Genomic DNA, 43,075 nt, shown 5'->3' with positions numbered 1-43,075 from the left:
CGTCATGACCGGGGTGGAGGTCATCACGCACCGAGACAGCCCCATCCCCCGGCCCACTCGGGTCGGCGACAGGAGCGTTTCGGTCACCCGCCGAGCCCGCGCCCGACGCGCGCGGAACCCCGGGCCGCACCACGCCGCTATCCCGCGACGAGGATGCCTGCGCCGGCGCGGAAAGCGTTGCGCCTTCAGCAGGCGGCAACGTACCCGAATAGTCCCCGTCACCAGGTTCAGGCTTCCGAGCCAGCAATCCCCACTCACGAGCCACCCGCCTCGCATTCGGTAGGTTACGGGCCTCATCCGACAGATTCAATTTGATGTATATCGACCTCACAAGCCCGTCGACTACCCATTTAGTGGCACCGAACTCCTCGGCTATATCAGAGCGATTACGTCCCCTGGCAGTAAATTTGTGCCGCGCCACCACAGAAAGTAAACCGACCTCATCGGCCGAGAACGACACCGGCCGGCCGGACTCCGGATCCCGCCCGAAATACACGAAATCCAGATCACCGGGCAACGGATCCGGCCGCAACCACCCATGCTCCCGGCCCAGCAGCACCGCAATCGACCAATCACGACGCTCACCCCCCGTCAGGTCCAACCTGTCGAGCACGTCCCTCCAGATTTCCTCGGTCCAGGAATGGGTGATGCCGAGGTCCTCAGCGATCTTTGGAAGGGTTTTGCCCTGCGCAACCCCATTGAGTACTTGCAACTGCCTCGGCGTCGGCGCCCCCCGCCGAGGAGGAGGCAAACGCCGTTGAACGGCCTCCACCTCCACCGCGCCCACATTCCGCAAACGCTCCATCAACCCCGCCACCGGCAACACCGTCGGCAACCTCGAATCACCCTCCGCAACATCCAACACACCACCCTCCCGCAACGTCACCGACACCTTCCTCTCCTCGCCACCCGGCACCACCTCACGCCACGACGCCTTCGTCCCCGCAACGAAAACATCATCAGCCAGCACGAACAAAAACCGGCCCGTCTCCCACACCCGGGCAACCCCGGCAGTCACCGCAGGCTGCACCACCCGCACCACACCACCACTCAACTGCCGCGAACCCGCCCGCAAACGCCTCCCGAACTCCGCCACCGGCCACACCCTGCCTTCATCAAACCGGACATACCGGCCACCCTCCGGCCCCTGCGGCTCCTCCACTCTCGCCACATACCTGGCTCCATCACGATCGGTGAACGTAAACCTCGTATCCACCGGGAAATCAACCCTCGTAAACTTGTCCCGGAACACCCCCCAGCCGAACTCGTCGAACCGATCCCCCTCCGACACCGCACCCAGGAGAAGCCTCCCCGGACCGTCGCCGGGCCGAACAAGACCACCCGCCCCGGACTCGCTGTGCTCGGGGCCGACACGTCGTTCGTCGTCGGTCCTCGGCCGCGTTTCGCGGGTGCCGGAAGGGCCAGGGGCCGGCAATCTGGGTGTCAGGCCCGTGAGGGCGGCGACGGTATCCATGTCGGCACGCGGCTCGCGGGGTTCGTCGAACAGGCCGCGCAGCAGGTCGTCTTCCAAACCGTCGAGCCGCGAGGGGGCCTGCTCGTCGAACAGGGTCCGCCAGGCATTGCTGTCGAGAGCGTTGAGCAACTGGTCTACTCGCTGGGGCCGGTCCAGACCGTATGCTCCGGGGCCGCTCAGTCCAATGCCGCTGAACAACGGCAGGTATTCGAGACCGACCGCCAGGATGCCGCCGCGGCGCGGTATCGTCGCGTCCGGCGGGTCGATGCGGCCGGGGTCGTCGGTCCAGTCGGCATCCCCTCGCCGCTTGAACCGCTTATCGCGGCCGTCCCCGCTCGTCCAGAACACCGTGCCGTCGAGCGTGCGCCGGAATCGGCTGCCGTCGGGGTAGGTGCGATGCTGTGTGCCGTCGGTGGTTCTGCAGAAGCGGGCATGGTCGCTGAGGAGACCGTAAACGGTGCCGTCGGGGTCGCGGCGAAATTTGCCGCTGGGCCGGGTGAAGTATTCGGTGCCGTCGGGGTCCTTGCGAATCCGGACCGAATCACCGGTGTGCTCGACAGGGCGGGGGTCGAGGCGGAGTTCGATACCGGCGGCCGGGACGGCATACCGGTGGTGATGGTCGTGCGGGTCCTCGAGCAGCAGGCGCACCGGTGCACCGCTCGCATCGTACTCGACCCCGAGGACCGTAAAGGCATGGTCCGGCAGCAGGCCCGGCCCCACCTGCAGATTCGAACCACCCCCCCCGAATCGGTCGGTCGCCAATGTCACTGTGGTGTCGCGCTGCAGTGCCCATCGGATCAGTTGCCCGATGGCCCGGGCCGCGACCACGGATCTGCCGGACAGTAGCCGGTCCTCCGGCTGCCCGTCGTATACCTCGTGGAGATATTGGGTCAGAGCGTCCTTTTCCAGTTCCCATTGCTGCGGGTGCAGCCGGTCGAGACGCTCGCGGAAACCGGTGGGGGACCTGAGATCCGCAGCGCTCCAATCCTCGAAGGTTTCGGCCAGCGCGTGCGAGAACTCGAAATCCGCCACGGGGAAATCGTCGGTCGAGATGTCCGAGCGCACCTGGCGTGAAATATAGGTGCTCACCAACTCGTGCAGCGTGTCGACGTCGAATCTGAGTGGATGCAGTATGTCGCGACGCCGCACCTGCTGGACCGGTTGCGGCAAAGCTCCGCCCTTGGCCAGGTGGAAGCCCTTGCCCAAGCGAGCTGCCGCCTGAACGAGCGGGTGGCCTTCGAGGGCCAGGTAGCCGTCGCCGTTGCCGAAACGGATCGCGTAGGCCTTCTCGATCATGGTGGCCCACAGTGGTTCTCCGGGCTCATGGCGGATGAAGTACCCGGTCTCGGTGCCGACTTCGACATAGTTCGATTTCTCGACCCGTACCCATTCCAGTCTGGTGTCGCCATGGTCGTCTTCGACGAGCAGGCGGACGGAGACGGTGCCGTCCTTGTTGTCGTGCAACATCCTGACGATCGAATCCGGATCGTGGTGGGCGAGCCACTTGAGATCGGCCAGCAGGGAGCAGTCGCCGGCCTTACCCTGCCGCACGTCGTGCGGCGTGGGCCTGGGCTTGCCCCGTTCGTCTCGCCCGAACAGCGGATCATTGTGCCGGGGAGCCAGACGCGGCAGTTCCGGAATGATGTCGTGTGGCGCGGCGGTACGGACCCACAGCGAGTCCTCGGCGAATTTCATCCACCGCCACGGCCCCAACCCGGGTTTCACCACGAGGCGGTCGTCGTAGGAGACTATCGTCGGCGTCGGCCGATCCTCGGCGTCGTACGCGAGGAATCGAGCCTCACCGCCCGGCACATCCCAGCTCAGCGTGCCACGGAGGTCACCGTTCGGCCCGTGTTCGAAAGTGAACCCCGCGGCCCGATACCCGGGAACATGGGCCAGATCCCGACGCACATACTGGATCGGCTCATTCGGCCACATGATCTGGTAATAGTCGGGTCCGTGGCCGTGCTGTTCGACCAATATGGCGGGCACTTTCACGCCCTTGGCCGGCAGTCGCTCCACCCGGCCGTGGTGATCGATGATGCTGAGGAGGCCCTCGCCATCGGTGGGGCGGCGCAGCCGCATCCCGACAGCGGGAGTCGGCAGCAACCTCTCTCGCTGCGCGGGTGTCAGATTCTTCCGCCGGTCGCCACGAGACAGTCGCGGCGGACGCAGACCGTCGTGGTTGAAGCGTTGCCGACGGACCTGAGTCGGACTATCGAGTTCGACCTCGTGCTGCTGCCGCAGGTCGGGTCCGAACTCGCCGTCGTCGGCCTCCCGCTCGGACGGCCGGCTCGCCCGCGGGTCGGCAACGGACGAATGGGCTGCCGCAACGGCCGCCGGTGGAGCCGACGGCCGCACCCCACCATCCCGAGACGACGACGCCCGCGCCGAATCGGAGCCGCGCACGTACGGCGGCTGCAGGACCGCGGACCCGTCCCCGCCGCCGCGCCGCATCCGCAACTCCGCGATCTGGTCTTCCCGCAAATAAGGATCGACCTTTACCAGAAGCTGAGCCACCTCGTCTGGAACCAGCCGCCGGCTATTGACTACAACATCAAAACGGCGGCCGATTCTGTGCAGATTTCCGAGCAAACGGTCCAGCTTAAACCCGAGTGCCGCCGCGACTTCTGCACCCGTGTACTCGGCAGCGAAGTACTCGAGGACGTTTCGCTCATGGGGCGTCAGTTTCGAAGGAGGTTCAATCTTGTCCAGCTTTTCGACGGTCAGTACCCCCTGCTCCACGGCACGTTCCCGCAGAGTCGAGGTGTAACCTTCCCAGTCATCGGCGCTGACCCGGACATCGAATACCCTGGCCAACTCCTTGATAGTATTCAAGGACGACTTGGTTAGCCTCAGAATCTCATCGATCTGACTGGACCGGTGGCCTTTGGCGACATACGGAAGAATATCCCGCTCTTGCGCTGTCAGATGGCCGGACGGATGCGGCACACCACGCACCATGTCGATAAAGCCCGGGTGGTGCTCTATCTTTTTTATTGCCTCCGCTTTGTTCTTCACTCCAAGTTTCAAGTGTGCCCAGTAGAAACGTTCCTGGATGGAAGCTCTGCCTTTATTCAGAGCTCGCATCATCCGCTGTTCGCTGTATCCCTTGCCAAGGTAGGCGAATGCCTCTCGCCCTTCAGGCGACAGATCACTGAACGAACCCGACCCCGGATCAGCAACGGTATCAACCGACCCCGAACCCGTGTCCACCGCGGGCGCGGCGGCGGAAACATCGACGACGGGACGCTCAACGAATACCGCCGTGATATCACGGCCGAGCTCGGCAATATAACCACGAACGAAATTCAGAGCACCACCCCTCGAGACAGGCTCCAGGCCAGCCGCAGTATCCGCATCATTGAAACGATACTCCGGATACACATCACCATTCTCACCAACAACCAGCCGCAACGTCCCCTCATCATCACCCAGATAAATATGCGCACCCGAATAATTCCAGAACTCACCACCCAGAGTCTCCGCCGTAGTCAACTCCGCCCCGAAATCAGCCAGAAACTGCGCAACATCATCGAAATACTGAATAGGACCATCCGCCGGCTCCCACTGAGACGGCAAATCAACCATCCAATCACCGCCACCCAACACCCCCTCAAACCCCCAATCCCCCACCGAACCAGACCCCGACACCGGCGGAGCCGACGGCCGCACCCCACCATCCCGAGACGACGACGCCCGCGCCGAATCGGAGCCGCGCACGTACGGCGGCTGCAGGACCGCGGACCCGTCCCCGCCGCCGCGCCGCATCAGCAACTCCGCGATCTGGTCTTTCCGCAAATAAGGATCGACCTTTACCAGAAGCTGAGCCACCTCATGTGGAATCACCCGCTGGCTACTGACTGCAACACTAAAACAGCGGCCGATTCTGTTCAGATAGGCGGGCACAGTATCCGGCTTCAACCCGAGTGCCGCCATGACTTCTGCACCCGAATATCCGGCAGCGAAGTGCTCGAGGAGATTTCGATCCTTGGGCATCAGCTCCGAAGGCGCTGCAGTCCTGTCCAACTCCTCGAGGGTCAGCGCCCCACAATCCAACGCTTTCTCCCGAAGCGCCGAAGTGAAAGCCACCCAATCATCGGTGCTTTCCCGAACCTCGAATACCTTGGCCAACTCATCGATACGCCGCGAGGACGTTCGCCGGGGTACTTTCAGGATGTCGTCGATCTGCCTGGACCGGTGGCCTTTGGCGACATATGAAAGAGTTGTCCGCTCCTCCGCTAATAGATGGTCGGACGGAGGCGGCAACTCGCTCTTCATTCTGTCAAAGTCAGGGTCATCCGCTACTTTCTCCATTGCCGCTTCATTGTTCTCCACTCCAAGTATCACGCGTGCCCTGTCGAAATATTCCGTGACGGAATTTTTGCTCTTGAGACGGAGAACGAGATTTATCCGCGGATCACTGTATCCCTTGCCACGGTAAGCGAATACCTGTTGCATTCCAGGCGTCAGAGCACTGAACGGACCCGACCCCGGGACAGCAGCGGTATCAGCAGACCGCGAACCCGCATCCACTGCGGGCTCGGCGGCGGAAACATCGACGACGGGACGCTCAACGAATACCGCCGTGATATCACGGCCGAGCTCGGCAATATAACCACGAATGAAATTCAGAGCACCACCCCTCGAGACAGGCTCCATGCCGGCCACAGTACCCGAATCACTGAAACGATACTCCGGATACACATCACCATTCTCACCAACAACCAGCCGCAACGTCCCCTCATCATCACCCAGATAAATATGCGCACCCGAATAATTCCAGAACTCACCACCCAGAGCCTCGGCCGTAGCCAACTCCGCCCCGAAATCAGCCAGAAACTGCGCAACATCATCGAAATACTGAATAGGACCATCCGCCACCACCCACTGAGACGGCAAATCAACCATCCAATCACCGCCACCCAACACCCCCTCAAACCCCGAACCCCCCACCGAACCAGACCCCGACACCGGCGGAGCCGACGGCCCCAACTCACCATCCCGAGACGACGACCCCCGCGCCGAATCGGAGCCGCGCACGTACGGCGGCTGCAGATCGCGGCCGATGTCATCGGGGTAGGTCTCACCGGCGTACGGGTCGGTCCGGTGATGATGTGCGGCCGAATGGGAGTCGGCGGCGAATATCTTATCCGGAACCGGGCCGAAGGAGGTCTCACCCGCCGGGGGCTCGAACACCGGGTCGGTGCGGCCGGGCGCACCGGATTGCTTGGGCGGCAACGTATTCGACGAACCGTCGAATACGGACGCGTTCGGACGTGAACCTTGGGCGGTGTCCGGAGAACTGCCATCGAGCCGGGCGCCGACCTTCTCCCCCTCCGGAGACGGCGCGGCGAGCCGCCGCGACGAGCCGGGTGCGGCATCCGTCTTGCTCGCGGATGAAGTAGCCGGAGGAGCATTGGCGCGATGCGCCCCGGGCCCGTCGGCAGGGAGCGGGTGCCGTTCTCCCGGAGCGGGTTTCGCGTCCTTGTGCACGCGGTGAGGCGCGAGCAGCTGTTCCTCGGCGCGACGCTGCAATCGCGGCATCGTCTCGTCCTGCAGCACCCGCTCGGTCTCGTCGACGCGCTCATCGGCCTTGCCGAGAGCCTTCTGTTTCTCCGCCGAAGGATCGGCCTCGTACCGGTCGGCGGCCTGGTCCCGCTCCTCCATCGCTTTGGCGTACTGGATGACCTCGCGAACGGCTTGCGCGTCTTCGATTTCGGTGACGAAATCGTCGATCGCGATATAAACCTTCGCCGACCCGGGCGTGCCGCCGTCCTCGCGGTCCTCGCCCGACCCGCCGCGGGCGGAACGCCAGATCGCCTGCAACAACACCCGTATCGAAAACCCCGGACCGCCACTGACTCTGGTGATGACGCCGCCGAGCAGCTTCGACTCCGCCGTCGGCTTCGGGTCAGTCCCGCGCGCACCCGACTTGTTGATGAACATGATGCTGCCCGGCTTCCCGAACTGCTTCACCAGCTCGGCCGCTTTGATCTCGGCGGCATCACCGCCGCCGTGCTGCTTGTGCCACTCGGCATCGATCGCGGTATAAGTGAGTTTCACCCCTTTCGCGATCGTCAGCCCGTGTTCCAGCGCATGCGTCATTACGCGTCGATCGACCATCGCGTCGACCCAATCGATGACCCCCCGCTCGGACAATTCCTTGTCCCTCCAGTGATTCAGCTCGATCCTGGTCTCCTCGACCATCCGGCCGCCGCCCGGCTTGTCGACCACCCGCTCCACCAGACGCTCAATGTCGCCACGGATCTCGCTGTTGTCGAGCGAGATGTTCCACTGCGGCCGGCCCTTCTGCTCGATCCCAACAATCACGCCGTCCTGCACGGTGAACGAGATCTTCGCGGCGTCGATGACGTCGGTCGCTATACCCGCCAGTTTCGCCATGCGACTGGTGAACTTGGACGTATCTTCCTCTTCCAATTTCGATCTGTAATACCGCTCGATCTCCGGCACCCCGAAATAGTCACCCCGCTCGTCGCGCGCCCCGCCCCAGCTGTCGTACATGACGTCTTCGACTTCTTTCGCCGTGCCCGACACACCCTTCGGATTCTTCAGGTACCGGCTGCCGATCCACTGATTCAGCGACATCGTCAGCGAATCCGCCGGGTGATCACCGCGCACCGTCACGCCCTCGACGACGTCGAGGTACTGCCCCAGCTCCTGCAACCGCGTCTCGCTGGCCTTCTCCCGATCCCACGACAACTTGTCGGTGGTCTTCGCATGGATCAGCATCACCATGTCGTGCTCGCGCGAGGTGATGAAATCGGCGCCGCGTTTGAGCCCCCACCTGGCCAGTGCGAAGTTCGTGTAGTGCTTCGCGGCTGCGAGCACCGCAGTCCGGTCCCCGCCGGTCGCCGCGGCCAGCTTGTCGACCGCGGTAGCACTCAACCGGGCGTGCCAGAGCCCCTTCGTGTTCTCCGGCCTGCCGAAATCCTTGGCGTTCAAGCGATCTTCCGGCTTCAAGCGATGATCCAGCATCGCAATGCGGAACTTCTCATACGCGTCTTTCAGCTCCGCCACCTGCTCCGGGTTCGCGTCCTCCCGGGCACCCGGCGACAGCACGCCCCGCACCTGCCCGTCGAAGGCGGTATCGACCTCGTCGAAATTCCCCACGCCCTCGGGCAGCGGCCGGAACCGCCGCGAAGACCCGTGCTCCCGCGCCACCGCGTCCAGATGATCGGCCAGCTCGTCCACATGCGGCTCCGTACGCAGCCAATCCCGCAGCCCCGCAACCACATCCGCCGGCGCGCCCGCCCGCTCGATCTCCTCCACCATCGCGTGCGCCTCGTGCAGGCCGGCGAAGGTCACCGCCTCTTTCGTCCCCACCACCAGCAGGCTCCGGCCGGAGTCCCGGGCGTCCCAGGCCCACTGCGGGAACGGCTCGCTCTCCTGCAAATGCACCAAATCCACACCCGCGTCCGGATGATGCGACCCCAGATACGTCCGGACCTCGTTCATCATGTCAACCACCAGCGGATCGCTGCTGGTCGGGCTGTTCACCACACCGTGGACGCGGGCATCGCGGTACCCGGCCATGATCATCAGCAGGGTCTTGCCCTCGCCGCCCTTCATATCCGCCGGCCCGAACTCGGTCAGCACATACGCCAGCATCTGCGTCTCACGCGGGGTGCGACTGTCCGGATCCCGGCGCGTCATCCACTCCGGCATCGCCGCCACCCGCTCCGCGCGAGAACCGTCGCGCACCAGGCGATCCACCTCGGCGTCGGTCGCTCGCCGCCCGGTCACCGGGTCCGTGTCGGTGGTCTTGCGCAACACCTCGTCCCGGAACACGAACGCGGCCTTCTGTACCGCGTCCGCGGCCGCGAGAGCCTTGCGTGACGCCGCCTGCATCGCCGCCCGCTTGTCCGCCAGGCCCGCCTCGTAGGCGTCGCGATCCGGCTTCTTCGCGTTCTCCACACTCGCGAGCCGGTCCTCGATCACTCCCAGCATCGTGGTCTTGAAGTTCTCGACCGCCTGCGGATATGCCGCTTCCTGCTCCTGCAGACCCTGGCGCAACTCCTCCACCCGCGCCTGCGCCGCGGGATCGGACTGCTGCCGGCTCAACGCATTCCGCCACACGGCGGCTCGCTGCTCGACCTTGGTACCGAACGCCTCCTGGATCCGCCAGGCCGGCGCCAGCTCACGACGCTCCCGCTGCACCGCCGCCCGCTCTTCCGGATTACTTCCGGTGGCGGTCAGCAGTGCCTCGTGCTCGATCAGTTCATCCCGCAGATTTCGCGTGCGCTGCTTGACCTCACGGCTCAGCTGCTTCAAGTATTCCGGCCGTGGCTCGTTACCGGTGCGGGCCTGCTCGTACTCGTTCCGGCTGTCGTGCAACGCATTCCGCGCCGTCTCGACCTTTTGCTGCGAAGTCTCGATATCCCGCATCCCGGTCCCGAGTTCCGCCTTCGCCGTCTCGTACTCGGCCCTGGCCTTCTTCAGGTGGCTCGTGGTCATATGCAAATGCTCACGGGCAGTGTGCATCTGCGCCTCGGTGGACTCGCGCATCCACAACGCGTCCTGTTCGGCGGCGGCGATCCTGGCTTCGGATTCGGCCCGCAGCTCCTCGTAACGCTCCTGCACCGCATGCTCTACCGCAGCTTCGTGCGCGGCATGCGCCTCCTGTAGCTGCGACTGCGCATCATCGTGCATCTCACGCAGGGCGGCCGCGGAGTTCGATCCCAGCTCCTGCGCGTAATCGCCTTCCACCATCCGACGGGTGTCCTCGACCTCCGTCCGCGCAGCGGTCAGCCGATCCCGGGCATCGATCACACGCGGGTGGTCGCGGACCTCGTCGTTGTCCCGCAAGCGATTTCGCAGCTGCTGCTCGCGCCGGCCCATCGGCTCGTCGGCCTTCGGTCCGCGCCGCGGGTCGGGATCGGTGTGGTCCTGGCTCGCGCGGTCCTGCGCACCGGGAGCGTGGACCTGTCCGGGAATCTCCGCAACCGGGGTCTCGTCGGTGCCAGTGGTCTCGCGCAGGGGCCCGATCTGATGATGATCACCGAGGGAGTCGGGGTGAGAAGTACCGTGCTGCTCGGAAACGGCTGGCCCACGGTCATTCTCGGACAGGCCCGAGTCGGAGCGCTGCTCGTCGAGGCCGGGCGTCCGAAGCTGCGGGCCGGCATCGCGCTGACCGACCGGGGAATCGGGTCCAGACTGCTTGTCGGCGCCGGGCGTCCGAAGCTGTGGATCGCCATCGTGCTGACCGACGGGTACATCGGGCCGAGACTCGGCAGGCTGCTCCGAAAGAACTGGGCCACCGTCATTCTCGGACAGGCCCGAGTCGGAGCGCTGCTCGTCGAGGCTGGGCGTCCTCCGCTGCGGGTCGACATCGCGCTGACCGACCGGGGAATCGGGTCCAGATTTGGGACCTTGCCCGGAAAGAGCTGGGCCACGGTCATTTTCGGGTCGGCTCGAGTCGGAATGCTGTTCGTCGGGACCGAGCGCCTCGCGCTGCGGGTCGGCATCGTGCTTACCGACGGGGATATCGGGACCAGGCTTGGTGTGCTGATCGGAAAGTGCTGGGCCACCGTCGTTTTCGGCCAGGTCCGACTCGGAGAGCTCGTCGTCGGTCCAGCTGTGACTCGACGCCGAATCGTCCGAGTGGTCGAACAGCGAGTCACCCGAATGCGAGGCGGTCGAATCGCTGTCGTACCCGTCGCTGTCATCCGGATGCGGTGTGGCGATCTGCTTTTCTGGGGATGGCGGGGCAGTCGGGCCCATCCCCGGTGGGGCGAGGTCGCCGCGGCCACCCATCGGAGGAGCATTGGCTCGATAGTTTCCGGCGCGGGCGGCTGCGGCGAGATGCTCGTCGACGACACGTTGCAGGGTCGGCCTTGTCTCGTCGTGCAGAACCTGTTCGGTGTGCCGCACGGCTTTGTCCGCGTCGGTGAGTGCGCTGAGGGTCTCGATGCTCGGGTTCTCGTTATGGTCGGCGACGGCCTCCCGGTGCGCCTTGGCGGCATTCTGGTATTCGATGACCTGTCGGATAACTCCGTCATGTGCCACCGGGCCCCGGTAGTCCTTGGGTGAATACCAGTGCTGGACGGTGCCGGGGGTCCCGCCGGTTTCCCGGTCGGATCCCTTGCCGCCGCGCCCCATTCGACCGTCACCCTGGTCCACCGCGGCCTCCCCGAATCTGGAGCCGCCGATGAACTTGCCCGAATTGCCGGTCCCCTCATCGATCAGGCGCTGAATCGTGTTGTAGTCGGTGCCCCGCATGCGGCCCTTGTTCACGAAAACCAGCACCGCGTCGTCACGCTTCTCGTTGCCGAATTCCTTGATGATCTTCTTGCCCGCCAGTTCGGCCGCATCGGCACTGTCGAACCCGTCGTCGAACCGCCCATCGAGGACGTCGTACTTCAGCTTGATTCCCGCGGCAACAGCGAGTTCGTCACCGGCCATGTCACGCACCCTCCGGTCGACCAACTCGTCGACCCAGTCGACGACACCCTTCTCCGAATCCTTCTTGTCCTGCCACCCGGACAGCCGCACTCGCTCCCCGTTCTCGATGACCGGGCGGTTGTGTTCGTCGACTCGGATATCGTCACCACGCAGATCCCGGTTGTCGAAGCCGCCGACCAGCTGGTTGAGCCCAGTCGCCTTCACATCGACCACCTGCCCGTCCCGCACCACCAGTTCGAGCTTCGCGTCCTCCAGGATCAGGCCGGCCAAGTCCTTGAGCATGTCTTCGGTGTTGTCGAACTCCCGATCCTTCAAGAACTCGACCTGAGACTTGTAGTACGGGTCGATCTCGCGCACCGGACCCGTGATCACGCCCTGGTCGTAGAGCTTCTGCTCCGCGATCTTCGCCGTGCCGGAATGCCCCTGAGTGTCCTGCAGCAGCCGGGTGCCGATCAACTGCGCATCCGACATGTGCAGTGCTTCCTTGGGCAGCTCCGCCATCACGTCCACCCCGGCCTGCATCTCGAGATACGCGCTGACCCCCGCGAAGCGGGTCTCGGTCCCCTTGCTCCGGTCGGCCATCACCTTGTCGGTGGTGGACGACGCCATCGTCTTGATCTTGTTGTTCGCAGAGGTGTCGCCGCGACCTTCGATGTAATCGTTGTTGCGCTCCGGGCCCCATTTCGCCACCGCCTTGTGGGCGTACTCGGCCAGCAACGGATCGTGCTCGGTCACCCGCGGCCCCGGCACCCGATTGAGCCGATCGATAACCTCCGCCGACGCGTGTGCCTGCCAGAAACCTCGAGTCCCGTCGGGTTTGCCGAAATGCTTTGCCGTCAACGGATCCTCGGACAACGCCGCGGCCGCCTCGACCCGATCGTGGACCTGCTTACGGACCGCGACTTGATCGTCGGACATCTTGTCCGGGTTACTAGGTGTCAGGACCGATTCCTCGCTGCCCAACGTGTCCATTTCATCGGCGATGTGCTTGCCCGGCGGGAACGGCTCGAACCGATCTTTCAGACCGTGCCGATCAGCCGCTTCATTGAAAACCTCCGTCATCTCGTCGACGTTGGGCCGGTCCACATTGAAACGGTCACGCAACGCCTGGATCTCTTCGGCCGACATACCCTTTTCTTCGAGGAGGCCGAGCATCCGCGACTCCTCGTGCAGGACTCGCTGTTTCATGTCGTACATCGTGGCGACCACGATGTGGCCTGTGCCGTCTCCAGGTTTGGGCAGATCTCCCTCGGTGACCATCCGGTCCACCTTCACATCCAGGCCACCGATCAATGACTTCGAATTGCCGAAATTCCCGAATTCATCGATCAGATCACCGACCTGATTGTCCCCGCTGGTCGTCACATACACCCGCTCGTGCTCCCGGGCCGCCACCCACGCCTTCACGATCGTCACCAGCGTCTTACCCTCACCGGTCCGCAAGTTCGACCAGCGCGACATGATCCCGAACAACTGGGTATCCCGCAGATCCCGGCCGCCCTTGGCTTCGGTGCCATACCCCGTCGCCCGGCGCACATACTCGCGCACACCGACGAACTTCTCCATGGTCGAACCGCGATTGACCATGTTCTTGATCTCGTCATCGGAGACCCGCGGCAGCGCCTCATCCACCCGCTGAAATATCTCCTCGTCGTAGATGTTGGCGAGTTCGAGGAACTTCTCCTGCGTTTCCTTTTCCTTACGCGCCGCGGCCGCGAACGCCGTCTTACGATCGACCGCTCCCCCTTCGAACGCCGCCAGATCCGCTTTCCCCGCAGCCTGCGAAACCTCCCAGCGCTTATCGAGCACCTCGAGCCCGCCGCTCTTGAACTCCGCAAACGCCTCCGCATGCGCCGCGGTCTGCTCGTCCAGCCGGGACTTCAGCTCATCCAGACCCGCCTGGGCCTTCGCCTCGGCTTCCCGAGTGGCCAGGGCATGCTCGAGCTCCCTGACCCGCTGACTCACCTCCGACCGGAAGTCCCTCCCCGCGGACGAAAGGTGTTCGTCCAGACCGGCTTTCAGCTCGGCCACCCGCTCCTGGGCCCGCGCGGCCGCCAACCGGCCGCCCCGCACCTCCGGCCGCAGCCACCCCAACGCGTCGGAAGCGAAACCCTTTCTGCCCCACCGCGACTCCAGCCGATCACGCTCGGTCTGTGCCGCCGCCAACGCCTCCGAACGATCACCGGCGGCCTCCCGCAACAACTCCTCACGCGCTGCCGTCACCGACTTCAGTTCGGCCGAGTGATCACCGTTCGCGGCCCGCAGCAGCGCCTCGTGCGCGACCAGCTCCGACCGCAACCGCTCAGTGCCGGCGTTGATCTCCTGCTTCAGCCATTCGAGACGCTGCGGCTGCGGCTCCTCGTCGGCGGCCTCGGTGGCATAGTGCCGCCTGCTTCGCTCGAGCGCGGTCCGCTCGTGTTCCACCCGATCCCGTGCCGCGGTGATCCCCTCATCCAAGCCACCGCGCACCTTGGCTTCGAACTCGTCGACCGCCCTGTTGAGGGCCTGCCGGGTTTCCTCCCGATCACTACGCGTCTGCTCGAGACGATCCCGCTTCTCGTTGAACCGCGTCTCGGTATCGGCCTGCATCCGGGCGTTCTCGCGGTCGGCCGCGGCGATGTCTTCCTTCAACTGCTCGTGGAAGGAACCAGGCCGCTCGTCCCGGCTACCGGCGTGCTCGCTCCGGTGTGGTCCGGTAGTGGCGCCATGCTCAGGCGCGTCGTGCGCGCGGGACTCGGAATGGGTCCGCGCACCACCGATGCCGTCCGGCTCGCCCGCCGCCGGACGCGACCGCGGTCCCTCCCCACCCCGGTTACCGACATTCGTATCCCCGTGGTCACCCGACCGCCCGGACGTGGGACCGACCCCGCGCTCCGGCCCCTCGGAGGACGCCCGGGACGATGGCCCCTGCGCCGATACCTGATCTTCCCGACCGGTCCGCTGCCCGGTCGAGGTGGACTCGTTGTGCGCGGGGGCGATGCGCGATTGCGACCCGCCCTCTGATGTGTTTGGCCGAGAAGGTGTTTCGGGGCCGCCGTGTCGTCCGTTCCCCAATGCCTCGGGCGTGGGCTGGACTTTGCCACGCGAGTCTGCCGGGCCGGACTCGTCGTGCGCCGCGGTGATTCGGGTCCGCGATCCGTTCTCCGGGGCCGTCGAGGAGAACGGAGGCTCCGAACGGCGCGACACCGGCTCGGTCTCCGGACTACTCGGCCGAGTCTCCGGACTGCTCGGCCGAGTCTCCGGGGTGCTCGGCCGGGTCTCCGGAGTGCTCGGCCGGGTCTCCGGAGTGCTGGACCGGGTCTCCGGACTGCTCGGCCGGGTCTCCGGAGTGCTGGACCGGGTCTCCGGACTGCTCGGCCGGGATTCCGGAGTGCTTGGCCGAGAGGGGATTTCGAGGCCGCCGTGCCGGATGTTCGCCGGTGCGTCGGGCGCCGACCGGACCGGACCCTCCGAGCCCGCCAAGGAACTCGTCTCCGACGCCGGGCCCCGCATCGACGATTCCGACACCGACCGCGAATCCGCCTCACTCGGCGTGAACTCGCGCTCACTCGGCGTGAACTCGTGCTCGCTCGGCGGGCGCGAAACGACCTCGTTCGAGTCGTGCGAAGCGACCTGGTTCGAGGTGTGCGGGGTGACCTCGTCCGAGGTGTGCGAGGCGACCGCGGTGAACCCGCCCTCCGAGTGCTCGGACACCGACGGACTGCGCGAAAGATTCTCGGGGACAACCGAACTCTTCTGCGTCGTCACCTCCGCACCGGGTCGGAACTCGTGCGAACCCGGCGACGACGACCGCGACACCGTCTCCGAGGTGGCACCGAACTCCCGGTTCTGCGGTGGCGGCGCACTGTGCGTCCCCGTCGACACCGACGTGTGCGACGACGACCCGTCACTGGCGCTGGCAGAGATCGAGCTCGAGCGGGACGGCGTCGCGCTCGAATTCGAGAATGTCGAAATATTCGCGATGCTGCCCCGGCGAACCGGTGCCGGCTGCGCCGGCGCGGTGCTGTCGTGGAACTCGCGTGGCCCGGTCGAGCCGCCCCGCGACTCACCGTCCCCGCGCTCGGACCCCGGCCGATCCGAGGGGCGGCCGCTGCCGTTTTCGGAGCCGTCACCCGGCGACGACGACGGCCGGGTTCGCTGCCCCGAGTTCCCGTTGTCATCCACCCGATCGGGCATGATCGAGCGGCCACCCCCACCGCCCTGGTCCGGCCGCGAATTCCCGGCACTGCCGTCGAAATGATCGCCACCGGAAATCTTCAGATCGGTGGGATGCAAGGTCGACGACTTGGCCAGCGCCGCGTCCCGCGCATGACCGATCGAACCGTGCAGAGCACCGAACATGCCACCGGCCGCACCACCGGCGAGCATCGCCGGATCGAACTCCCACTCCCCCGTCAACAGCCCACCGGTCACGAAACCGGCGCCGACACCCGCCAAACCACCACCGACACCGGCTACGAAGGCGACACCGGTGGCCCGCGTCGTCGTCATCCCCCATTGCTTGGTGACCCAATTACCCAGGCCCTTACCGATGACGCTGCCGACCGGCGCACCCACCGCGCCACCCGCCGCGCCCACGGCTCCCGCGACGAAGATCCGCTTCAGGTCGTAGCCGTCGATATGCCCCTTCTCGTTCTGAATGAACTCGACCGCGAACTCGGTCAGCAGGCCCAGTCCGCCCTGCACCCCACCGCTGATCGCGGCCAGCTTCCACAGCGGCATATTCGCGATCGTCTTGGCGTGGTTGACCAGCCACGACAGCCGCGTGGCCAGCGTGCGGCCGATCACCGCCATGACGCCCTCGGTCTCGGCTTCCAGCGCCGGAATCACCGCCGCCCCGAACCACGTCGTCAGCGCGTACGCGATCTCGGCCGCCAGGATCGCCAGCGTGATGATGACCTGCAGCTTGGTGTGCTCGATCTCGGCGCCCATGTCGTGGGCCGATTTGCCGATCTGATTCAGATTTTCGACCATCTTCGCGATCGACTGGTCACCGGAGAAGAATTTGTCGAACTGGCTCTTCATCTTGTCGGCGCCGTCGCCCGAATAATTGTCGGTCGCGGTATTACACGCGGTGTGCAGTTGCTCGATGAGCCCGTTCAGGCTCTTGGCCGCGGTCTTGTAGTCGTCGTCGAGCGCGAACATGCTGTCCTCGTCGCCCTTGGGCCACGCGGCACCTGCCAGGTAACTGAGCCATTCCAGCCCAGCGGGCATCTCGATGCTCATCGATCGGCGCTTCCGACGCCGAATTCACCACGCCCCGTGCGACTCTCGGATGCCGATGGGCTGGGTGCGCTGGGGCGCGGCACGGCGGCATGCGCGGCCCAGCCGGATACACCGGACCGCAGCACGATCGGAAGTCCCCGGCATACGCCGGACACTTTCCCGCGCTCCGGCCCGGAGATCCCGGACCACGCATGCGAATTCGCCATCTATGCCGACCAGCCGCCGATCAGTCGCGGTCGGCGACCGACCACTGCCCGGTGCGCGCGTCACCGGACCCGGCCTGCTCGCGCTGGGCGGGCGAATCGAACGACGCCCGTTGCAGCTCGGGCGTTTTCGTGCGCAGATCGGGCAGGCCCTCGACCATCGACGACAGGCTCGGCAGCCGGGACCGGGTCTTGCGGATCGGCGCGATCAATTCCTCGGCCTTGCGCGCGACCTCGGCGGCGGCCTCCTGGGTGGCATCGGTGACCGCGTCGGCGATCTCGTCGTAGTCCAATTCGTCGATGTCGTCGGCGAATCGGGTCTCGATCACGACACCGTCGGCGTTCACCGTGATGCGCACCTTGCCCTCGCCCGCGGTAGCGGTGGCGGTGAGCTCGACACGCTGCTGCTGCACCTCGGCGATCGAGCGGATATGCAGATTGATCGTATCGAGCAGATCGGCGACGTCACCCTTGGTCTGTTCGTTAGCCACGTCGAATTCTCCTACCCACACCAAGATATGGACCCCACCACGAGTCCATATCGATTCCCTGCCGAACGTAGCACCTCAGGGAGCACCGAAATCCTGTCATGACACGTTTATCACGCCATTCTTACCGGTCAGCAGTGATCTGTTACGCCAGTATTATTCGAAACTTACCGGCGTCGTGTTGGATACAATCCAAGTAATGAATCGAAGCCTACGCGGATGGAATTCTTTCATCATATGAGCGAACCCCAGCAGCAAGATCCGGCCGGGAACGGCGACGCCCCCGACGTCGGCTTCCGGCTGGGCGCCGGCGCCGCGCAGCCGTCCGGTAGCGCCGATGAGCAGACGACCGGCGCGCAGGAAACGCCCGCCGCGCCCGCCGATTCGGGCCCGGCAGCGGAGAGCGCGGAACCGCCCCCCGCGGCACGAGCGGCCGAAGAGCAGGCCACCGAACCACCGGGAACCGATGACGAGCCCGCGGCGACCGACGGGCAAGAAACCGAAGCGCCGGCGGCCGACGAGCCCCCGACGATCGAGGACCAGGCCACCGAACTCGCCCACCGCATCGCCCGCGAACTCGGCATCGCGGGCCCCGAAGGCTGGCAGTCACTGGAGGCGACCTTCGCACTCACCGTCGCCGGCGGCATCGCCTACATCCTGTACTACGACGACGAGGATCAGGTCTCCCAGACCGAGCCGTCCCAGGAGGTCAACGAACTCGTCCCGCTGCATCGCGAGCTGTCCGCGCAACTCGGCGACGGCCCCTGGTGGCGCATGCTCATCGCGCTCGAGGCCACCGGCGAGGTCGAGGTCGACTACGACTACGCCGACGAACCGTTCCCCGACGACCAGCTCCTGCCGCCCGAGGCCTATCGCGCCGACCTGGAAACCTTTCCGCGCGACAGCATCCCGGTGTGGCTGGCCGCCTACATCTTCCACGACGAGCGGCAATGGCGTTCGCCCCAGGACGCCGCCGCACAAGCTCGCGCCGACCGCGACGCCGGCATCACCTCGACGCTGTCCCGCGAGGACTTCCCGCCACTGCCCACGCTGTGGGCACGCTGGGCCACCATCGCGGCAGCCTTCGTCGCCATCGGCTCCGAACTCGGACCGCGCATCCGCCCCGCGCTCGGAATCTTCGAAGGATCCGCCCGCAGCGGCTCCACGTTGTTCGTGCTGCCCGGCGGCCGCGCGGTGTTGTCGGGTGGCGTGTGGAACGCACCCGAACTCGACGCCGCCTACAACGACGACAACGAACTGCCGGACCTGTATGCCGGCGCCCCCGACTGGGTGGCCAACCAGGTACTCAATCCCCGTGCGTCCCAAGGACAATTGTCGTTCTGCTACTGGTGGTCCCACGGCAGCTGGCACCGCGGCGAATCCCCCGGCGCCGACCAGCTCAGCCCCGCCGTCCCCGGCGTGTGGTCGGCACAGACCGTCGCCGACATCGTGTGCGCCGTGATCAGCAATGAGCCGACCGAACAACAACGGGAAGCAGCGGCGACACTGGTCGCCTCCGCCGAAGCCGGTGTCGTCACCCGGGATACGCTCACCGCGGTGTTCGAAGACGCCGCCGACAACATCGACGGCGCCATGTACCAGCTGTCACTGGCCGGTCTCGCGGTCACCGACCCCGAACCGCTGCCGGAGGATCAGGCCATCATCCTGGTGCGCGACTACATCCAAGCCCTCGGCGTCGACACCACTGGTTATCCGCTCGACCAGCTCGTCGGCGAACGCCTCGACGTCGGCTGGATGGTGTTCGTCCCCACCGAACCCGGCGAAATCGCCATCGGCCGCGCGATTTTCTACATCGCCGACGACGGAGTCATCGAACAATCCTCCTCTTCGACGGCACCGTCCACGTACTTCGAAGGCTTCGAACAGCGCTTCCAACAGCGGCAGACCAGAGCCACCGACGATCTCGTGATCTGAGGTCTGCAGGCCCTGCCCGGATCGTGCGGGAGAACACCTGAACGATCCGGGCGGCCGTTATCCCTTCTTCAATTATCTTGGGGGACAGTAAGGCCCGCCATCGAGCTGAATCTCAGCGGCCGAGGCTGTGCCACGGTCCCTCCGGGTCGTCGAACCAGGTGAGCGGATCATCGCTTGCGATGGGTACTTGCCCGAGGAATTCTTCCGGGACAAGGAAAGCCGAGACAAGCGGCTCGATGTGCGGAAGCAGCCCGGTGAGGATCTCATCGATGGCGCTGGGAATCCGCTCACCTAGGTCAGCGGATAGATATCCGTATCGCACCAGGTCGGCAACATAGGGCAGCAGACCGCGCAGAGTATGGAGCCGGTGGACATCGGTGAGCAGAGCACGGGCCGGGCTGCCCTCGGGCAGGAGCCGCAACCGGCGCAGGATCGCCTGCGCGGACATGCGCGCGGCATAGGCGCGAACGGCCTGCAGCGCGGGGTCGATGACTGCGTTCTGGCCCGCCAGCGGGTCACCGGCGGATACGTGTCGCACCTTCGCGCGGGCTCGTTCCAGCCAAATGCTTTCCGCGGCAGCAAGTAACCGGCCGAGATGAACCGGATCGGTGATCGTGTACTCGATGGCGGGATCGGGTTGCGAATCGGGCGCGAAGTGATGCCTGCGGACCATCTGTGCCGCGGCTTTCACCCAGATGGCCAGGTTGTCGCCTTCGGCGGTGATCGGCAGTTCGACGCAGGCCAGGTATTCGGCGAGGTGGTTGGCGGGGAACAGCCCCTGCGAGCTACAGCGTTCGCGGCATTCGGCCAGAATCTCCCTGGCGCGCTAGGTGATCCAGCCTTTCCCGACGGCGAGTTGCCATTCGGTCCGCGCGTAGTCGGCGTCCCGGTGCGTCGACCACTGCTCGATGAGGTCTCGATGCAGCGCGGTCATTGGCATAGGCGTCCGCGACCGCGCCCAGCAGTGAACCGTGGTGACTGCGCAAGGCCATCAAGGGAATACGCCCGCCCGGCCCTCTGATCGTGCGCCGCCGGCCGTGCCGCACCGCGATGACCAGCGCGGTGCGGGTGATGCCGAGCGTGAGAGCGCTCATGGAGAGCTTCCCGGGCGTCACTCGCCGGATCGACCGCAGTACGCGCTTGGCCGGGTCGGGAACATCGCTGATGAAAGTTCCATCGGGAGCGAACCTTCCGTGCGGTCCGGCCAGCAGCGCGTCGCGTGGCACGAAGACCTGGTCGAATGAGGTCAGGCTATGGTCCACGGGCGGTCCGGATCGGAACGGCAGTACCCGGACCCTCACTCCCGCAACGCATTCGGAGGCGGTGGTCAACTGGACGCGGAACAGGAACACGCCCTGATCCGAAGCGTCTACGAGCAGCCGCGCGGCCACCACCGCAACCTTCGGACCGCCGACGGGACTGGTATTCGGCATGAACTTCTGCGCGCCGATGCTCGGGGTGTGCAGCAGGAATCCCGCGCGGGCGCGGTCGTACACCGCGACCGTCTCCAGCGCCGACACGTCGTTGCCGTGCGCCAGCTCGGTGATCATGAACGTTCCGACGGCGCACTCGGGCGCGGCCATACCGTGGTCGGCGAGGCTCCCGAGAAACAGGTTGTAGTGAATTCCGGCGATGATGGCCAGTGTGGGGGCGACCGGCATAAACCATTCGTGCAGGTTCGCAATCTGCACGGCGTTGTTCGTGAGCGCCGGGAAATCTGCGGCGGCGCCGAGATCACGCAAATCGCGAATATGCCCGGACAACCACCTCGTCCGGATCTTTTTCATGCCATCTATACCCACTCTCCTGCGCCGCCAATCGCCGCCACGGGCCGTGTGCCGATTCGTGATCGTCACCAAAGAGAAAGGCAGTCAGAATTTCGGAAACTGGCAGGTCGATGCCAGTCCATCGGGTCGGCGCCGGTAGTGTCGTCGTTGATTGTCCCATAATGATCCGGGCCCCTGCTGGCGGTCGCCGCGACGCTGGCGGGAGCGCGCTCGTTCGCCGCGATCGGAGAATGGGTGGCTGATGCGCCGATGACGGTGCTGGCCCGCCTCGGTGTTACTGGCCGCCCGCCGAGCGAGTCCACGATCCGGCGGCTGCTGCAACGCTTGGACGGCGACGGGCTCGACGCCGCGCTGGGAGCGTGGATGTGGTTGCGCAGCAGGACCATCGGCGGGATGCGAGTGTTGTCGTTCGACGGCAAGACGATCCGGGGTGCCCGTGACGCGGCCGGGCAGTTGGTGCATCTGCTGGCCGGGATCTGCCAGGCCACCGGCATCGTCGTGGCCCAGATCGCCGTCGACGGCAAAACCAATGAGACACCGATGCTGCGGAAACTGCTGCAACGGCTCAATATTGCCGGTTGCGTAATCACTGCCGACGCCGCCCACACCTGCCGCGATACCGCCCAGCTGATCATCGATGCCGGCGCCCACTACATCCTCTGTGTCAAAGGCAATCAGAAGAACCTGCGGAAGCGGTGTAAAGCGTTGCCCTGAAAAGATATCCCTGTACTGAACCGAGCTACCGGCAAACCCGCGCACGGCCGGATCGAGACCCGCACCCTGCAGGCCACCGAGATCGGCACCGGGATCGGATTCCCCGGCGGCACACAGGTTCTGCGTGTACGGCGGACCCGAACTGTTGTTTCCGGCCATCGGCGCTCCCGTAAACAGACTCGCGAGACCGTGTACGTCGTGACCAGCTTGTCGGCCACCGACGCCTCCTATCAGCTGATAGCCGAATGGTTGCGCGGACACTGGGCAATCGAGAACGCCGTCCACCACGTCCGCGACGTTACCTTCGACGAGGACCGCCACCAGAACCGCACAGGCAGCGGACCACAGGTCCTGGCCACCATCCGCAACACCGCGATCAGCCTGCTCCGACTCACCGGCACCACCAACATCGCCGCCGGGCTGCGACATCACGCCCGCGACTTCAACAGGCCCGTCGAACTACTGCTCACCAGCTGAAACCTGACAATGCCGAGGCCCTGCCGCTGTCTAGCCGATCACCGGATGCCGTGCCAAGACACGTCCGGGACGGGCAAACCGATACGCCGGCTCGCCTGCGCGACCTTTTCCAGGACCGGTTCGGCGTCCTCGACACGGCCGACGGCGGTCAGCGCGCAGCCGTACACCTGCATCGCCCGCAGGCGACGTACCGCGGCCGAGACCTCGGTGAGCGCGCGCACGGCCTCCTCGGCGATCGGCACCGCTTCCTCGGCGTCACCGCTGCGGAGGGCCACCTCGGCCAGCCGAGCCAGGGCCCACCCCTCCTGATGCCGGCGACCGTCGCGGCGGGCCACGCCGAGCGCCTGCTCGCACAGTTCTCGGGCGGTCACCGGATTCCCGCGCTGCAGCGTGGCGAATCCCAACTCGTGCAACGCCATCGATTCGACCCGCAGGCTGCCGACCTCGCGCGCCACGACCAGGGACCGCTCGGCGGCTTCGACGGCCTCCGGCCAGCGCCCGGCATCGCAGCAGGTGCGCGCGATCGTCGCCCAGCTCATTCCCTCGACGAATTTGTTGCCGTCCTGGCTGACCAGTTCGATCGCACGCCGGTAATGCTCCACGGCGAGATCGACTTTCCCGCGATAGTCCATCACCGTGCCCAGCATCTGCTCGGCGAGGATGGCGCCGGCCAGATCGCCCGCATCGTGCAGGACCGTACCGGCCTGCCGCAGCGCCCGCCCGGCGCCCAGATCACCCATGCCGATCAGGCGTGCGCTGGCGGCGGCCAGCTGCGCCCGGGCCATGGTCTGACGATCGCCGTCGCGCTCGGCGGCCCGGCTCAGCACGTCGAGCGCCTGCGCCACCCTGGGCAGGTGCTCCCCTGCGTCTCCGCCCACCGCCAGCGACAGCGCGAGATCCACTGCGAGCGTGCGTGTTCGGGCCTCGGGGCTGACGGCCACCTGCCGATACAGCGCCACCAGCCCGAATCGCTCGGCCATCGCCCACGCGGTGCACTGGCGCTGGGTGGTGAATTGCTGCTTGGCCGTGCTGGTCTCGGCGTAGTAGTGCGTGCCAGCGCTGGAATCACGCAGTTCCACAATGTTTTTCGCGCTGGCTAGATAGAAGTCGACCAGCCGGTGCAGGGCCTGCGACCATTCCGCCTGCTGCTCCGGATCCGCGACCCGGCGGGCGAACAGCCGCAGCAGATCGTGATATCGGTAGCGGCCGAGGTCTGAAGTTTGCATCATGCCCAGATCCACGAGGGTTTCGCAGAGCCGTTCGGCCTCGGGCTTATCCCGGTCGAGCAGGGCGGCGATGGCGGCAACGGACAGATGCGGCGCATCGGAGAATGCGATGAGCACGAACGCGCGCGACAGTTCGGGCGCGAGGCGCCGGTAACTGGACAGGAATACCAGTTCCACACTGGTATTGCCGATCGCGAGTTCGGAGAGCCGGTCGCGATCGTCGGCCAGGCGTTCGGCCAACGACGCCAGCTGCCAGCTGGGCCGGCTGGCGAGCCGCGCCCCGACGATGCGCAGCGAGAGCGGCAAATACCCGCACTCGCACAGGATTTCGTGCGCGGCCTGGGATTCCTCCGAGAGCCGCCGCCCAGATACCATGCGCTCCAGCAACTTCCATGCCTCGTCCGGAGTGAGGACATCCAGCGGGACCAACCGCGCGTCGAACAGTTCGGTCAGACTCGAACGGCTGGTGACCAGTACGGCGGGCGCGCCCGGACCCGGCAGCAACGGCGTGAGCTGCTCGATGTCACGCGCGTTGTCGAACACCAGCAGCATGCGCTTGCTCGCTACCAGGTTGCGCCACAGGCTCGTTCGCTCCTCCGGATCCCGCGGCAGCTCACCGGGCTCGACGCCGATCGACCGGAACGCCACCGCGAGCAGCATATCGATCGAGCGCGGCTGCTCGTCCATGCCGCCGAGGTCGAGATACAGCACGCCGTCCGGATACCCGTCCCGGAGGCGATGTGCGAGATGCACTGCGAGGGTGGTCTTTCCGATGCCGCCCATCCCGGTAATCGCGACCACCGGGCGCTGTCCGGAGTCCGCGCTCAGCACTTCGGCCAGCTCATCCACCAGCTCTTCGCGTCCGACGAAATCGGCGATGTCCAGGGGCAATTGCACCGGGGCCAGCGTCGGGAAGCCGAAATCCGGTTCGGCGGGGGGCAGTTCGCCCGAGGTAACGAGCGTGGAGCCGGGCTGCGGCGAGTCGGCCGACAGGATCTCCTGATGCAATTCGGCCAGCCGCGGACCGGGCTCCAGGCCCAGATCCTCCGACAGCACCCGGCGCGCGTTCCGATACACCTCCAGCGCCTCGACCCGCCGCCCGGCGCGATACAGCGCCATCATCAGCAGCTCGTACCACCGCTCACTGTGCGGTTCGGCGGCGACCAGCGCCTCCAGCTCCGCCACCGCGGCGGAGTAGCGGCCGAGATCGAGCGCCACGGCTATCGCGGCCTCGTCCAGGGCCGAACGCAGCCGGCGCAGCCGGGTCCGTCCCTTCTCCGCCCACGGTCCGGTCAGCCCGACCAGCGGGTCGCCACGCCAGAGTTGCTGCGCCGCAGTCAGTTTCTCGTTCGCGGCCTCCGCCGCGCCCGAGCTGCGGTCGGATTCGGCGGCGGTGAGCAGGGATTCGACCGCGGCGACATCGGATTCCACCGTCAGGCCGAGCCGATAGCCGCCCAGGGTCGAGCCGAGCCACTCCGCCCCGGCACCGGCCCGGCTGTGGCGATCGAACTGCCGGCGCAGCCCGTGCACGTGATTGCGCAGGACACTGGAAGCGGAGGTAGGCGGACGATCCGCCCACATATGCGCGGCCAGCTGCGTTGTCGACAAGGTGCGCCCCGGCTCGGCCGCGAGGATGGCCAGCATGGCCAGCGTCTGCGGCGCCGTGATATCCAGGCGGCGCTCCCCCAGCCGCACCTCGACCGGCCCCAACATATTCAACCGAAGTACCCCGGGCTTCGCCTCATCGATACCCGAAACCTGCCGCGCTGCCAACTAACCCTCACATTCGACCCGACCGAGGTCGGGATCAGCCTGGAAGTCGGTGCTCTCCAGCTCCACCTGGTCATCTCCTCGAAGACTCCGATGAGGTTGACGCTCACATGGCCTCACCGCAGCGCTCCAATGGAACTTTCACACCGAAGCATATGGAATCCGCAGCACCCGCACGTGAACCGAAGCGCCATCTGGATAGAACATTTGCGCCAGAAGGTTAGGAGTTGCCTGTGCGTCTGAGGGTTACGGCAGGTGAGACGATGACGGTGTCGTCGACCGCGGACGACAGCGCTCTAGATCGGATCCGGAGCACGCCGCCGCGCCGCGCCGAAATGCTCTCGCCCGCCGATGGATAGACGATCAACCGCCCGCCCGCCGAGCCGTTCGGTGCCATCAGCCGGGCGACCAGTCACGGCGCGGGGCCGCGCCGAACTCCCATCCCCAAACCAAACGCTCCTACCGATACCGCTCCCATATCTACTGCGACCTTTGCAGCCGACGCATGTTCGGCAAGACCCGACGTATCGCCGCCTACTACGTATGCGCCCCGAAGAAGGGCTACATACCCGACGGCCACCCCACCGGCGGCTCCTTCTTCGTCCGCGAAGACGACATCAACACCCACCTCAACACCTTCCTCAACCAGCACGTCTTCGGCGACTACCGCCGCGCGCCCTGCTGGCCAACACCAACCACGACACCCACGCCGAACACGAACACGCCCAACGCATCAGCGCGCTGCGCCACGCAATCACCGACACCGAAACCAAAATCAAACGACTCGTCCGCAGCCTGGAACTGGTCGATGAACCCGACCAAGAACTCATCCGAGACATCGGCGAACGCCGCACCCAACTACGCGAACACCTGGCACAGCTGCAAACCCAGCTCGCCGACGCCGAAACCCAGCAGCAACAGCAACCCAACCCCACCCTGATCGACGCCCTACCCACCGGCGACATCAACCAACAGCTACCCGAACACCTTGCCCGCGACGTCTTCCAAGCCCTACAACTCGAAATCCGCTACAACAAGACCACCAACCGCGTGCGGTACCGCATTACGCTCACCGGCACGACACTCGATCACGTGCACCGCACCGCCGCCACCGTCATGGCATTACGGCCAAGAACCGGCCGGATCGGCAGCTGCGGGGCACAATCGCCCCGCAGCGTTGCGCACAAGGAATCCGTTATCGCGGAAGGGACCGCCCTTGCGGGCGGCCCCCCGCACAGATCCCAGCGTGCGCTACTAACGCACTGGGCTCCTGCCTTGGGTCCGGGCGCGAAAGCGCATCTCGGGAAAGGGATGTACTACGCGTGCAGGCGGTAGCCATCGAGTCGCGAGGCGGTCCATCCGTTTCCAGCTGATCCGTGTGCGCTGGCTGCGCCGCTCGAGGGCGGTGTGCCAGAGCCGGGTCACCTGGGTGCGGAAAGCCGCCACCGCGACGCGATTGCCTGGCACGGCGTAGTAGGCGCGATATCCGCGCACCACACTGGCCAGTGAAGAGTGTCTCGGTGTTGTGGGCGCTGGCCCCGCGGTCGGTCGCGGACAAGATCGAGCTCGCGCACCAGCGCGCCGTGCGCGACGCACTCGCCTGGCTCGAGAAGCACGCGATCTTCACACGTTTGGGACGCAACGGTGTGCGCCAGGTCGATGTCGAGGGCATTGTCGCGCCGTGTTTCACCCATCGCGATAGCCGTGCCGGAGATCCTGACCTGCATACACACGTGGTGATCGCGAACCGGGTGCGCACGCTCGACGGCAAATGGCGCACCCTCGATGGCGCCGCGATCTACCAGGCGTTGGTGACTGTCTCCGAGATCTAAAACACCCGCCTGGAACACCATATGGAGGATCTGGCCGGTGTGGAGTTCGCCGAACGCCCCGCAGCGGATCCATCGAAACGTCCGATTCGTGAAATCGTTGGTATCCCACTGCAGTTGATCACGGCGCTCTCGCGCCGTGATGCCGCGATCACCACCCGCCTCGGCCAGCTCGCCGCCGAGTTTCAGCGCCAGCGCGGACGCGAACCGACACCCCGGGGCGGAAGTTCCGCGAAAGCCAAGCACCGAGTGCTGCGAACCCGCAGTGGGAACCCGATCACCGGTCGACGCTACGACAACCTCCACGGTCGGTTCCGCCGGTATCTGCCCTGGGCTGACGCGAAAGGTGTGACCGTGCACTGGCTACGGCATACCACCTTGACTTTCGTCGAGCGAGAGTTCGGGGAAGCGGTTGCACGCCGGTATGCGGCCCACCGAGACTCGGGCACGACTGCGACACCGATCTACACGAAGGCATCCCTGGTCGAATGCGCGCGGGCGTTGGTCGCAGTCACCGGGCAACCGCATCCACTTGCCCGTATCGAGCGCACTTCGACGGCGCTGCTGGCCCACGAAGAGAAGGGACACGAAAAAGGGGTATGGTGATGGCATGTACACGAAAAGTGTGCATAAATACCACATTTCGAGTGTCCTGGTCCCCCTCCGGACACAGACAGTACGCCAACTCATGGCCGTGGGTTCGTCTCGGCCGTAACCGCGTGGTCGTCGTGGTTGTAGGTGAGTTTCAGCCCTAGTTCGCGGTATACCTCCAGCTTGTCGCCGGGGTCGGCAGCCTGCAGGATCGCCAGGATTCCACCGAGTGCCGCCATGTCGGGCCAACCGACCCTGGATCAACTCACCGCCCCGGTCGTTGTCGTGTCAATCCTCCAAGACGTTGCATCATACTTGGAGGATGAGCAGCACCTGGTATACCGCCCCTACCCTCGCAGGCAAACATGTCAGGCTCGAGCCGCTGACTGTCGATCACGCTGATGGACTGTTTGCGGCCACCCGTAACCCGGACATCTGGACTTGGCTATTGGTGCCTCAGCCCGGCACGAGCGAGGATATGCGCGCATGGGTCACCTCACGTCTGAGCAGGGACGACGTCACTGCCTTCGCTCAAATCGACGCCCGGACTGGGGAGGTCGCCGGCACCACCTCGTATTACGACATCGATCCGGCGCACCGATCATTGGCCATCGGCTACACCTGGATCGGCACCGCGTGGCAGCGCACAGGCTTGAACAGTGAGGCGAAGCTCATGCTGCTGGAACACGCTTTTGACGTACTCGGCGCGGTACGCGTGGTATGGCAGACCGACAGCCGAAACATGCGCGCTCAGCATGCCATCGAACGGCTCGGAGCTCGGCACGAGGGCGTCCTGCGCCAGCATCGGACCCGCCCCGACGGCACCATGCGCGACACCGTCATCTATTCGGTGCTCGATACTGAATGGCCTGGCGTAGCAGCACATCTGCGCGCTGGCTTAGCCTGAGTCCATTGACGGGTTAATGCCTGTCAGGGTATCGCAGATGAAAAGCGCCTTCTGAGCTGCGATGATCACTGTGTCTATGCAATGATCGGTCCAGTTCAGAAGGACACTTCGGGTGCAAGTTTCGCACAGGTTCGCCGCGGAGTCTGTGGTGTTCGACGATGAGAATCTCGTGTCGCTGGCCGAGTTGGTGCCTGTGATGCGGTTGGCCGAGCAAACAGGGCTGGTTGAGGCGCTGGCGGAGACGGTGCTGATCAGCGGCCCGCGGATCAAGTCGGGGGCGGCGAATCCGGCGCCAGCACGGTGTGGGGTGAGGGTTCGGCGGTAGCGCCGGGATCGGCCGAGCCGTGCCGAGTCCGTCGCGCCCATCAGCGAGCATGCCCAATACGAGCAGATCCGAATCCGCCTCGACCCGACGCAGATTCGGCGAGTGCAGCGTGGCCAGCCACCGAATGTGCATCCACGGGTCTGTTTTGCGGCCGTTGCCGGTAGCGAAGACCCGTAGTTGCGCCGACTGTTTCGCCGGCACATCGATCACTGTTTCGCCGTCGTGCACGAGCCGGTGAGCGATGTGGCGGCCGATGCCGTTGCAGCCATCGACCGCCCACACCCGATGGTCGAATTGACGTGCGGCATTGAGCATTTCAGCGTAACTGTCCTTGTCGGTGCCGTACCTGCCGAGGGCTAGTACCTTCCCGACGTCGTCGATTATCTCGATTGTGGCCGAGCGTTTTTGTGGATCCATTCCTCCGTTGGGCATGTTCGGTTCAGGCCGGGCCGAAGGCCAGGGCAATTGCGGCGTTGAGAACGATGCCGATGCCGATACCGCCGACGGTCCATCCGAGAGCTTTGGCGCTGTTGCGGCTCAACCATTTGTTGATTCGTTGCAGGAATGGATCGACCCGCTGGTGCGCGGCGAGGCGAGCCACCGCCAAGGCCATGGCGGGCAGCGTCATGACGACGCAGTAGGCGGCCAACGTGACACCGATCAGGTGCCAGGCAAGATCGGCGTTGGCGAGCAGGCCGACCGCGGCGAGGTACGGCAGCATGGTGGCGACCTCCAGGGCGGCCGCTACGCCCGCGAGCTTCATCAGGCTCCCCGCGCTGCCGCTGCCCGACATGGTTCTGGACCGCCAGAGCTGGATCTTGCCGGGACTGCCGGCTCGCTGTGCGGCCCTGGCCTCCAGCCGATAGCTCAGCGCAATGATGAGGGCGCCGAGGATCAATTGCCCGATCCGCAGCGGCGCTGGCGGAATGTCGATGCCGCCAACCGCACTCAGTGCAGCATCCGCGCCGAGCACCAACAGGATTCCGACACCGAAGTAGAACACCGCGACCGTCGCGAGGTAGACCGCGATTCGCCCGGCCTGCAGCCGCCCTGGAGTCAACAACAGCCAGATCGGGATCAGCAGCGTGCCGAAACTGGTGCTGTCGACGAGCGCCAGTCCGATCAACACCGCAACAAGGGTGACGGTCATCGATGTCCTCCCGGTCCGACGTCTGTCCCATCGTGGTGCAGCCGATCCTGTGGCCGCGTCCGACTAAAGGAGGACCGGGGTGCGCACATCGACTGAAGTCCGTCCGAGTTCGCCGTCCAAGGTCGCTCGTTGGACTGTCCCGGTCGGCCGAGGGGTTCTTCGTCGAGGGTCGATGTCCTGAGGTGTTTCAGCGCTGAATTACGTTCGGCCACAACGGAAATACAGCGCACAACGAGGAGTCGACGGCGCCGATCGAACACTGGTCTCGGCGATGTACATCGCCAAAGGCAAGAAGATCGACGACACCGAGCTGGTGGACTACGGCGGGCCCCTGATGCAGTGGCACGTCCACGACAACCTCTGCTGGAAGACCGGCGCCGACGGTCCTCAGGTCGCCGGTGTCACCGACCCCCAGGGCAACTGCCCGCCCAACTCGATCAACCCCGGCGCGGGCAATCCGATGGTCCATGTCTGGATCACCGCCAACCAGTGCGGACCGTTCGCGGCCCTGGAAGGCCACGGCGCAGGGCAGGCGGCCACCACCGTGGACGGCCGCCGCACCGACACCTGCTCCCACGATCACACCGGCGGGCACCGCTGAGCGGCCCCGCGCCCTGGCGTGAACTCGTATACAGCCCGTTCCTCCCGAAAAGGCCAGCGCTGCTACGGAACTCACCCGATCAACGAATGACTAGCTGTCGGCGTCGCCTGCAGCGGGAGCACCACAGAACTCCAACAATTGGGGGCCAGTTCACCGATACGTCCGGGTCCCGGGTGCGTTACTTGGACGGGGTGAACGGGGCGTTCACTGTGGAGAAGTACTGAACGAACGCGGCAACTACCACAGGTGCGCCGACCAAGATCGCTCCGGCGAGAACACCGATCGGGGCGAACGCCGCGGCGCCGATCAAGCAGCCCGCCAACGGACCGGCTCCGAGCAGGGTAGCCAGCGGGCTGGTCAACGTGGCGCCGGCCGCCCCGCCGAGCAGGCACCCCAAGGTTCCGGATCCCACGGCACCGACGATCGCCCCGATCCCTCCGGCCATAATGACGGTGGAACTCAACCGATTCCATGCGGCGGTCTCACGGTCGTAGGGAGTCTTCCATGGTGCTTGGTCTTCGAAGGGCAGGGCGACCGGCTTGTAGTGCGCTCGGGTGGTGTCCAGTGACGGAGTGAGCCGTGCGGTGTTGCCGTCGATCTTCGCATCGATAGGAAAGGCGATGTCATCGACGGTGAATTCCAGCGGGACTCCGGCAAGGAGCTGACCGGATTTGGCGCGGATCTGGAACTGACCGTTGTCGACGATCAATGTGCCGGTATCGACGGTGATGACTGCGGCGTTCCCATCTTTGTAAGCGGTGTAGTTGACTCCCGGCGCGACGTCAACACTCACCGGTGGTGGCGGGGTAGGGTCTGCGTAGGCAGTCGTCGCGGCACCGGCCGTCGATAGCGCAATGCCAGCAGCTACCGCGATTTTCATTGTGACCATGATGGTCTTACCCTTCTTTCTGGCTGCCCCGGACAGATCGGGCACAGCAGGACTTTGTGTAGAGGTGGCTTCGATCCGACCAGGGAAGCGGAATCCGCTTCAGCGCCAGAGAACCCACAGACCGCTGAGACTGAGCAGGACGACGCTCGAGGCCAGAAAGGCTCCGGCGACGATGGCCGGCGTGGCCCACCCGGCGGCGAATCGCGCCATTCGAAGTGGTCGTGAGCGGCACTCGTGGACCGCGACTCCGGCGACTAGCATGCCGGCGAGCGCCGGGCCGACCAGAGCTGCGGAATCGGCCGGTGGAAGCCAGCGTAGGCAAGCGATCGCCACCCCGAGTATCGACAAATCGGTACGGACGAACGACAGCGAGGTGCGTTCGGGCTGGAGCCCGGTATCGGTCGAATGGCGAACGCCCACTCAGGAATTCACCACTTCGATGGCCAGGACGATGGCGCAGAGAGCGAGCACCCCAGCGACAACTGGTGCCATCACCGGTATCGGCAGGCGACGGCCGGCCCGCAATGCTCGTTCAGCGCCGATCCAGTGCACGAACGAGGCAATGGCGATCACGCCGCCGGTCACCAGAAGGAGAGTGGCCAGCACCGAACGAATCACCGAAGCAATCAGATCGCCGCCGAAGGCTTCCAGCCCGAGGCCGGATGCGACAAGCGCCGTGGCCGTCCGTGTCCAGGCGAGGTAGGTGCGTTCGTTCGCGAGCGTGAAACGCGGGTCGGGGTCCTCCCCGGAGCGCAACATTGTCCAGTTCGGCATCAGTCGGCCGGTCCCTTCGGAAAGTCGTCTTCGTTGCGCCGTGCCGGTCTTGGATCACAACGCATCCGAGTAGGCTCCCGCGTAGTCGCGCCGCAGCGACTTCTTGTCGAGCTTCCCGACGCTGGTGTGCGGCAAGGCATCCACGTAGAAGACGGCGTCGGGGAGTTGCCATTTGGCAAACGAACCCGCCAGCAGGGCGTGGATCTCCTCGATCGGCAGAGGCTCGCCGTCGACGGTGACCACGAGTGCGACCGGTCGCTCCTGCCATTTCGGATGCGCGACACCGACGACCGCGGCTTCGGCGACGCGCGGGTGACCGACGATCGCGTTCTCCATGTCGATCGAGGAAATCCACTCTCCGCCGCTCTTGATGACATCCTTGAGGCGGTCGGTCAGCTTGAGATAACCATTCGGTGAGATCACACCGAGGTCCCCGCTCCGCCAGTAGCCGTCGATGAACCCGTCCGAGGTGTCGTCGCGGCCGTGATAGCTCCCGGTGATCCACGGACCACGCAGCAGAATCTCGCCCTGACTCGTTCCGTCGTGTGGCAGATCGTTGCCGTCGGCGTCGACGACGCGGATGTCGACTCCGTTGATCGGAAGCCCTTGGCACCGCTTGAGATCCCAGTACTTCTCCTCGGAGAGCTTGCCCCGTAGAGAAAACTTGATTCCCTTGTTGAGCACGGCGGTCGCCGTGGCCTCGGTGGCTCCGTAGCCGTGGATGATGTCCGCGCCGGTGAGTTCGTGGAATCCGCGCATCAACGACATCGCGGGCTCGGTGGCACCCGACACCAGCCGGGCGCGACTGAAATCCGGCTTCAGGTCGAGCTTTTCGATGTAGTCGAGCATCGGCCCGAAGATGGCCGGCGCGCCGTTCGCGACGGTGACGTCCTCGGCGATCATCGCGTCGACCAACATCCCGACATCACCCGCCGCGTAGGCACCCGGCAACACGATCTTCGCCGCGCTGTAGACCGCGGACTGCGGGAGTCCCCAGCTCTGTGCGTGGAACATCGGCGTGATCATCATGACCGAGTCCTCTGCGTACATCCCGAGATTGGACGCCTGCGCCATGGTGTGCAGATAAATCCCCCGGTGGGAGTAGTACACCCCCTTGGGGCGACCCGTGGTGCCCGTTGTGTAGCAGGCACTGTAGGCCGAGCGCTCGTCGATCACGGGCCAGTCGTAGGTCGACGGTGCGGCCGCCAGCAATTCCTCGTAATAGCGCACGTTGGGCAGCGACGTGGTGATCTCGGGCGACGGCCGATCGGACATGACCACCCACATGCGCACGTCGGGTGCGTGCGGCGCGATCGCCTCGGCCACCGGCAGCAGCGACTCGTCGACGAGGACCACCGAGGCAGCGCTGTGCGCGGCGACATATCCCAGGTCTTCGGGGGCCAGCCGCAGGTTCATCTGGAGCATCACGGCCCCGAGGCCGGGGATCGCCCAGTACAACTCGAAGTGTCGTCTGCTGTTCCAGTCCAGGATGCCGACCACGTCGCCGGCGTCGACTCCCAACGCTCGCAACAGGTTTGCGCCTCGCTGTACGCGAGTGTAGGAGTCCGCGTAGGTGTAGCGGTTCCACTTCCCGTCGGCGTCCCGGAACACGATCTCCTGCTCGGGGTACGTTCGTGCCGAATGACGCAGCAGTGTTGTGGTGTTGAGTTGGTAGCTGTCGCCGTGGGTCGACATCAGTCCGGTGATGACGCTCATGCTGGTTCTTCTTTCTCAGGTCGACTCAGAACTCGGCTGCGGCCCGTGCCAAGCGCCGGGCATCTCGCTCCGGGTTCGCGAACAGCAGGACGCACACACCGGCGGCTACGAGTAGGCCGGCGCCGATCAGGAACACGGTGTGGTAGCCCGCCGCCGACCCGTGTGCCGCCTGCACCAGCCGTCCGGTGAGGAACGGCGCGACGACCCCCGCGGCTCCGAGGAATGCGAAGAGGACACCGAATACCTTGCCGCGCTGGGCGACCGGCGTTATCTGCGCCACCGCGGCGCTCGATGCGGCGTAGCTCGCCGCGAACAGGGCGAACGCGGGGAGCATGAGCGCGAGCTGCAACGGGCCGCTGGTGAACACGAATGCGATAAGGCAGGCGCCCGCGGCGACCACGGCCATCCCGGCCACACCGGCACGCGACCATCGGGTCGAGACTCCTCGCCCGATAAGGTGTCGGGAGATCACTCCCTGTCCGAAGATCGCCAGCGCCCCGACCCCGGCAACCGCGGCGATCAGGTTGCCGGTCGCGATGGTGCTGATTCCCCGGATCGCACCCAGGTATGTGGGCAGCCATGTCGTCAGGAGAGCGGTGACGAAGTAGCAGGCGAATCCCGCGAACGCGAAACACAGCCAGGTCGGTGCGGCGAATACCCGCCAGTACGAGCCGCTGGGTTCGGCGACCTCGAGGCCGCCGACGGGCGCGTCCACCGCCGGCGCCGAAGGTTTCGAATGCTCGGGATCGCCGTCGAAGGGACCTTCCCGACCGATGCACAGCCACAACAGCGCCCACGTGACACCGGCGATACCCATTACGCCGAAGCACCATCGCCACCCCCAGGTCTCCTGGACGAACGAGAGGAGCGGAGCGGCCACCACCAGCCCGATCCCCGACGACCCCAGCACGAGAGAACTGGGGATGTCGCGCTTCTCGTCCGGGAACCACTTCATCACCGCGTGCAGTGCCACGGGGGTGGCAGGTCCCTCGGCCAGACCGAGGACGACCCGCGACGTCACGAGCACCGTGAACGTTGCGGTGCCGAGCATCGGAAACTGCACGAGCGACCAGACGAGGGCCATCGCGAGCAGCATCCACCGGGTTTTGACGCGGTCGACGAGGATGCCGCCTGCAACCGTCCCGATCGCGAACAAGAAGAAGAACGAGCTGGCCGCGAAACCATATTGGGACGGTGTGAGTCCCAGGTCCGCCGTAAGTGTCCGGGCGGTGAGTCCCAGCACGGACTTGTCACCCCAGTTGACGATAACGAACAGGGCGAGCGCGGCGGTGATCAGCCAAGCTTTGCGGGTGGAGTACCCGGGTGGCTGTTGCGGTTCGGGCTCGGCAGCTATGGGCGAGGCCGCCGTCTCGTTGAGTGTCATGTACCTGTTCCTCCACGGGCGGGATGGACGTGCGGGGTAGTCGGTCCGGGGCACGACCGCACCCGGGGCATACGCATTCGAGATCGATTCAGGGAGAGCGAGATTCGGGGTTGAAAGATTCGGGTCAGGCAGGCGGCGTGTAAGTGGTTCGCAGCTGCAGACATGCCGCGAGCCCTTCGGGTCCCAGCTCGCGGCCGAGGCCACTTGCTTTGATCCCCCCGAACGGGGCGACGGGATCGAGCATGTAGTAGTTGATCCCGAAGGTCCCCGAGTCCACGGCATGAGCGATTTCGTGTGCCGCAGCTATGTCCGCGGTCCAGATCGTGCCTGCCAGGCCGTATTCGGTGTCATTCGCCATCCGTACCGCATCACCGACGGAGTCGTACGGCATCACCGACAGCACCGGCCCGAAGATTTCCTCCTGCGCGATCACGCTGCCAGGATCGACATCGGCGAACAGAGTCGGCTCGACGAACCACCCATGCTCGAGGTGCGCGGGACGCCCGCCACCGGCAACGAGACGCGCCCCGTCGGCGACGCCGCGCGCGATGTATTGCTCCACCCGCACCCTCTGGTTCCGCGAGACCATCGGCCCGACCTGCGTCGCCGGCAGGAGCGAATCGCCCACCCGGGCACCTTTGACCATGTCGGCCAAGAAGTCGACAACTTCGTCGTATCGGTTGCGTGGGGCCAGGATTCGGGTATTTGCGACGCATGTCTGGCCGTTGTTCAGGAGAGTGGCCTGGAACAGTCCCTCGGCGTGGAGTGTGAGGTCCGCGTCGTCGAGGATGATCGCGGCGGACTTGCCGCCCAGCTCCAGGGTCACCGGGCGCAGCAGTTCACCACAGCGAGCGCCGATTTCGCGGCCCACCGCTGTCGAACCGGTGAAGGACACCTTGTCCACACCCGGATGCGACACCAGGTAGCGACCTATGTCCGCGCCGCCCGGAACGATATTGACCACACCGGCCGGCACCCCTGCCTGCTCGACGGCCTCCGCGAACAGGTAGGTATCGAGTGTCGTCTCGGGGCTCGGCTTCAGCACGACCGCACACCCCGCCGCGAGTGCTGGGGCAACCTTGAACGAGGTCAGCAGGTTCGGGTAGTTCCACGGGATGATCGCACCCACCACTCCGATGGGAACCCGGCGTACATGTGCCGCGCCGCCGAGCAACCCCGGGCGCAATTCCTCGAACTCTGTGTTCCGCGCGAGGTCGGCGTAGTACCGGTACACGGCCACGGGAAGCGCGGCCTCGATGGCCAGGGCGGTGGAGATCGGCATCCCGTTCTGCTGCGCCACGCGCGTGGCGATCTCCTCGCCCCGGGCCTCGAGTTCGCTCGCGATCCGGTCGAGCACCGAGGCACGCTGCTCAGGTAACCAGCTGCTCCACCCGCGCGGGTCGACGAGGGTGCGACCTGCGGCAGTGACAGCGGCGTCGACGTCCTCCTCGGCGGCTGCGGGGACGGATCCGATGATCTGCTCCGTCGTCGCCGAGCGGACGACAATCGAGTTCGCCGACGATGGTGCGGTCTGGACGCCCCCGATGAACAGGGTGCGATATTCGAGCATGGTGGCTTCTCCGGACTATTCGATGGGTTCCGATGGCATGGACTGATCGCCCCGCTCAACGGCGGCGCTGTCGCTTGTCAGAACGGCTGGTCGCCGACGACAGTGACCCGCTCCATGACGCGACGCTGCGGGTAGTAGTCGTTGATCGCGTAATGCTGGGTGGCACGGTTGTCCCAGATCGCTACCGATCCCGGCTCCCAGCGGAACCTGACCTGGTACTCGGGCACACGCGCCTGAAACATCAGGTAGTCCAGCAGCCTGTCCCCCTCGTCGCGGGGCAGCTCGACGATCTCGCTGGTGAACGGCTCGTTGACATAGAGCAGCTTGCGTCCCGTTTCCGGGTGGGTGCGGACCACGGGATGTGCCGTCGGCGGGTGCAGTTTCTCCATCGCTTCGACGTGTTCCGGTTCCATCGCCAGCCCCCACGACTTGGTGAAGGTGTGCGTCGCCATGAGGCCGTCGATCCGCGCTTTCACGGACTCGGGGAGGTTGTCGTAGGCCGCGTACATATCCGCCCACATCGTCTCGCCACCCGTGGCCGGCACCTCGATCGCACGCAGGATCGACGCCATCGAGGGGTCACGACGGAACGAGGTATCGCTGTGCCAGGTGTTCTCCTGACCCACCGCCGTGGCGTTCTTCGCCAGCCGCGAGATCTCCTGTACGTCGCCGTTGGGGAAGAAGTCGTTGACCTCGACGTTGCCCCACCTCTTCGCCAACGAGATGTGCTCGGGCCCATTCAGCGGCTGATCGCGAAAGAACAGAACCTTCCACTCCAGCAGTGCGCGATGGAGTTCGGCGTGTAGTGCGTCGTCGACTTGCCGGAGGTCGATGCCCTCGATATAGGCCCCGATCAAGGGCGTCGCCGGCCGCAGCGAGAACAACTCGTAGCTCGCGGACTGTGGCGCGGATTCCGACTGTCTGTGCATGTCACGTGCGCCGAAGTGGAGGCGCGGATAGCCATCCGCACCGACGTTGGGGATTCGGATGAAGGGGCTTTTCGTAGTGGTCGATTCCATGAGGAAAGTGTGCTGCCGATCACAAGACGATCGAATGTAAATAACCCCAAAGTTTGACCAGGCGAATGTGCTACCGCACAATTCGGCGATGATCCACTACGGCTCCCTGTTGGACGACGATCGAGAACCGACCCCGGGCGTCACCGACATTTTGGATGGGATCAGCAGCCGCATTGCCGTTCTCGCCCAACGAACCGCTCATACGAACGTGACCACGCAGAACCTGCCCAGGGAAGTCCGCGACTCCGAACTCCCATCCATGGGACAGCGCTACTTTCCGCTCGTTCTTCGTAGCCTGCGCCAGGGACGTCCCCCTGGCAACGACGATCTCCGCGAGCTGCGCTCACGAGCTGCCCAGCGTGCCCGCGAGGGCGTGCCCCTTCCGTTGTTGCTGCACCTATGGCAGAAGGGCTTCCAGGAATTCTTCGCCGAGTGCCGCCGACTCGCCTCGACCGTCGACGCGGCGCCGGAGGCACTCGGCTGCATCGGATCCATGATCCTACGCCTGCAAGAGATCTTCACGGCCGAACTCGTGGATGCCTACCAGCATGAGCAGGCCATCCTGTCGAGCGAACAGACAGGCGCGAGCCAGCTTGTCGCTCGCCTTCTGCTGCTCGACCAAGACGCGAGAGCCGACGCCGAGCGGCTCGGCGTGCTGCTCGCCGAGCGCTACCACGTGCTGGCGCTCAGATTCGGATCCACCCCCGACGAACTCGCATCCGAAAACAGCAGCCGGGCGGTCGCGGGACGGCGCAAGCTCCACCGGATGCTGCGGCTTCTCATACCCGGCGGCGGGCCGGCGGTTCTGCCGCATCTCGACCGCACCGGCGGTCACGTCCTGATCCCGTGCACCGACACGACGACAGCGGCGAGCGTGGATCACACCACCAGGCTGATCGCCGCGATGCAGTCGGCGGCGGGTGCGCCCGTGATCGCTGCGATCGTCGAACAGGCGCGTGTCGGAATGCTCCACGATGCGGTGGAGGAGGCCGACGATGTCCTGCGACTCTCCCTCGCGTTGAATCGCTCCCCTGGCCTCTATCGCCTTGCCGATGTCGCGGTGGCCTACCAACTCAGTCGCCCCGGTACTGCGGCGGAGCAGCTGCGGGAATCACTCGCGACGGTGCGCAGCCAGCCCGAGCTGATGCATACGCTGCAGGCCTACCTCGATTGCGATCTAGACCGCCAACGCACCGCGCGGAAGCTGGCCATCCACCCCAACACAGTCAACAACCGGCTCAACCGGGTAGCGGAAGTATCGCCGCACAACCCGTTCACCGTCAACGGGATAACCGCACTGCACGCCGCGCTCACCGCACAGAAGCTCGACGATGCCATCCAGTTAGCCCCGCCGCGGCAACAATACGTCACCGCGCAGGCGGTGGCGCGGAATCGAGACTCCAACCCGAACGGAAAGACTTCCGCCGGGTAAAAATCGGCCATCCTGGCGAGATTCGCACGCCGCGTGACCTACCTTCCGAAGAATCTGATACAAACCAGAATGCAAACCGTGGGGTTTCCGTATGGTGTCGCATTGGATCGAGATGCTGCAGTGAAGCGGATAATCGTTGCCATCAGCGACATTTCAGCAACACGTCCGGAACTGATCCCGGTGACGCGCGATACTCCGCCGATTGGACGATGCCGGGCGTGGAGTGCCGATCCCGTGGCGCATTTTCATGGGTCAGCTTGCCATATTGCCGGCGAGTGTCGACCACTGGAATCTCGCTATTGTAGGCAGTAGCTATGTCGTCGAGGATGAGCCCGGAACATCCAAGATCATAGGAAATCCTGATCCCTCGTCGTGGCTCGACAATTGATTCGAGTCGGCATCGATACGGCCGAGGCGAATTTGTGCTTGTGAACCACCGACTCCACCCGAACCTGTCCGGCAGACACGGTATTTCTTCCGTGTACAGCGGGGTGACTGCGACGGTGGAGAACGGCGACGGCGGTCCGATGGCTGCGTCGTCCGCAATCGCCCCACAGCCGAAGCATCGCGATTCCGGCGGAAATCTGCAGTTCACGGCGGGTAGGCGTGGTCGCTGAAAGAATCTCGCCCCGGCTTTCGCGCGGGCCGCGGGGAATCACGGTGTGCTACAGCTGAACTGATCTCCCACGAGGCACAGGCGCATCCGAACTGCCAGGCCAGGGCGCCCCTGCCCACAGCGTGCGCGGAAGGATATCAACCGGCCATTAGCTCAAGCGTGCGCCGTTTTGCCGCCGTCGATGACCAGCTGCGCCCCGGTCATGTAAGGATGTTCGCCGGAGGCCAGGGTGAGTGCGAACGATGCGATCTCCTCAGGTGTGGCGAGCCTGCCGAGGCCAGGCACATTCGTTTTCGCCCACTGTTTCATCGCCACCCGGTAGGCGTCGTCGGGGAGGTTGCCGATGGGGCTGGCATTGCGCACCAATTCGGTATCAGTGGTGCCGGGAACGATTGCGTTGATGCGAATTCCGTCACCGGCGTAGTCGAGGGCGGCCGATTGCACCAGGCCGACCAGGCCGCGCTTGCTCGCGGTGTAAGCGGTTCGACCAGCGTCAGTGGCAAGGGCGTTCGAGGATGAGGTCACCACGATCGTGCCGCCGCCAGCACGGATCATATGCGGCAGTTCGTATTTCATCGCCAGGAAACAGCCGCGCAGGTTGGTGTGCAGCACCCGGTCGAATTCCTCGATGCTGTATTCGTGCAGCTTCTTCTGGATGGTGATGCCGGCGTTGTTGAAGGCGACGTGCAGGCCGCCGTACTTGTCGACGGCGGCGTCGACGAACTTACGGACGTCGTCCTCCACGAGCACATCGGCGTGGAAGTAGGTGGCTTCGCCGCCGGCGGCACGGATATCGCGCTCCACCCCGTGTCCGCGCTCGACCCTGCGGCCACTGAACGCCACCCGGGCGCCCTCGGCCGCAAACAGTTTCGCCGCGGCGGCGCCGATGCCGGAGGTGGCGCCGGTGATCACCACGACCTGGTTCTCGAAGCGGCGCCGGCCCGCCGGCTGGAATCGGGGTGGATTGGAGTCGGTACCCAGCGCCACACCGGTGGCCAGTCCGGCGGCGCCGGCTGCGATACCGGTGGCGGCCACGGCGCCGAGCAGTTTTCGGCGACTCGGCCTAGCGGTGGAGGTGTCGGGAGTGGTGGCATCGTCGGTCATGGGTTCACTCTCGCGAGTTCCGGTGCGCGACTGATCGAACCGTGGGCCCGTTCCGGTGGCCTCCCGAACGAGGCGCCTCCTCCGCTGGTAGGAGACCAGCGGCAGCGGTGTAGCTTCCTCGGCACCAGCGGCACGATCCGCCGAGCCGACAGGACCCGTCTGCAAGCCGACTACAACAGGGCCAGGCGCGTCATCAAAGCCATCGACGCCGCCGCAAGACTCACCGCGCAACACGAAGAGATCCAGCGGCTCCGCACGGTCGCCGATCCGAAAACAAACGTCACCCACCTCCCACCGACGCGGCAGAAGTTGATCGGACCGTGCTAACCGATCGCGGCGGTCGCGGCGCCATCCGGGCTCGGCCGCGTCGAGTTGCCACCAATAGCCTGCGTCGTCATGAAGCGAGGGTTCCCACCGGTGGCTTCATACAGAGCCTTCGCAGCAGCGAGTTTTCGGGTCGCATAGGTCGGTCAAGTTGGTCGGCTAGTTTTTGCCAGTGCTGACAGTTTTGCCGAGCGAGTGCGGCGATAGTGGGGGCGCAGTGGCCGGGAATACTACGAACGACCGTCTCCCATTCGGTGTCGTCGGGAATCTCTAACCAGCGCAACAGTTTCCGCCCAGTTTCAGTGAAGCGTAACGATGGGTCTTTGCGTAATCGCCGTAACACCTCGGCGGTGTCCACCCGCTGCGCAGCGGGGATCGGAACCATGTTCGTTGCGGTTTTGCCGTCGGGTCCGGATGCGGGGGGCGAGTTGGTGGTAACCCCGCGAGGTGCGATCGGTTCCTCGCCGTAACGCAGTCGTTTGCGTACATCCTTGGCCGTAGTGACCGAGATGCCGGCGGCCAGAGCCACCTTCCGTGTCGAGACGTTCGGGTCGGCAGCAAACAGTTCGGCAGCACGTTGTCGTCCCTGCCGTCCAGCGGAGCGATGTAGCACGCCATTGCGCGCTATCCTGCCGGTCGACTGTGGAATTTCCACAGTCGACCGGCTGCGAATCGCGGAAACGGTCTTGGGCGATACTCCAGCGATGGCGGCAATCGCCCGGTCCGACCACTCTGGATACGACGACAGGATCCGGAGCGCGGCGGCCTTCCGGTCAGCAAGCGACAACGGCAATCCGTGTGTCGTATTCAGTTTCACCGCCAGCGTGCCACAGCAGCATCCAGTCCGTAACCTGCGATGACGTCCGACAGACTGATCCGGTGCCCCGACTCACAGTCGTGGTAACTATGCTGTGGGTCATACAATCCCCAGAGACGGAAACTGCGACCGAGGACAAGGTTCGGTATCGCAGATTACCTCTGAGCGACAGTCATGGCGGTCTGATCGCGCGGCAGTTGCCGACATGCGAACCAAGTCGGATCGGCCTATGTAGCATCGCGAGTGGCAGCAGTTCCGAGTGGTGCACCGATCTATCCCCTCCATACGGCTCAGATCGGTGC

The 43,075-nt window shown here is 65.3% G+C and carries 21 protein-coding genes and 4 pseudogenes; 8 read left to right on the top strand and 17 right to left on the bottom strand.

From position 1 onward, the window contains the following. Positions 1 to 17,125: WXG100-like domain-containing protein (locus tag ACWEO2_RS41230; RefSeq protein WP_452410351.1), on the bottom strand; the 17,125-nt coding region annotated here is incomplete at its 3' end. 226 nt (positions 17,126 to 17,351) lie between these two features. Continuing rightward, positions 17,352 to 17,819: a YbaB/EbfC family nucleoid-associated protein gene (locus ACWEO2_RS41225; RefSeq protein WP_354958959.1), complete on the bottom strand. Its 468-nt coding sequence runs from the start codon at positions 17,817 to 17,819 to the stop codon at positions 17,352 to 17,354. Between the two features lie 234 nt (positions 17,820 to 18,053). Between ACWEO2_RS41225 and ACWEO2_RS41220 the strand changes: the two genes are divergently transcribed. Beyond that, positions 18,054 to 19,751 carry a hypothetical protein gene (locus ACWEO2_RS41220; protein WP_354958960.1) on the top strand — a complete coding sequence of 566 codons (1,698 nt, stop codon included), beginning with the start codon at positions 18,054 to 18,056 and terminating at the stop codon, positions 19,749 to 19,751. A 112-nt stretch (positions 19,752 to 19,863) separates the two neighbouring features. Here the strand turns inward: ACWEO2_RS41220 and ACWEO2_RS41215 are convergent, their stop codons facing one another. Further along, on the bottom strand, positions 19,864 to 20,442 hold the full coding sequence (locus tag ACWEO2_RS41215) for an acyl-CoA dehydrogenase (protein ID WP_452410350.1): 579 nt from the start codon (positions 20,440 to 20,442) through the stop codon (positions 19,864 to 19,866). 94 nt (positions 20,443 to 20,536) lie between these two features. Further along, positions 20,537 to 21,538 (bottom strand): hypothetical protein, encoded by a 1,002-nt coding sequence (locus tag ACWEO2_RS41210; RefSeq protein WP_452410349.1) that lies wholly within the window; start codon positions 21,536 to 21,538, stop codon positions 20,537 to 20,539. A 174-nt stretch (positions 21,539 to 21,712) separates the two neighbouring features. On the opposite strand from ACWEO2_RS41210, the pseudogene ACWEO2_RS41205 reads away from it, so the two are divergent. Then, positions 21,713 to 22,729, top strand: a pseudogene (locus tag ACWEO2_RS41205) (ISAs1 family transposase). 38 nt (positions 22,730 to 22,767) lie between these two features. On the opposite strand, the gene ACWEO2_RS41200 reads toward ACWEO2_RS41205, so the two are convergent. After that, positions 22,768 to 25,728 carry a BTAD domain-containing putative transcriptional regulator gene (locus ACWEO2_RS41200; protein ID WP_452410348.1) on the bottom strand — a complete coding sequence of 987 codons (2,961 nt, stop codon included), beginning with the start codon at positions 25,726 to 25,728 and terminating at the stop codon, positions 22,768 to 22,770. A 540-nt stretch (positions 25,729 to 26,268) separates the two neighbouring features. Here ACWEO2_RS41200 and ACWEO2_RS41195 point away from each other — a divergent pair. After that, complete coding sequence (locus tag ACWEO2_RS41195) at positions 26,269 to 27,060, top strand: hypothetical protein (protein ID WP_452410347.1); 792 nt, start codon at positions 26,269 to 26,271, stop codon at positions 27,058 to 27,060. Positions 27,061 to 27,101: 41 nt separating this feature from the next. Beyond that, positions 27,102 to 28,160: pseudogene (gene mobF, locus ACWEO2_RS41190) on the top strand (MobF family relaxase). An 80-nt stretch (positions 28,161 to 28,240) separates the two neighbouring features. Here the strand turns inward: mobF and ACWEO2_RS41185 are convergent. After that, positions 28,241 to 28,384, bottom strand: a complete 144-nt coding sequence (locus tag ACWEO2_RS41185) for a hypothetical protein (protein ID WP_452410346.1) — start codon at positions 28,382 to 28,384, stop codon at positions 28,241 to 28,243. A gap of 83 nt (positions 28,385 to 28,467) precedes the next feature. Here ACWEO2_RS41185 and ACWEO2_RS41180 point away from each other — a divergent pair, with 83 nt between their 5' ends. Then, a complete protein-coding gene (locus ACWEO2_RS41180; RefSeq protein ID WP_452410345.1) occupies positions 28,468 to 29,052 on the top strand; it encodes a GNAT family N-acetyltransferase in 585 nt (194 codons plus the stop codon). A gap of 112 nt (positions 29,053 to 29,164) precedes the next feature. Further along, positions 29,165 to 29,347 (top strand): annotated as a pseudogene (locus tag ACWEO2_RS41175) (IS1380 family transposase); the annotation flags it as partial. A 123-nt stretch (positions 29,348 to 29,470) separates the two neighbouring features. Here the strand turns inward: ACWEO2_RS41175 and ACWEO2_RS41170 are convergent. Then, positions 29,471 to 29,794, bottom strand: a pseudogene (locus ACWEO2_RS41170) (IS110 family transposase); the annotation flags it as partial. A 22-nt stretch (positions 29,795 to 29,816) separates the two neighbouring features. Beyond that, positions 29,817 to 30,527, bottom strand: a complete 711-nt coding sequence (locus tag ACWEO2_RS41165) for a GAP family protein (RefSeq protein WP_452410344.1) — start codon at positions 30,525 to 30,527, stop codon at positions 29,817 to 29,819. 271 nt (positions 30,528 to 30,798) lie between these two features. Here ACWEO2_RS41165 and ACWEO2_RS41160 point away from each other — a divergent pair, with 271 nt between their 5' ends. After that, positions 30,799 to 31,128 (top strand): hypothetical protein, encoded by a 330-nt coding sequence (locus tag ACWEO2_RS41160; RefSeq protein ID WP_452410343.1) that lies wholly within the window; start codon positions 30,799 to 30,801, stop codon positions 31,126 to 31,128. Positions 31,129 to 31,306: 178 nt separating this feature from the next. On the opposite strand, the gene ACWEO2_RS41155 is transcribed toward ACWEO2_RS41160, so the two are convergent. The 7 genes from ACWEO2_RS41155 to ACWEO2_RS41125 form a co-directional block, all read right to left on the bottom strand. Next, positions 31,307 to 32,008, bottom strand: coding sequence for a hypothetical protein (locus ACWEO2_RS41155; protein WP_452410342.1), 702 nt, complete (start codon positions 32,006 to 32,008; stop codon positions 31,307 to 31,309). 108 nt (positions 32,009 to 32,116) lie between these two features. Then, positions 32,117 to 32,437, bottom strand: a complete 321-nt coding sequence (locus ACWEO2_RS41150) for a DUF202 domain-containing protein (protein WP_452410341.1) — start codon at positions 32,435 to 32,437, stop codon at positions 32,117 to 32,119. After that, complete coding sequence (locus ACWEO2_RS41145; protein ID WP_452410340.1) at positions 32,438 to 32,791, bottom strand: YidH family protein; 354 nt, start codon at positions 32,789 to 32,791, stop codon at positions 32,438 to 32,440. 54 nt (positions 32,792 to 32,845) lie between these two features. After that, positions 32,846 to 34,507: a long-chain-fatty-acid--CoA ligase gene (locus ACWEO2_RS41140; protein ID WP_452410339.1), complete on the bottom strand. Its 1,662-nt coding sequence runs from the start codon at positions 34,505 to 34,507 to the stop codon at positions 32,846 to 32,848. A 25-nt stretch (positions 34,508 to 34,532) separates the two neighbouring features. Next, positions 34,533 to 35,891 carry an MFS transporter gene (locus tag ACWEO2_RS41135; protein ID WP_452410338.1) on the bottom strand — a complete coding sequence of 453 codons (1,359 nt, stop codon included), beginning with the start codon at positions 35,889 to 35,891 and terminating at the stop codon, positions 34,533 to 34,535. 124 nt (positions 35,892 to 36,015) lie between these two features. Further along, positions 36,016 to 37,461: an aldehyde dehydrogenase gene (locus tag ACWEO2_RS41130; protein ID WP_452410337.1), complete on the bottom strand. Its 1,446-nt coding sequence runs from the start codon at positions 37,459 to 37,461 to the stop codon at positions 36,016 to 36,018. Between the two features lie 77 nt (positions 37,462 to 37,538). Continuing rightward, positions 37,539 to 38,480: a TauD/TfdA dioxygenase family protein gene (locus tag ACWEO2_RS41125; protein WP_452410336.1), complete on the bottom strand. Its 942-nt coding sequence runs from the start codon at positions 38,478 to 38,480 to the stop codon at positions 37,539 to 37,541. Between the two features lie 88 nt (positions 38,481 to 38,568). Between ACWEO2_RS41125 and ACWEO2_RS41120 the strand changes: the two genes are divergently transcribed. After that, the gene (locus tag ACWEO2_RS41120) at positions 38,569 to 39,912 is read left to right on the top strand and encodes a PucR family transcriptional regulator (protein ID WP_452410335.1); all 1,344 of its coding nucleotides are present in this window, start codon (positions 38,569 to 38,571) and stop codon (positions 39,910 to 39,912) included. 769 nt (positions 39,913 to 40,681) lie between these two features. Here ACWEO2_RS41120 and ACWEO2_RS41115 read toward each other — a convergent pair. Both ACWEO2_RS41115 and ACWEO2_RS41110 read right to left on the bottom strand, forming a co-directional pair. Continuing rightward, positions 40,682 to 41,632 carry an SDR family NAD(P)-dependent oxidoreductase gene (locus tag ACWEO2_RS41115; RefSeq protein WP_452410334.1) on the bottom strand — a complete coding sequence of 317 codons (951 nt, stop codon included), beginning with the start codon at positions 41,630 to 41,632 and terminating at the stop codon, positions 40,682 to 40,684. 394 nt (positions 41,633 to 42,026) lie between these two features. Further along, on the bottom strand, positions 42,027 to 42,773 hold the full coding sequence (locus ACWEO2_RS41110) for a hypothetical protein (RefSeq protein ID WP_452410333.1): 747 nt from the start codon (positions 42,771 to 42,773) through the stop codon (positions 42,027 to 42,029). Positions 42,774 to 43,075: the final 302 nt, after the last annotated feature.

Source organism: Nocardia sp. NPDC004278, assembly GCF_053602975.1.
This window is presented reverse-complemented; position numbering and strand designations above follow the sequence as displayed.

Coding starts and splice junctions, on each gene's coding strand:
- ACWEO2_RS41185 (WP_452410346.1), bottom strand. CDS start 28,384: ATGGCGGCACTCGGTGGAATCCTGGCGATCCTGCAGGCTGCCGACCCC.
- ACWEO2_RS41195 (WP_452410347.1), top strand. CDS start 26,269: ATGCGCCCCGAAGAAGGGCTACATACCCGACGGCCACCCCACCGGCGG.
- ACWEO2_RS41135 (WP_452410338.1), bottom strand. CDS start 35,891: ATGACACTCAACGAGACGGCGGCCTCGCCCATAGCTGCCGAGCCCGAA.
- ACWEO2_RS41115 (WP_452410334.1), bottom strand. CDS start 41,632: ATGACCGACGATGCCACCACTCCCGACACCTCCACCGCTAGGCCGAGT.
- ACWEO2_RS41155 (WP_452410342.1), bottom strand. CDS start 32,008: ATGAAAATCGCGGTAGCTGCTGGCATTGCGCTATCGACGGCCGGTGCC.
- ACWEO2_RS41145 (WP_452410340.1), bottom strand. CDS start 32,791: ATGCCGAACTGGACAATGTTGCGCTCCGGGGAGGACCCCGACCCGCGT.
- ACWEO2_RS41165 (WP_452410344.1), bottom strand. CDS start 30,527: ATGACCGTCACCCTTGTTGCGGTGTTGATCGGACTGGCGCTCGTCGAC.
- ACWEO2_RS41125 (WP_452410336.1), bottom strand. CDS start 38,480: ATGGAATCGACCACTACGAAAAGCCCCTTCATCCGAATCCCCAACGTC.
- ACWEO2_RS41220 (WP_354958960.1), top strand. CDS start 18,054: ATGAGCGAACCCCAGCAGCAAGATCCGGCCGGGAACGGCGACGCCCCC.
- ACWEO2_RS41180 (WP_452410345.1), top strand. CDS start 28,468: ATGAGCAGCACCTGGTATACCGCCCCTACCCTCGCAGGCAAACATGTC.
- ACWEO2_RS41120 (WP_452410335.1), top strand. CDS start 38,569: ATGATCCACTACGGCTCCCTGTTGGACGACGATCGAGAACCGACCCCG.
- ACWEO2_RS41130 (WP_452410337.1), bottom strand. CDS start 37,461: ATGCTCGAATATCGCACCCTGTTCATCGGGGGCGTCCAGACCGCACCA.
- ACWEO2_RS41140 (WP_452410339.1), bottom strand. CDS start 34,507: ATGAGCGTCATCACCGGACTGATGTCGACCCACGGCGACAGCTACCAA.
- ACWEO2_RS41210 (WP_452410349.1), bottom strand. CDS start 21,538: ATGAAAAAGATCCGGACGAGGTGGTTGTCCGGGCATATTCGCGATTTG.
- ACWEO2_RS41160 (WP_452410343.1), top strand. CDS start 30,799: ATGTACATCGCCAAAGGCAAGAAGATCGACGACACCGAGCTGGTGGAC.